We start from the raw sequence: 57671 nt of genomic DNA, 5'->3' as shown, positions 1-57671 counted from the left end.
GCGGGAACTGTTCGACCTGCTGAAGGCCGCCGAGCTCGGCATCGGCCTGACGGAGTCCTTCGCGATGACGCCGGCCGCCAGCGTCAGCGGGCTGATCTTCGCCAACCCGGCGGCGAAGTACTTCACCGTGGGCCGTATCGGCAAGGACCAGATCGAAGACTACGCCGCCCGCCGCGCCATGAGCGTCGCCGACGTCGAGCGGTGGCTGCGACCCAATCTGGCCTACGAACCGTCCTGACGGGTGTACCGGCCAGGCGGGAGCGCCACGCCGTGGCGCGGTCGGTGACGACGAGCGCCGGCGCTGCGGAGTTGCTGTACGGATAGACTAAACTGGATGCACTCCAACGTGTGGTCGTCGGGCGGGGAGGTTCCCCGGGTCACCGCAGGCAGCCGTGGGGTCCGTCTCTGCCAACGCGGGTCGACTCGCAGGTCGTTACACTGACCACCCGCGCCCTCGTAGCTCAGTGGATAGAGCACCGGTTTCCTACCCGGATGCTCCGCCCGCGGTCGTAGGCTGATGACCGGCGTTCTGTTTCTCTGCCCTTGTGTGCCGGTCGCCACCGGGTTTTGCTGTGGTCGCTTGCTAGAGATCAGCCAGGCGGTGTTCGCCCACTACTGCGGACGGCCAAGGCCCGCGGCCGTTTCCGAACGAGCAGGCCGCGTTGAAGTGTCTGTACCTGGTGACCCGGCCCCTGGACCCACCGGAGCAGGCTGAGCCCGATGGACGACGCGCTTGAATCCCGCGCTGAACGCCGTCGCCATCACCTTCAGCGACCGCTTCCCGGCGGCTGAGGCCTACTAGCCAAAATCAGCCCCTTACCGGAATGGTACGAGGAATTCTCACTGCGGTAAGCGCCACCGCAGCCAGCATGCAGCTGCCGCCGATCGACACCAGCGCGACCCGATAGCCGCCAGTCGACGAGTTGATGAAGCTCGCAGCCAGCGGCGCGCCCGCCTTCGCCAGCGTCATTGGTATGGCGACCACTGCGGCGAGAGTGCCGTAGTCCTGCGTGCCATAGCGCTCGGACAGGAGGATCGGTTTCGCGATGGTGCCGACGCCGGCACCGATGCCGAAGCCGATCACCGCACCGATGGCTCCGACCGGACTCGTGGCGATGACGGGTAGCAGGAACGCGGCCACGGCCTGCAGACCGAACACGGCTGCGGTCATCACGGCCGTCGCGCACCAACGTCGTAGCCCGGTCGTCACAAGACGCCCGGCGACCGAGAATACGCCTATCAGCCCCGCAATCCCCGCCGAGAACGCCGGGCCGTGTCCCCAGTGGCCCAGAGCCGAGACGATATGCACATTGAAGGCGTTGACGGCGCCCGCCTCTAGTGTGAGGCCCACCGCGATCAGCCAAAATGCCCTGTCGCGTAGCGCCACGGACCGGCCCGGCGCAGGGGCCGGTTGCGGTCCGGCGGTGCCGATTCGGCGATGCGGTCGGCGTACCAGGGTGTGCAGCGGAATGGTGCTGGCATAGAGGAGGCCGAGAATCATGACGCTCGTGCGCCATCCGTGGTGTTCGACGAGCCAACCGGACAGCGGCAGGAAGATGGTACTGGCGAAGCCCGCCGCCACGGTGACGGTCAGGAGCGCACGGGGTCGGGTGCGTGTGTCGTACCACGACACGACGACTGGGATGGCCGCGTCGTAGAGGGTCGCCGCGCCGACGATGCCGATTCCGCACTGCACGACGTACAACTGTGCGACGGTCTCGACCCGGGACCAGATGAGCAGGAGCATGGCGCCGCCCATCGAACCGGTAGTCATCAGGGCCCGCCCGCCATGCCGGTCGAGCCACCTCCCGAATGGTACGGCGACCACCGCGCCAGTGAGGATGCTGGCGGTATAGGCACCCGTCACCACGGCTGGCGAGCTGTTCAGATCGCGGGTCATCGGTTGGAGCAGCACAGCGAACGAGTAGAGAAGGATGCCGTAGCCGATGGTCTGGGTGATCGAGAGTGCGGCCAGGACGGTACGTCGTCGCCGACTGCCGGAGCCTTCTTCTCCGGTCATCACCGGTTCTCGGAGCCCACCGCGCGAGCGATGCCGTGCGATGGCGAGATGATCGATCGCATCGGGATCGGCTCCAGAATGATCGGATCCCGGTACCGTAGTATCCGTCCATGCCTGACGAGTTTCCCTCCAAGATGGCCAAGGCCGGTCTCGCCTTCGATGACGTGTTGCTCATTCCGGCACATTCGCGGGTCACGCCCGCGTCTGCCGACACCCGCACCCGCCTCACACCCTCGATCGAACTGGCTATTCCGCTGGTGTCGGCGGCAATGGACACCGTCACCGATGCCCGGATGGCCATCGCGCTCGCCCGGCTGGGCGGCATCGGCGTGCTGCACCGGAACCTGAGCGTCGAGGATCAGGTCGCCGAGGTCGACAAGGTCAAGCGGACCCAGTCCGGAATGATCACCGACCCGGTGACGCTCACCGCCGACCGTGATGTCGCGGAGGCGCTCGAGATCATGGCGCATTACAAGGTCTCGGGCGTACCGATCGTGGACGGTATCGGCCGGCTGATCGGCATTCTGACCAACCGGGATCTGCGTTTCGTGGAGCGCACCGACGTGCGGATCGCCGAAGTGATGCGGGGCCTTCCCCTGGTGACCGCGCCGGTGGGGACGAATCTCGAGGCCGCGAAGAAGCTCCTCGGCGAGCACCGTGTCGAAAAGTTGCCCATCGTGGACGACGCGGGGATTCTGCGCGGCCTCATCACGATCAAGGACATCCTGAAGAAGACGGACTTCCCTGCGGCTACCCAGGACGCCGAGGGTCGCCTCCGAGTGATCGCCGCGGTCGGGGTCGGCGACGACTCGGTCGACCGGGCCAAGGCTCTCGTCGCGGCCGGCGTCGACGCCCTGGTCGTCGACACGGCGCACGGGCATTCGCAGGGTGTGCTGGACACGGTCGCCGCGATCAAGAGATCCCTCGACATCGAGGTGATCGGTGGCAACATCGCCACCGCCGAGGCCGTCGAGGCGCTCGTGGACGCGGGCGCCGACGCGGTGAAGGTCGGCACCGGCCCGGGATCCATCTGCACGACCCGGGTCATCTCGGGCGTGGGTATGCCGCAGATCACAGCGATTTACGACTGCGCGCAGGCGGCCGCTCGTCACGGGGTCCCGGTCATCGCCGACGGTGGCATCAAGCTCTCCGGCGACATCCCCAAGGCCATCGCGGCCGGGGCCGACGCCGTGATGATCGGCGGCCTCTTCGCAGGCGTCGACGAGGCGCCCGGCGATCTGATTCTGGACCAGGGAGAGAGCTACAAGCAGTACCGGGCGATGGGCTCGCTCGCGGCCATGCGTGCCCGTTCCTTCTCCAAGGATCGCTACTTCCAGGGTGAGATCACCCAGGCCGACAAGCTCGTGCCGGAGGGCATCGAGGCCCGGGTCTCCTACAAGGGGCCGCTGTCCGGCGTCGTCTACCAACTGGTCGGCGGTCTGCGCTCCTCGATGGGCTACTGCGGCACCGCCACCGTGCGGGAACTCAAGGAGCGTGGCCAGTTCGTCCGGATCACCGGCGCCGGACTGCAAGAAAGCCACCCGCATGACGTGGTCATCACCTCCGACGAGCCCAATTACCGTCGACGTTGAGGGGGACGGGACGACCCCGGAGCGGAGTCTTCCACTCCGGGGTCATCCCGTCCTGTCCCGCAGCAGGGTCGCGCTGAGGTCGGCGAGGAACTCCGGCAGGCGGTCGCGAAAATAGAAGTGCCCGCCGGGGAAGCTACGGAATGTGCATGCCGCCACGGTGTGGTCGGTCCACGCTGCGAGCCGATCCTCGGTCTCCCCGTCGTCCTGACCGGACAACACAGTGATCGGGCAGGTGAGCGGCCCGTCCTCGGCGTAGCGGTGGGTGGCGGCGACGATCATGTCGGCTCGCAGAGGGCGCAGATGGAGCTCGAGGGCCTTCGGATCACGGCGCAACTCGTTTGGAATCGCGCCGAAGAGGCGTGCGACGGCGTTGACAAGGTCCGGACCATTCGCTGTCTCGAGAGAGATGGGCGACCGGTGCAGGTGTGGCGCGGCGTAGGAGGACGCGATCAGCCGCGTCGGCTCAGGAAGCGACCTGTCGCGGAGGAGCCGGGCGGCGTGGTAGGCGATCCCGGCCCCGAGGCTGTGGCCGAAGAACGCGTACGGAGCGGTCAGCCGGGCCTCAGACACGAACGCCTCGACGATGTTGTTCAGGTCGGTGATCGGCTGCTCCGCGCCCCGGCTTCCCCGCCCGGGCAGTTGGACCGCCCAGACCTCGATGCTGTCGGGGAGACCATCGGCCCACCGCACGTACTCGCCTGGCGACCCGCCGCTGTGCGGGAAGCAGTAGAGCCTCAGGGCCGCGGCAGGCCGCCGACGGCGGCACAGCAGCCAGCGTGGTTCACGGGCGGTCATCGGCTGCTTCTCTCGTCCGCGCGGTGTGAGCCTGCGCCGCCAGCATGTCGACGCCGCGTTGATCGACCTTGCCGTTGGGAAGCGTCGGCAGCTGGCCCCGGATCTCGATCCGCCCCGGCACGGCGACCCCGGGCAGGTGCCGCAGCGCGTGCGCCCGCACTGCCGCCGGAGTGAGTAACGGATCCGTCACGGTGACGACGCCCAACACGGCGGACCGGCCGTTGCGTTCGGCCACGCCGACCGCGGCCTCCGCCACACCTGGGCAGGTCGCCAGCACGGAGCTGATCTCGTTCCGTTCGATCCGCATCCCGCCCAGCTTCAACTGGTCGTCCACGCGACCGTGGAAGACCAGCCGGCCCTCGGCGTCGACTGAGACCAGATCTCCGGTGTGGAATACACCTGCGGCCCGATACTGCTCGGCCAGGCCCTGGCCCCCGATCACCAGTTCTCCCGGTGCGTCGCCGGTGCTCTCCACATACAGGGTCGTGCCGGGGATCGGACGACCGATGGGTACGCTGCCGGCGGAGGCATCCTCCGGTCGGCAGCGGTGCACGGTGCTCCAGACCGTGCACTCGGTTGGACCGTACTCGTTGAACAGTTCGCAGTCCGGTACCGCCGCGAAGTGCTGCCGCAGCAGGTCCGGTGGGCATGACTCGCCCGCCACTATGACGTTTCTGGGCGCGACGGCGTTAGTGAACAGTTCTCCGCGCAGCATCATCCGGTACAGCGACGGCAGCGTGAGCATGTGCGAGGCGCCGGCGGCGGCGCGGGCGATCGCGAGGACGTCGGTTTGGCGGTCGCTGGGAATGACCAGTTCGGCGCCGGAGGCCAGGGTCCAGTAGATGCCCGCCACTGAACTGTCGAACGAGATGGAGGAGCAGAGCACGAACCTGGTGACGGGTGCGTCGTAGTAGTGGAGTCGGGCGGCCGTCGAGGCGGCCAGGGCCCGGGCGCTGATGGTGACGCCTTTGGGGGCCCCGGTCGATCCACTGGTGTAGCAGGTGTAAGCGAGAGGGCCCCGTACCGTGGCGGCCCCGACATCACGGACGTCCGCCGGGATCATCACCGGAGTCGGTGGCACGTCGGTCAGGCCGTTCTCCACCACGGCGTACCGGGCCCCGCTGGCCCGGGTGATGTGCTGCCGGCGCCCGGCGGGGAAGGCCGCGTCGACCGGTACGTAGGTGGCGCCGCTGCGCAACACGCCGAGCATCGCCACCACCGCCCACCGACTGAGCCGAGCGTGTATCAGAACGTGGTCGCCCGGCCGCACACCCTCCGTGAGCAGAACCCGCGCGATCATCGCCGACCGCTCGTCGAGCTCCCGATAGGTGAACGTGCCCTCGCGGTCGGTCACAGCGGGGGCATTCGTGCCGAGGTGCGGCTCCACCAGGTCGAGAATGTGCTCCGGTGCGTCCAGGGTGGCTCCGCAAAGCTGATGGTGGCTCGCGGCCCCGGCGGGCGTCGGCGCTGCGGTCACGAGCGCCGCCGGGCCGGGCTACCGGTCACCATGAGTTTCTTGAAGCCGCTTAGGAACGTCGAATGCACCCGTACGGCCTCCCCGGTCACCGCGAGGTCGTCGAACGTCTCGAACAGCTCGCGAAAGAAGCGCCGTAGCGTGTACCGCGCCAGGTGCGAGCCGACGCAGTAATGACGGCCGACACCGAAGGCAAGGTGACGGTTCTGTTGTCGTCTGATGTCGAACGTCTCGGGCTCGGGGAAGGCCTCGGGATCCCGGTTCGCGGAGCCCAGGTAGGCCACGACGGCGACGCCCTCCGGAAGCTCCCGGTCAACCAGTGTCACGGGTCGCCGGGTGTAGCGCATGAAGTTGCTTGCCGGGCTCGCCCACCGCAGGGCCTCCTCCACCCCGCTGTCGAGGAGTTCGGGCCGCGTGGCCCAGTCGCGGTAGCCACCGGTACGCGAAAGCTCGGCGACGGCGGCGGTCGGCACGTGCGGCACCGTGCCCGCGGCACCGAGCAGCATGCTGTAGCAGTTCGAGACGATCGACCCGACCGGCGGCGCCTCACCGTTGACCTCGGCGGTGAGCAGGTAGCTGACCAGGTCGTCACCGGGCCTGCGCCGGCGGACCCGTACCAGGTCGGTCAGATAGGCGAACAGCTCGCGGTGGCCGTGCCGCAGCGTTGCCTCCGTGGCCCCGCCGATCTGGTACTCCGGGTCCTCCTCAGCGTTGCACATCGAGACCAGGCGGATAAGGTCGGCGGTGTCGGCAGGCGGCAGCGCGAGCATCGGTGTCATGGCGACCATTGGTAGACGAGCCGTCGCCGCGGCCAGGTCGAAGGGCTCGCCGTCGATACCGGAGGCCAGTAGCCGCCGGATGCCGGCCGCTATCTCGTCGCCGTACGCCTCGATCGGGCGGGCGCCCAGGGCCTTCTGCAGAGGCGCCCGTAGCTGGTCGTGCAAGGGTGGATCGGTGGCGGCGAGCTGGGCGCCGGCCGCGGGATCGCCCTTGCCCAAGAGGTTGACGAGGGTTCCGCGTTCGGACGTGAACGACTCGTGGTCGCGAATCACCCGCTGGACATCCGCGTACCGGGTGACGGCCCAGAAGCCGGCATCCTCGCCGCGGTTCGGCAAGGGTTGCCACCACACCGGGTCGTGCTCGCGTAACCACGCCCAGGTCGCATACTGCCGGCCGTCGGCGTAGAGCGCCGGGTCGGACAGATTCACCGATGCCGGCGGCGTCTTCCTGGCCTCTTCGATGGCCGCCGCAACCGCCGATATGGTCGGTTGCCGGTAGAGCACGGTAGACGGGATCTCCACTCCGAACGCGTCGTCCACCTGTAGTTGCAGCTCGGCGGCGAGCAGCGAGTCGCCACCCAGTTCGAAGAAGTCCTCGTCGTGCCCGACGTCGTCCAAGTCGAGGAGCTTCGCCCAGAGTGTGACCAACTGCGCTTCTACCGCGCTCGACGAAGGAAGTTCACATGGTTTGTAGGCAGGGTCCACGGCGCAACTCCATGAGGGTCGAAGAATCCATCAGGAAGTGGCCAGTTGTTCACAGCCGGCCCGATCGTATTCGTCGCTGAATAAGACCGATAACCGGCTCGCCAGCGTGGCCGGTTATGCAGGAATCCGGGCCGGTGAATTCGGTGGCGAATTCACTGAACCGGTGCGCAAGAAGTAAAGGTGTCGAGCGACTGCCCCCCGCAGTTTATTGATTGTCAGGCCTTCCGGTATTGGAAAGGTGATCTGATCAAGGTGGACCTTACCCACGTCTATCCACTTTGACAAGAGAACGCGGCACCGACCCTTTGCGAGCCATGATCAGGCTGGCTGGTGCCACGTTTTGCCTGCTCAGCGGGCATATGGCCTGGATTGTTGTCGATGATAGCACTCCGTTCGTGGGCTGGGGGGCACCGATTGAACGCTGGCGAGCGCCGCTGACGAACACGCTCCGTATAATCGAAGGTGGTCAACCTGGCGTGATCGAAGCGGTTGTCGATGAAAACGCCCAGGTAGGGGAGGGGTATTCGTTGCTATGGGGGTCCGCCGAGGAGTAATGATGTTTTTGACCTTGTGCTTCGGTCTTAGACTGATCTACGATCGACAATGACGGCCCGATGGGCGACTCATGCGGTCGCGCGGCTCCACATCTCCGATGTTGCATGCCGAGGGGAAGTCACGGGGGTCATCCTGTCGTCCTCTAGCCGTGGGGGAACCAATGGCACGCGAACTCGTGGATTTACGTAGTGAGACGGTGACGAAGCCGTCGGCCGCGATGCGTCAGGCGATGGCGAGCGCCGAGGTCGGCGACGACTGTTACGCCGAGGATCCCACCGTGGCGCGTCTCGAGGGCATGCTCGCCGACGCCTTCGGATTCTCCGCCGCTCTGTACCTGCCGACCGGCGTGATGGCGAACCATCTGGCGCTGCGTCTGCTCGCGGCGCCGGGGCAGGAGGTGTTGTGCGATGCCGACGCGCACTTCCTGCTCTACGAGGACGGCGCGCTGGCCTGGCACGCCGGTATACAGACGCGTACCACGCTCTCCTCTGACGGCGTGGTCAAACCGGACGACCTACGGAAGATGATCAGGCGGCCGAAGCCGTTCAGCATCGGCACCACGGCGGTGGCGGTGGAGAACACGCACAACCGCTCCGGGGGTCGGATCTTCCCGCTTCCCGAGTTGCAGGAGATTCGCAAGATCGCGGACGAGGGTGGGATCGCCGTGCACTGCGACGGTGCCCGGATCTGGAACGCGCACGTCCGGACCGGCGTCTCTCTCGAGGAGTACGGCCGGTGCTTCGACACCCTGTCCGTCTGCCTGTCAAAGGGCCTCGGGGCGCCGGTCGGTTCGGTCCTGCTCCTCGACCGGAGCCGGCTCGCGGAGGCGCGGGTCATGAAGCACCGCATGGGTGGAGGCATGCGGCAGGCAGGCATCATCGCGGCCGCCGGGATCTATGCGTTCGAGAACAACATCGATCGGCTGGCCGAAGACCACGAGAAAGCACGCCTCGTCGCGGAGATATTGCGTGACGCCGGCATCGACGTCCAGGAGCCGGAGACGAACATGGTTCTCGTGCCGGTCGACGACCCGGACTGGGCCGTGGCGGCCTGCATGGAGGCGGGGGTGCGGGTGTCGGCGATCAGCGCCACCGAGATCCGGATGGTGACGCATCTCGATGTGTCCGAGTCCGACGCCAAGCATGCCGCACGCGTCGTATCCGAAGTGCTCTGCCGGCTCTAGGTCGCCTTCGACGAGGAGCTGGGCAGGGAATGGATGGTGATGCTCCGGGCGGGCCTGCCGGTCCGATCCGAGCCGCGCCTCCACCAGCAAGGCCGTGAACTGACATCGAAATCGGGGGCAGAATGACGAGTCCGCAGTCACCAGACGATCTCATGCGCTTTCACCAGACCATCCCTGCTCTCGCCGGCTTCCGGGAGAACGTCAAGTTCCGAGACATCATGCCGATGCTCGCGAATCCGGAAGCACTGGCGTTCACCCAGCGGCAGCTGCTCGACTGGGCGCGACCCTTGGAGCCGGACTACGTGGCGGCGGTCGACGCCCGCGGGTTCATCTTCGGAGGCGCCCTGGCACTCGGCCTGAACTGCGGATTCCTCGCCATCCGCAAGAAGGGGAAGCTGCCCGGGGAGACCGTGGGCAAGGAGTTCACCGGTGAGTACGCGACCGACTACATCGAGATGCGTACCGACCTCTTCCCGCCGGGTGCCAAGATCCTTCTGCACGATGACATCGTGGCGACCGGCAACTGCACGAGGGCTGCGGCGCAACTGATCGAGAGCCTCGGCGGTGAGGTGGTGGGCATCTGCTCGATTCTCGAAAAGGCTTTTCTCGGTGGTCGGAAGAAGATCTCGGGCTACAAGTTCAAGCCGGTCTTCGTCTATGAAGCGTGATCCGCGACCCGGCGCCGGATTCCGGTTCGGGACGCAGCCGTCCGACAGTTGGCGCTTCAGGTAACCACTTCGCAGTCAGCCCGTGGCTGCGAACGGCACGTTCGATCGTTCCGCCCTTCCCGCATCGGCGCGGGACTGCCGTGTGGCCGCGGGGCGGTGTCAGAGGTACGGGCGGTTGCCCTTGCCGAGCCGGCGACCGATGCGAAGGTCTGCTCCGGCGCGCCTCTTCGAGGAGGATCAATGAAGAAGAGTCTTCGCGCACTGCTGGGCGAGCTCCAACCGGTGAGAGTGATGGGTGCCCATGACGGCATGACCGCGGTCCTGGCGCAGAACTACGGCTTCGAGGCCATCTGGGCCGGTGGCCTGGGTATCTGCACGGCGGCTGGGGTGCCCGACGCCGGTTTGCTCACAATGACCGAACTGCTGGACGCGGCGGTGACGATGCGTCGCCGGGTCGACATCCCGATCATCGCGGACGTCGACTCGGGCTTCGGCGACGTCAACGTGGTCCGGCGGATGGTGCAGCTCTACGAGGGTGAAGGCATCGCGGCTATCTGCATGGAGGACAAGCAGTACCCGAAACGCAACAGCTTCCGCGACGGGAACGTCCTGGAGGACGCCGGGGTGTTCGCCCGCAAGATCGCGGTGGCGAAGGCCGCGCAGCGGGGCGACGACTTCATGGTCATAGCGCGGCTGGAGTCCCTGATCGTCTCGGCGGGCCTGGATGACGCGATCAAGCGGGCCGAGGTGTACTGCGAGGCGGGGGCCGACGCCCTGCTCATCCACAGCCGGGCGCGGACCGCGGACGAGGTGGCGGAATTCGCCACGGCGGCCCGGGCGGCCGACATCACCGTTCCGCTCTTCATGATTCCCACCACCTACCCGGGTGCCAGCGCCCGGGAGCTACGCGCGTGCGGAGCGGACGCGGTCGTCTACGCCAACCAGGTTATCCGGGCGGCGCTCCAGGCCATGACCGCCGTGCTGGACCATGTCGCCCAACAGGATTCCACCCGGCTGATCGAGGGCGACATCGCCACCGTCGCGGACCTGTTCGACCTGGTGAAGACCGACGAACTTCTCGACGATTCGCCCTGGATCGGTTTGGCCGAGAAGGCCGGGAGCCCGGCATGAAGGCGGTAGCACAGCCGACGACACGGACCGACAGCTCAGAAAGGGACGCCATGCGCAACGACATCATCATCGAGGACACCACCCTCCGCGACGGGGAGCAGACGCCGGGCGCGGCGTTCTCGTTCCATGTCAAGACCGACATCCTCAACGGTCTGTTGGACGCCGGCGTTCGGTGGCTTGAGGTCGGCATCCCCGCGATGGGCGGTGAGGAACTCAAGTTCGTACAGTCCACGGTCGAGCGCCAGGACGAGAACACCCACCTGGTCGCGTGGCACCGGGGTGTCCGGGAGGACGTCGAGAAGTCACTCGACATGGGCTTCAAGACGATTCACATCGGTTTGCCGACGTCGGACAACCACCTCAAGGCCAGCGTCCGCAAGGACCGCTCCTGGCTGCTGGGAACCGCGAAGTCGCTCATTAGTATGGCCAAAGACCGCGGCGCCTTCGTCTCGGTCAGCGCGGAGGACCTGGCCCGTACGGAGGGCGGCTTCCTTCAGGAGTATGCGGGGGCGGTGCACGAGGCGGGCGCCGACCGGCTGCGGCTCTCCGACACGATCGGCATCATGACGCCGGAACAGTACGGCGAGCGCGTCCGCTTGGTGCGTGAGGCGGCCCCCATCGACCTGCAGTGCCACACCCACAACGACTTCGGACTGGGGCTGGCCAACACCATCGCCGGTCTGAAGGCCGGTGCCCGCTACTTCCACGTGACGATCAACGGCATCGGCGAACGGGCCGGCATGACGGACATCGCCCAGGCAGCGGCCACCCTGCAACTGCGGTACGACGTCGACCTGGGCATCGATCTCACCAAGCTCACCCGGCTGAGCCGGCTCGTCAGCGCGGCCACCGGCCGTCAACTTCCCCCCTGGCAGCCGGTCGTCGGTGACAACGTGTTCGCGCACGAATCCGGGATCCACGCCAACGGCATGTTCCGCGACACGTCGAGCTTCGAGCCCTTCCCGCCGGACCTGGTCGGCGGCAAGCGTCGGTACGTGCTCGGGAAGCACTCCGGCCGGGCTCTCGTCGCCTGGGCGCTGGAGGAGGCCGGTGTGACGCCGCGCCCCGAACTGCTCGTGCCGTGCCTGGAGGAGATCCGGTCCCGGTCCATCGAGATCGGTGGTGAGGTCTCGCCAGCCGAGGCGGTCGAGATCTACAACCGGCTCGCCGCCTGAGTCTGCGCAGCCGATGCTCTCCCAGCTCCCCGGCTCGCCGGGCGACCGCGTCGTTGACCTCGGCGAGCTGCAGAAGCGGGTACCCGCTCTCAGCACGGCACCGCGGGTGACCCGGATCTTCGCCGAGAACATCGTGCGCGCGGCTCTCCGTGCGCCGGATTCGTCGCGGCCGTCCTCCGTCGCGGAAGCGACGGAGGCGGTGGCGGCCCTGGTGGCCGCGGGACCGTCCGGCGAGCCCGTCGAGTTCGACCTGTGGCCGACCCGCCTGGTGCTGCAGGACCATTCGGGCATACCCGTCCTCGCCGACCTGGCTGCCCTGCGCTCACAGGTTGCCGCCGCAGGCGGTGACGCGGCGGCGGTGCGGCCGGCGCTGCCGGTGGACCTGGTGGTCGACCATTCCATCGAGGCGCATCGGTCCGGGAACGATGCCGCCCTGGACCGGAACATGGACCGGGAGTTCGCGCTCAACGACGAGCGGTACCGGTTCCTGCGCTGGGCCGAGGGCGCGGTTCCGGGCCTGCGGATCGTGCCGCCCGGCGGCGGCATCGTCCATCAGATGCATCTGGAGCACCTCGCCGCCGTCGTGCTGCACGATCAGAGCGGCATCCTGGCACCGGACACGGTCCTCGGTACCGACTCGCACACCCCGATGATCAACGCGCTGGGCGTCCTCGGCTGGGGCGTCGGGGGGGTTGAGGCTTCGTCGGCGATGTTCGGTCACCCCGTCTCGGTCCGGAGCCAACCGGTCATCGCCCTCCGGCTCACCGGTGCACCACGCCCAGGCATCATGTCGACCGACATCGCCCTGACCCTGGCGCAGTTCCTGCGCGAGCGCGGGGTGGTCGGCACCATCATCGAATTCGTGGGGACCGGCATCCGGGCACTGTCGGTCGAGGACCGATCCACCATCGCCAACATGGCGCCCGAGTACGGCTGCCTGGCGGCATACTTCCCGGTTGACGATGCCGTCCTCCGCTACCTGACGGCGACGGGCCGATCCGCGTCACACGTCCGTACGGTCGCCGACTACACCCGCTACCAACGCCTTTTCGACGACGGCGAGACGATGCCGTCCCTCTCCGGCTACACAGATGTCTGGTCCTTCGACCTCGCCGCCGTGCGGGGGAGCACGGCCGGCCCGCGCCGACCGCAGGACCGGCTCCACTTCGCCGAGGTACCCCGGAGCTTTCAGCAGTCCCGCCAGGCCCGCGCCGAGCGCTCCGCCGGGGCCGACCGGACGCACCCGCACGAGGGCGCTATCGCCATCGCCGCGATCACCAGTTGCACCAACACCGCAAACCCGAGGCTCATGATCGCCGCCGGGCTGGTGGCGCGGAACGCGGTCCGTCGCGGGCTGTCGGTGCCGGACTGGGTGAAGACCAGCCTGGCACCCGGTTCGCGCCGGGTCACCGACTACCTGGCCGCCGCCGACCTGCTCGAACCGCTCGCTCGCCTGGGATTCGATGTGGTGGGTTACGGCTGCACCACCTGCATCGGAAACTCCGGCCCGCTGCACGACACCGTCGAGGAGTGGGTTGCCGCCGGCGCCGGGACGGCCGCCGTGCTCTCCGGCAACCGGAATTTCGAGGGCCGGATACATCCGGCGATCAGCGGCGCCTATCTCATGTCGCCGCCCATGGTGGTGGCGTACGCCCTGGCCGGAACCGTGCTGATCGACGTCGAGCGTGACCCGCTCGGGCACGACCCCTCCGGTGAGCCGGTCCACCTGGCCGACCTGTGGCCGCCAGAGGAGGAACTGACCGCGTCCGTGTCGTCGGCCGTGGCGCACCTGTCGGGGCAGTCGCGCGACGTCTTCCGTGGTGACGCGCGCTGGAACGCGATCAAGGCCCCACCCGGCGATTGTTACGACTGGCCGGCGAACTCCTCCTATCTGATGCCGTCGCCCCTGGTGTCGCCGGACGGTTACGGCGGCTACGGCGATGTCACAGACGCCCGGGTGCTGGTCTTCGCCGCGGACTCGACCACCACCGATCACATCTCACCGGCGGGGCGGATCGCCCCCGACTCCGAGGCCGGCCGTTACCTACTCGACCTGGGCGTGCCGGCGGCGGAATTCAACTCGTACGGGTGCCGTCGGGGCAACCACCACGTCCTGGTCCGGGGCACGTTCGCGAATGTGAAATTCCGCAACCGACTCACGCCCGACCGGGCGGGCGGGTGGACCCGGCTGGCTTCGTCCGGCGAGACGGTGACGGTGTACCGGGCGGCGCAGGCGTATGCCGCCGCGGGTGTTCCGGTGATCGTTCTCGCCGGTCGGGACTACGGCATGGGCAGTTCCCGGGACTGGGCGGCCAAGGGGCCTCGGTTGCTCGGTGTGCGGGCCGTGCTGGCGACGAGCTTCGAGCGGATCCACCGGAGCAACCTGATCGGTGTTGGCATCGTGCCGCTGCAGTTCCTCGACGGCGACGACCCCGACCGGCTCGGGCTCATTGGGACCGAGTCGTTCACGGTCCGGGGGATCGATGCCGCGGAGCCGCTCTCGAAGGTGTCGGTGAGCGCGACCGACGCGGTCGGAGGCGTCAAGAGATGGCAGATGCTGGTCCGGATCGACACGTCCGCGGAGCTGCGATGCGTGCGGCAGGGCGGCTTCCTCAGTGTCCTCGCACGCGAGCTGACGCCTGACTCAACCGAAGCGGAGGACTGACATGACCTCACCGAAACCCGCGCCGCCCGGCTTCACCAAGTCCGAGTGGGAGGAGTTCGAGGAGAACGGGCTCATCCACCTGGATGACCGCATCGACCCGGAGTCGGTCGATCGCTACCTCGACATCGGCCGGCAGTTGGTGGCCGGCATGGTGCCCTCCTCCAAGAACACCAACAAGATCGAAGACCTGGTGCTGAGGCATCGGGATCTACAGGAGCTGATCGACCACGAACGGCACATCGGCTTCGCGTACGACATTTTCGGCGACACCGTGCGCCTGTCACAGAACGACATGATCGTGCGCCAGCCGGGGGCCGTCGTGAACCACTGGCACATCGACGGTCCGCGGGCCGTCCCCTTCCGGGTGTTCTCGCCGGTGCTGCCGCTCAAGCTTCGCATCGGGTACTGGCTGACCGATGTTCCGCATGACGAGATGGGAAATCTGGTCTACCTGCCCGGCAGCCACCGGGCCGGATACGACGGTGAGCACACCTCTACCGGCACGTTGCCCGGTGAGCGGGTGCTGCGAGCGCGCGCGGGCTCGATCACCGTCTTTCATGCCAGCCTCTGGCACCGGGTGCAGCCGAACAACAGCACCTCGACCCGGGTGAACTTCTTCCTGTCGTACACGCCGAGTTGGATCAGTGGCTATCGCTTCTACGACCCGCAGTGGGCCGCGTCGCTCACTCGGGAACGTCGCATCATCGTGCGGCCCTACGGTGAGGACCAGGAGCGCTTCATCCGGCCGCCGGCCGCCGACCTGCCGCTCTTCGACGACCCGGACAGCGCCCGCACGGTCGACGGGGTCGAGAAGCACAAGGTGCGCCGGCTGACCCGCTACGAGAGGGAGTTCGCATCGTCTCATCGCAGGCAGCCGTGAGCCGTACGGTCCGGGCGGCGCTCGGCCCGCTGATGGCGGCACTGATCCGGGACGATACCGAGGAGGCGCTCGCCGATCTGCTCCGGCGGGCGCTCCCGGCCGGATGGTCGGACCGTGCGGCGGCGGAGCACGTGGTCCTGGAGGACACGGGGGTTGACGCGGGCGCGGCCATGGCCGCCGCTCTTCCCGTCTGGGCCGGGCGAGGGTTCGTCCCGCTGCGCGTCAAACCGCTACGTCACGGCTCCGTGGCCCGGGAGATCCTGCGGGTGGCGCTGGCGACGCTACGCCGGTGCGGCTTCGACGCCGCGGTGCCACAGTGGATTGTCGGCGACACGCTGGTGACCCTGCAGCAGCCCACCGCGGTGGACCTGCGGTTCCTCTCGGGTTGCGTTCCGGACGTCGCCGGCCGGGCTCGCCGTTGCGGGCTGGATCTGCTGGACGAGTTCGTCGCCGTGGAGGGCGCGATGCGCGATGCGACAATCCGGCAAGACCTGGGCCCGCCCCTACCGTTCCCCGTCGCGAACCGGTACGCCGCAGCGCTGGCGCGGATAGAGCACCTGATCGGCGGCGATGTGGCGGCCCGGCTCCCGGCCGTCATCGAGGACGCACCCGGTCCGCGGGTCTTCTTCTGTGATCCGAAGCCGGCCAATCTCGTCCTGCCGGCGTCGCAGGTGCAGGGATGGCGGGAGACCGGTTCGCCGGCACCGATCGGGGTGGATCTGGATTTGATCCACCACGACAGTTCGTATGTTCTGCAAGCGGTGCTCGCGACCTTCTCCGCACCGCTGCCCACCGACGACGCCGAGTTCGCCGCGTGCCGCGGACAGGCGCACGACGCCTGCGCGCGGCACGGGGTCGACCCGGACGCCGTGGATCTGATCGTGGTCTACCATCTCGTGCGCAATCTGACGACCGCGCTCGAGCGAGCGGACCTGCCCAAGGCGACGGCCTTCGCCGAGGCGCTGGTGCTGGCGGACGGCGCGCTCGGCCTCGGCTTGGGCTCTTCGGGCAGGGATCGGCTGCGTGACGCCGCCCGGTCGCTGGTCCGATTGGGAAGCTAATGCAGGCCGAGCGCCGAGCGGAACCCGGCATCTCCGATAACGATCTCCCCCGGGGCCCACTCCCACGGGGAGCCGTCGAGCGAGGAAACGGGGTAACCGGTTTCCTCGGTGATGAGCTGACCGGCGGCGAGACCCCAGGTCGACAGGATGCCGTTGCGCTCGGTCACCGGTTTGACGAGCCCGGCGATCCGGCCGTCGACGATCCAGCAGAGCTTCAGCGAGGTGCACGCCATCCCCTCGATGACGTAGCCGTGGCGGATCAGCTTCTCGGCGGCGAGCGCCATCGACCCCGTCATGTCGCGTTGCCGGATCGCCACCCGCCGAGAGCCGGTGGGGCGCGACTCCAGCCGCCGGATGCCGCGGTACGCGCCGAGGCCCCGGGCCGCGGCGTAGGTGACCTGTTCGGCGGGGTGGTGTACGAGACCGAAGAGAGGTCGCCCGTCGAGCAGCGCGGCCAGCGTGATCGCGTACGTGGTGCTGCCGTCGGCGTACGAGCGCGACCCGTCGACAGGGTCGAGCACCAGTTGGAGCCGTCCCGGCGTCCCCACCGGTCGGCCGGTGCGGTGGAAGGTTTCCTCGGCGAGCACGCTGACGTCACCGAACTGCGCCTGCAGCAGCTCGATCAGATCACACTCCAGCTCGTACTCGAAGGCACCGAACGCCGCGGCGTCGCTCATGAACGTGTGCTGACGGAGCACCAGCAGCCCGCCCCAGCGGGTCAGACGGGTCAGCAGCGCCGGCCAGTCGATCGAGGTGGGCGTCGGAAGATCCACGAGACAGGGCGGCACATCATCGGCGGGCATGAATGGAGACTATCGTGACCAATGCCATTCCACTGGTACTTATCGGTGCGGGGCGGGTCGCACACGCCGCCTACCTGCCGTCGCTGGCCCGGATGCCCGACGAGTTCCGGCTGATCTCGGTCGTCGAGCCGGATCCGGCCCGAGCAGCCGAGGTGGCCGCGCTGTACCCGGCGGTACGGGTCGACCTCGGTGTCGCCGCCGCGGTGCGGGCAGGCGCCCGGGCGGCGATCTGCACGACACCCTGGTACACCCACCTTGCCGTGGTCGGCGAATGCCTCGATGCAGGCATACCGGTCCTCTGTGAGAAGCCGGTCAGTGTGGATCCGGACGAGATCGACCAGTTGCGCCGGCACAGCGCGCGCACCGCCGTCCCCGTCGCCGTCGGGTACATGAAGCGTCACTCACGGGCGGTCGCGCGCTTCCTCCAGCAGGCGGAGCCGCTGATGGAGGAAGCCCGGGAGCTGACCGTACGGGTGCTCGACCCCAACTCGCCCGCGCAGATCGAACACCTCGTCCCCGAGATCGTGCAACGCCGGGGGTTACCGCCCCCCTCGGCGATCGAGGTCGCGGCGCGAGTGTCCGGAGCAGAACGAGCCGAGGTCCTGATGCACGGGTTGGGTGGTTCGCTGGTTCATCACGTGAACCTCGTCCATGTCCTGCTTCGGAAAACGGGTCTGGACCTGATCGGAGGGGCGACGTACGGGGCCTCCTGGGCGGACGGCTCGGCAGTGACGTGCGGCTGGCGTCCTCGCCCGGACCTCATGGTCCGGATGAGCCACACCAGGGTGCCGGAACATGGACGCTACCGGGAAGTCGTGCAGCTCGTCGCCGGCCGCACCGTGGTGAAGCTGACCATGCCGTCACCGTACGCGGACGACGGTGGCGAATGCTCCGTCACGCACTGGGACGCCGCGGGACGGGAGGAGACCGGCGTTTTCCGATCCACTCGGCCGGAGTCCGCCTTCGCCCGCCAGCTCCGTGCCTGGGCCGCGATGATGCGAGGGAACGGCCCCGCCCTACCGGACCTGACCGAGGCGTGTACCGACGCGCTGGCGATCCGGGAAGTCGCGAGGAGCATGGCGTGAGCAGGTCGTCCATCCGCGTCATCGTGTTCGGGCCGGATGACCACTTCCGCGTGCGTGACCTTCCCGAACAGTTCGAAGCCGTGTTGGCTGACCGGCACGTTTTCCCCGACGGCGAGCAGCTCGTGACCGTCCCGGACGGCACAGACCTGTCCGGCCGCGATGTCCTGGTCGTGCACTCGATGTCCGGCAGCCAGGACCGCGGACTGATCAGCTTGCTCCAGTTGCTCGACGCGGTGGCCGGTGTCGGGGGCGCCGAGCCGACATGCTTCGTACCCTACCTGGCGTACCAGCGGCAGGATCGGAGGATGCGCCCGGGCGAGCCGCACAGCGCCCGGATGGTGCTGGCCCTGCTCAAGGCGGCCGGCGTGACCAGGCTGATCACGGTCGATCGGCACAGCGTGGGGCCGGCCGTGCCGGGCCTGGTCGTGCGGGACATCTCCGCCGGCGAGGAGTTCGCCCGCCGGCCACCCGATTGGGTGCGGGAGGTCGATCTGGTCGTCGCCCCGGACGCGGGAGCAGCGCTGCGGGCTTCGGGGGTCGCGCGGCTGCTCCGGCTCCCGTTGGTGGTACTGGCGAAGCACAAGGACGCGTCGGGCACGTTCTACGCCCGGATCGGGAACGAGGTGCGGGGGCGGCACTGCCTCGTCGTGGAGGACCTCTGTTCCAGTGGGTCCACCCTGGTTCCGCTGCGCGACGCGCTGTTCGCGGCCGGCGCCGGGATGAGCGTGTTCGTCGCGCACCTGCTGGCGGGGCGCGAGGTGATTCGCGTCCGGCTCGCCCGGCCGTGCGGGTGGCGACCTCGGACAGCGTCGGCGACAGCAAGGCCGAGGTGGCGCTGCTGCTCGCGGCAATCGACGAATGGTGTGGGAGCCCGCCCGGCGCGTGCCGGGTGGGTGGTGGCAGGGACGAGGAACAGGGGGCGCCGTAGTGCGTACGATCGTGAGAATTGCGGGTGACGGTGTCGGCCCCGAACTCGTCGCCGCCGGGAGCCGGTTGGTCGAAGCGACCGGGCTGCCCGTCGAGTGGCTCGACATGCCGGCCGGTCTGGGCGCGTACCACCAGTTCGGCGTTACCGCCCCGCCCGAAACGATCGAGGCGGTGCGACGCCACCGGGTGGCCCTCAAGGGACCTTTCGCCACGCCAAGTGGCGGCTCCGTGCGCAGCGCCAACCATTATCTGCGACAGCAACTCGACCTCTACGCGTGCATCCGGCCGATTCCCGTCGACGCGTCGCGACCGATCCTGCTCGTGCGCGAGAACGTCGAGGACATGTACGCCGCTATCGAATGGTGGGCGGCTCCCGGCGTCGCTCAGGCGGTGAAGATCGCGACCCGGCACGGCTGCGAACGGATCGCCGAGACCGCCTTCGCGCTGGCACGGCGGCAGAACCGCAAGAAGGTCACACTTGTGCACAAGGCCAACAACCTCAAGCTCACCGAGGGGCTGTTCCTCGAGGTGGCCCGTGAGGTGTCCGGCCGCTATCCGGAGGTGGCGTTCGACGACATGCTGGCCGACACCGCGTGCTCCACGCTGGTACTGGACCCCGGCGCCTTCGACGTCATCCTCACCTCGAACACGTTCGGCGACCTGCTGAGCAATCTCGGCGCGGCGGTAGCCGGCAGCCTGGGCCTGGTCGGAAGCCTGAACAGCGGTGCGGGGGTGCACATTGCCGAGGCGGCACACGGGGACGCCGGCCACCTCGCGAACCGTCGGCAGGTGAACCCGCTCGCCTTGTTCGAGAGCGTCGCCATGCTTCTATCCGCGCTCGGGGAGGACCGCCGCGGGGAGGCGGTCTCAGCGGCCATCCTCGCGGCGAAGAAGGACGGTCCGACCACGCTCGACCTCGGCGGCGACGCGACCACCGACGCGGTGACCGACTTCGTCTGTGACACCGTCACGGAAAGGTTGGCAGAAGATGGTTGAACGGCGGCAGGTCAATGTCGATCCCTCCTGGCCGCTGGCCGGTGCACTGGCATCCGTGGCACGTGAGCGGGGCTGGGACGTCACACCGGCCGAAGGCTCGGCGAGCGTCCTGTCGATCGACGAGCGCCCGGTCGAGCTGCCGGACGGTGTCGACCTTGCGAGGTTGCGCATCGAGGTCATCCTCGGCGCGCTCATCGATCGTCTGGGTATCGAGCCCGTATTCGGCTCGGCCACAGTGATCGCACCAGCGGCGGGGATGTGCGGGCCCGCAGCGGCGGGACCTGTCGATTCCGTACGGATCGGAAGTTTCTGGTCGGGCGACACGGTCGGTGTCAGACCAGTCGCCTGGTCCGCGCGGGTGGTCACGGCCCAGCAGTCGCGGTGCTGGCTGGTCGTAGCCGACTTCGTCGGCGGATGGCCGGACGGGACAGTGGTCACCGGCGATCTGGCTGTGTTGCCGGCGGTGGTGTCCACGGACACCGCCCGGGCGAGCCAGTTCCAGCTCGACCGGGGCCGAGGCACCGCGTGGCCTGAGGTCCTGCTGCTCGACACGCCCCGGGCGCGCCGGGGACGGCTACCTGTCCTAGCCATGTGCAGCGACGGGCTGGTGGCGGATCAGCTCCTCGACGAGGCCCTGACGAGTGCAAAGACGGTGGATCAATGAAGATCGCAGTACTGGGAATGGGCGTCATCGGCAAGCGCCTGGTGGACGCCGTGACCGAGCATCCGGATCTCGAACTGGTCGGTGTCGGGATCCGTCGGGTCAACGGCGGGGTGGCCGCCCGACCGGACCTGCCGTACTTCCTCACCGACGACGTGCCTCAGGAGCGGACCGAGGACACGGGGATCACTGTCGCCGGCTCGTGGAACGACGCGCTCGAACAGGCCGACCTGGTCGTCGACGCCGGGCCGAGCCGCAGCGGTGCCGGACGTGCGGCCAGCTATCGGGCGGCGGGCGTCGCGGTGCGGTACTGCGGCGGCGAGCGCGATCGCTCGCTCGGGCCGGTCCTGCACCCGGCCCTGAATCGGGAGATCGGGTTCGGATTGCGAAGTGCGCGGCTGGCGAGCTGCAACACCACGGCGATCGGGCGCGCTCTGGCCGCGATCGGGGTCGACCGCATCGCGCGAGCACACGCCACGATCATCCGATGCTGCACGGACAGCGACAAGGCGGCCAAGGGCGTGACCAACAGTGCGGTCTTCGATGCCCGCCCCTCACACCACGCCACGGACCTGCGGGAGATCGTCCCGGAGATATCGCTGTCGACCAACGCGGTGACCGTGCCGATGGTGTCTGGTCACGTCATCCTGTTGCGACTGCACCTGGCCGACCGCGACCCCGACGCGGCGGCCTCGCGGCTCGGCGCGGCTCATGGCGTGACGCTGCTGTCGGAGGGTCCGCAGGACAGCGCACTCATCCGGGACCGGGCGATGCGCAGTGGCGCTCCGCGCGGCGACCGGTACGACATAGCCGTACAGGCGTGCCGGGACGGTGACACGCTGAGCCTCGCGGTATCCCTGGACAACGAGGCCATCACCATCCCGGAGACGATCGACGCGATCCTCGGCTACGCCACGGAGCCAGCGGTTTCGCAGCCGGTGAGCTGACGTCGGGGCGGGCTTCGGAGCGCGGCGTGCCGCGCGGGCCGACCGCGGGTATCCACCGTTGGCCCGACCCGTTCATGACCAGCGGCGGGCCGCCGCTATCAGCTCGTCGATGCCGGCTTGGCGGTCCCGCAGGTGCAGCCGGACGACAGGCCGCCCGCGGCGGGCGAGCGCGAGTCGATCGCCCTCGGCCTGAGCGGCCTGAAGCTCAGCGAGCCCGAACGGCCGGCCGGGCACCCGCACGTCGCCGGCCACCGCGGCAGTAATCTGCAGGAAGGTGCCCGTGGGCGGGCCGCCTTTGTGAAGTTGACCGCTGGAGTGCAGGAACCGCGGCCCCCAGCCGAAGGTGACCGGCCGGCTCGTGCGTTCGCGTAGCCGGTGCACCAGCTGGGCGACGCGCTGGTCGCCGGACCGGTCCAGGAAGGCCATGACGGCCAGGTAGCCGACCGGTTCCGACATCGTGAGAAGCCACTGGAATACCTCCTCCAGGCGCTCGAACCGCGCGGGGCCACCGGTGCGACCCGGGTTCAGGTGGACCTCCACGGCGTCGGTCACCAGCACGGGCGCCTCACCGCTGTCAGCATGTTCGCCGGCCAGCACCGCTCGCGTGTTGATCTTCGACTCTTCGACGTTCGGCTGGTCGAACGGGTTCACGCCGAGCCGGTGCGAGGCCACCGTGGTCGCGTACTCCCAGAGGAGGAACTGCGCACCCAGCGGGGCGTCGACGACGATGTCGGCAGTGCCGCGCGGGCTGACGCCGAGGACCACCCGGACAGCGTCCGCGGGCGCGGCCGTCTGGGCCGAGCCGATCACCGGCAGGATGCCCCGGCCGTCCTTGCCGGTCGACTCCGACACCAACTGCTCGACCCAGTCCGGTAACCCGCGTGCGGTGGCGCCCTCGGCGTACAGGAGCAACTTGTCTCGCCCACGTTCGGCCGCCGCGACCAGCGCCGCGCCGAGCAGTAGCCCCGGGTTGTCCGCGTCGCTCGCCAGCGACGGTCGTACGGCTGCGGCCTCACGGACGACGGCGGCGATGTCCGCACCGAGCAAACCGGGTGCCACCAGGCCGAACGGTCCCAATGCGCTGAACCGACCGCCCACCATCGGATCGCTCAACACGCAGGCGTAGCCCGCCTGCATCGCGGTGGCGTGCAGGTGGGATCCCGGGTCCGTGATCGCAACGATGTGACGTGTCGCCGCGGCCTCACCCAGGTGCAGGCGCAGATGGTCGACGAACACCCGGCTGAGGCTCTCCGACTCGATGGTCTCACCGCTCTTGCTGGCGAGCACCACGAGGAGGCGTGCCGGCTCCTCGGCCATCACCGCCAGAACCTGGTGCGGGTCGGTGGTGTCCAGAACCCGCAGGGGTTGCTCCGCGGCTACCGCGATGACCTCTGCGGCCAGCGACGAACCACCCATGCCGAGCAGCACGACGCGGTCGAGTTCGGCGCGCTCGGCGGCGAGCCCGTGCACGACCGAGGGCAGGTCGGAGGACGACGTGGGGAGGTCGAGCCATGTCATGCGAGGCACGACGTCAGCAGCCACGGAGGGGGGCCACATCGACAGTTTCCGTTCGGTGATGCCGGTCGGCACTCGGTCGTCGATGAGTTGGTCACGCAGCGTTTCGGCGTCCTCCGCGAGGGGTCCGTGCACACTGACTCGGGCACCGCCTACGGCCGCCTCGATCACTCGGCAACCATCCTTCCACTGGGTCCGTCGATTGCGGCCGGCGGGTGACGCGCGTGCGTGCGCGGACGGCGGTGACCGGCTCGCGGACGACCGTCATCACAGCATAGCTTCGTCGATCCGTCCTTTCCGGACCGTAGGCGGGAATCTAGGCTCGTACGGGTTCGGCGCGGACAAGGACCCGGTGATGGGTCCCGCCCGCACAGGGCCGTCGGCGCCGCTCGACAACACTTCGGGGGTGTCCGTGGGAGCAGCTCAGCCATTGCCGTACGACGTATGGACGGAGGCGACGGCCGATAACCAGGTACGGGTCGAGATGGACGACGCCGCGCTGGGACGGACACGAATCGCCATCAGCCCCCTGTGGGAGCTGGCCGCGAGTCTGGTCAGCCTCCGCCGTGGCCCCCACTACATGCGCTGGCCGTTCAGTGACTGGGCGCGCGCCGCCTGGCAGCACTTCCCCACCGATCTCGCCGAGCTGTACGCCGTGACGGCGCCACAGCTACCCGGATTCGTCGCCCCCATCCCCGACGGCTCGGGCAACGCGCTCCTCGACGAGTTGGCCAGGTCCGCGGCGACCGCGCCCGACGAGGTACGCGCCGAGATCGTCCGGCTCTTTCCCGGCGAGGTTCCGGCCCCACTGGTGCGTTTCGCCGCTGACCCAGCTGGCTCGCTGCGGTGGTACACCGAGGAAGTGTCGCGCTTCTGGGACCATGCGCTGGCCCCGCGGTGGGCGGCAATACGTTCCGTCCTCGACGAGGAGTTGCTGCTGCGGTCCCGGATGCTGGCCACCCGGGGTGGGGCCAGCCTGCTCGCCGACCTGCACGGCACCTTCAGGTGGAACCCGCCCCTGCTCGAGGTGCCCGGGGTCCGGGGCGCAGCCCTGGTCCGAGACGCCTGTCCGGTGCTCGTGCCGATGGTGTTCGCTCGCGGACTGATGATGTCGGCGACGGATTCCCATGGTCGGATCGCGATGCCCTTCCAGGCCCGGGGCGCTTCGGTGCTGAGCGACAGCCCGGACCTGACCCGGCGGCTGCGGGAGGACTCACTGACCATGCTCATCGGCGGTGGGCGGGCCTCCATCATGCGCGCCGTGGTCGTTCCCAGCACGACGTCGGTGTTGTCCCGTCGGCTCGCGCTCGCGAAGAGCACCGTCTCGGAACACCTGAAGACGCTCCACGCCTGCGGCCTGGTGCTCCGGAGAAGGGTGGGCGGGCAGGTCCTCTATGAACTTGACCAGGCAGGACGCTCGCTTCTCGACCTGCTGGGCCCCTACTGATGACGGCCCTGCCGCGTCCGGGCCGTGTTCGGCGTGGGCCGAATCGCTAGTCCGGGTTCAAACGGCCGGCATAGGGTTTCGTCGTCCCCGAGACATCGAAGGGAGGAATACCATGAAGAAGTACCAGAAGCCGGCCGCCACCAAGGTGACCTACGGCACCGTCCTGCGCGACAACAAGTGATGTATCCGGCGCTGCGGCTACCAAGCCGCAGCGCCGGTACATTGTGGATTACGGCACGATGTACTGCCCACGGAAAAGGGGTGCGACCATGTGCGGTCTCGGAGGGCTTGCGCGTGTTGACGGGTGCCCGCTGGCGGACGATGCGGATGCCATTCTGAGCGCGATGGCGACCACCATCGGTCACCGCGGCCCGGACGACCGCGAGGTCACGCGCGAGGGCGCCGTGGGGCTCGCGTTCACGAGGTTGTCCCTGGTCGACCCGGAGGGCGGCGCGCAGCCCTTGGTCAGCCCCGACGGGTCGTTGGTCCTGATCGCCAACGGCGAGGTCTACAATCATCGCCAGCTCGCAGCGGGTCAGAAATTGCTGACCGGGTCCGACTGTGAAGTTCTCCTGAGCCAGTACGCCCGCCACGGCATCCGGTTCCTGGAGAATGTGCACGGCATGTTCGCCATCGTGCTCTGGGACCGGCGGGCCAACAAGCTCGTCCTCGCCCGGGACCGGTTCGGGATCAAACCGCTCTATTACCACCGCACCGCCGAAAGAATCGTCTTCTCCTCCGAGATAAAGGCGCTATTCGCCGATCCGGAGACGCCGCGAAAAATCGACTGGGGTCGCGCCCTCATCCATCCTATGATGTCGTCCGCCCCGGTGCTGGTGCCGATGAAACAGACGACCTGGTTCCAGGAGATCCAGAGCGTCCCCGCCGCCACCGTCATTGAGATCGATCTCGGCACGGGCGCCACCAGAGAGCGGCGGTACTGGGACTTCCCCACGGCAGGCGCGGGCGAGAGTATGTCGGACAGTGAGCTCACCGAGCGCTACGGTGCGCTGTTGGCGGAGTCCGTGGCGGACTGCGCGACGGCTGACGCCGAGCTCGGCCTGTTCCTGTCCGGTGGCATCGACTCGAGCGCCGTCGCGGCCCTGGCCGTGGGGCAGGGCACCCAGCTGCACACGTTCACCGCCCTGACCGGTAGCACCCACGTCAACGGCGACGCGGAGAATGCCCGTCGAGTGGCGAACCATCTGGGACTGCCGAACCACCAAGTCGTGTTCGACGCTGCCCGAGTGCCCTCCGTCGAGGAGTGGAAGCGGCTTCTGTGGCTGTTGGAGACCCCGCTCTGTGGTGTCGAGCAGTTCTACAAGCACGAGCTGCACCGGTACGCGCGCGCCGAACGCCCCGAGCTGCGCGGGATGCTGCTGGGCGCGGCGTCGGACGAGTTCAACGGCGGCTACTCGGTGGACTATGGCCTCGGGGAGGGCTGGGACTCGTTCGAGGGCTCGCTGGCGGCGATGTTGCGCAACGGCGCCCTCTACCGGCGGCCCGAACTCGCCCCGTGGTGGAGCCAGCTGTCGGAGCCGATCTTCCAGGACGACGTCGTCTTCCGGATGGGGGCCACCACCCCGGCCGATCCTTACCAGGTCTTCCTCGAGCGCGAGTACGCCAAGATCCAGCAGTACAACTGCTGGCACGAGGACCGGACCGCTGCGGGCAGCGGCATCGAAGCGAGAGTCCCGTTCCTCGACCATCGTCTCGTGGAGCTCGTGGTCGGTGTCCCTGCGGCTCAGCGCAGTCGCCTCTTGTGGGACAAGCGCATCCTCCGCGACGCGACCCGTCACCTCCTGCCAGCCTCGATCGTGGATCGGCCGAAGGTACCGTTCTACTACGGCGCGGGCGAGCAACACACCTACCGGATGCTGGCCCGCATGTTGTCGCAGGACGGCTACGCGCTCGTCGAGGAGGCGCTCGCGGGATCGGATGCCGCCGATTACTTCAACGCCGCCGGGGTTCGCAAGCTCCTTCACCGGCTCACGGATCGGCCCGAGAGCCAGGACGTCGAACTCGCCCTTCAAGCGATCAACGTCGGGCTGCTCGCCTCGATGGCTGCGGAGCTGCCGGCGCCGATCGTCAAGCGGCCGGTGGACATCAGGCTGAGTGCCGTCGACGTCGATGACCTCTCTGCCGAGAACGGGCACGTCGTGGAGCACCTGGGATACCGACCGGTGGTGCACGACAAGGCGGTGCTCGAATTCGGTGCAGAGGCCCTCCTGCTGCGCTCGATGGACGACGACGACTGGTTCCTCGTCCTCAATGGCGAAATTGAGTACGTCATCGACAACGAAAACCCCGTCTGGCGTCGGTTCCTGGCCGGCGTGGACGGCGTCCGGTCGGTGGAGGACCTGCTGAACCTCGCGGGCGGTTCCTGGACAGATGTCGAGTTGTTCGTCTACGAGGCCGTGGAGCAAAGGATTCTGCAAGTGACTGGAGCGACGGTCGATGGCTGAGGACTACTCCGACCATCTCCTGGCGCTGGTGGAGCATGACCTGCTGCCGTCTTCCTACGAGGCGGTCTTCGTCGCCGGCTCCGTGGTGCAGGGCTGGGGCAACACCGGTAGTGACATCGACATCTACGTGATCTGCGATGAGGCGCCGAGCGGGGTGGTGAGCGCGCATCGGGTGGGTCTTCAGCCCGATGCGGTGGCCGTATCCCAGCTGACGACGAATGATCACAAGCTCGACATCGAATATTGGCAGGATGGTCAGGTCGACCAACTACTGGACAAGGTTTCCTGGAAGGAGTTCTACTCCAGTGACGTGTCGGGCGACCGACTCAGTTGGCCCGAGCTGCGTCTCCTCGAGCGGGTCGACCACGCCGTGCCGCTCGCGGGCGCGGGCTGGCTAGAGCGCCGCCGCGAGCAGACTCGGTCGACGGCCATCCGGTCGCTCATGGTGTCGCGGGCGTTGAACTACACCACTCTGTTCATCGAGGACGCGATCGGCCAGCTCGAGTCCGGTGACGTGGAGAGCGCCGTATTGTCGGCCCGCCTGGCGTTCGGCAATGTCATCGACGCGCTCCTGGCTGGTGAGGGCAAGTACGGGCAGAGCGGAAAGTGGCGCGCCCGCCGCTTCCGTGCGGTGGAGCAGGACGTCATCTCGTTCGAGGACTACTGGGCCATCGAGACGATGCAGGACTTTCAGCCGGACGAGCCCGCGATCTGGGTTCGGCGGGTCGTGACGACCTGCCGTCAGATCGCCCGGCAGGTCGTGGTTTGAGTGATGAAGGACTCCACGGCGGCCGACAGTTGGGCGCGTCGGACGTTCGCTCCCCTGCGGGACAGGCGATTCCGGCTCTACTGGACCGGCCTCTCGGTGTCCCAACTGGGCAATGCGGTGAGCGCGATCGCTCTCACCCTGGGGATCATCGGCGCCACCGGGTCTGCGGCGGATCTCGGTATCGTGCTCGGCGCCGCGGCGCTGGCCGAGCTTTCGATGACGCTGATCGGCGGGGTGTGGGCCGACCGGCTGCCCCGACAGAAGATCATGATGGCGGCCGACGCGCTGCGGGCCGCGGCGCAGGTGATCGTGGCGATCGAGCTGTTCTCCGGCCACCCGGATATCGCGCACATCGCCGTGGCGTCGGCGCTGGCCGGTGGCGCATTGGGCGTGTATCTGCCGGCTGCCAGCGGCATCGTGCCCGCGACGGTGGATCGCGAGCATCTGCAGCAGGCGAATGCGTTGGCGAGTCTGGCGAGACGTTCGGCCTTCCTCCTGGGCCCCGTCATCGGGACGACGCTGGTCGTGACCGTCGGGGCTGGGTGGGCCCTTCTGTTCGACGCGCTGACGTTCGCGGTCAATCTCACCCTGCTGTCATTGCTACGCATTCCGCACATTTCCCGGGAACGGTCGACGTTCGTCAGCGACCTGATCCAGGGCTGGCGGGCGGTGAGTAGCCGCACCTGGCTGTGGGCCAACCTGATTGTCTACTGCATCTGGAACCTGATGCGATGTTTCTACTTCGTCGTGGGGCCGATGGTCATCATCAGCGGTCACCACGGGGAGATGGGCTGGGCGACCATCGTCCAGGGCGGAGCCATTGGTGCCCTGGCGGGCGCGCTCATCGGCTTGAACGTCCGTCCGCGGCGGCCGCTGGTGGTCAGCAATCTCGCGAACTCGCTCGGGGCGCTACCTCTGATCATGATAGCCGTCGGCGCGCCCGTGCTGGTCATCGCGGTGTCGGCAGGTCTCATGTCGCTCGTGCTGGGCCTGGGATCCATCTGGAGCACGACGTTGCAGCAACACATTCCGTCGAGCGAGATATCACGTGTCTTCTCCTACGACTGGATGGTCTCCGTAGCACTCATCCCACTCGGTATGGCCGCGGCGGGTCCCGTGGCGGAGGTGATCGGCGAGCGGCTGAGCCTCCTGGGCGCTGGTGCGGCCATCCTCGTGGCCAGTCTCGGCGTCCTGGCCGTTCGGCAGGTGCGGGAGTTGGCCCCACATCCGGAGACCAGCGTCCGCGAGGACGCCGTGGTTGGTGGGCACTGACATGGCCGAGGCGGTGCCGCATGGCGCGGTTGTCAGCATGGAGGCGAGGATCGCCGAGATCGCGGCCACGGTGCGGGAAGAGCCGGTGTATCGCAGCCCGTTCAACAGTTGGGATGCCAAGGCCAGCGTTCGCAACGGTCCCCGCCGGCTGCTGGGCGAGGACGTGGAGGGCTTCCTGTTCTTCCCGCCAGAACTCGTGCCGTGTGTGACCCATCCCCTCGTCGCCGCTCGGGGACCGGACGCGACCTCCGCGTTGCTCGTGCAGCGTCTCTACCAATACCTGCATTTCACCACCGAGTTGGAATCGGTCGCCGTCATTCCGGTGACGTCCATGATCGCGCGCAACCGAAGCGGCCTCGTACTGCCGGACCGCATGAAGGCCGATGCCTTCGCGATCACCACTGACGAGGCGTGGCACGCCCAGTTCTCGGACGATCTGACACATCAGATCGAGAGGACGCTCGGACTGCCGAGCAACGTCTCGCCGGATCCCTACTTCGTGACCAGGCTCAACCAAATCCGCCATGAGCTCGGCGCGGAGGCCGCTGGTTACGTCGACCTGGCATTTTCGATCGTCAGTGAGACCCTGATCTCCGCGGTCCTGGCGGACCTGCCCAGGGATACCAGGTTGCCGACGGCGGTACGTGATCTCGTCCAAGACCACGCTCTCGACGAGGGACGGCACCATGCCTATTTCCGGAAGTTGTTGACCTATTTCTGGGCCGCTTTGGGTCACAGGGATCGGCGGCTGATCGGCTGCTGGTTTCCCGAGCTGATCAGGACATTTCTGGCCCCGGACCACGGCGCGGGGCTGCGCATGCTGGTCGGCATCGGCCTGACAACGGCGGAAGCGACAACAGTGATCATGGAAACTCACGACGCCGCAGAGACCGACCGACGCATCGCGGCGGCAGCCGCGTCGACAGTGCGATACCTGGCCGAGGTCGGTGCCCTGGACGATCAGCGAACACGGGAGTCCTTTATGGAAGCTGGTATGCTGCCGTGACGTCACAGACATCCATTAGGGAGCGATGACCGTGCAGGTGGATCTGACGAAGGGTCTCGCTGTCCTACACGAGCGCGGCTTGTTGCCGGATTCGCATCTCTGCGCTTTCGCGGCCGGTTCTTTGGCGCGCGGATGGGGTAACGCCACGAGTGACGTCGACCTTTACGTAATAATGCCCGATCAACCCTCGGCACCGGGTGCCAGTAGCGAGGCCGTCGACCTGGATGTCGCCGAGATGGGGGTGGACGGTCTTGTCGTGGAGGGCGTGCAATGGGACTTGAAGTACTGGCGGACGAGCCAGATTCGCCAGATCATCGAGCGGTTCTCCTGGAGTCGTTACGAGGTCGGGGACACCGGCGGCGCCAACGTCGACATGCGGCAGCGTGACTTGATCGAAAGGCTGTTGCACGCACGGCCCATCTCCGGTCAGGAGTGGTACGACCGGAACGTGTTGGAGCCGCTGCGCGAGTCGGCGATGATCCCTATTCTCGTCACTCACGCGTTGCAGACGTCCGATACGTTCATCGAGGACGCGGTCGGGCAAATGGCCGCGAATGACGTACACAACGCCATTCTTGCGGTGCGGACGGCGTTCGAGATGTCGATCGAGGCCCTGCTGACGGCACACGGCGAACCGGGGCGTAGGCCGAAGTGGCGTCCGAACCGCTTCCGCAGCGCTGACCAGAGCGTGCTGACTTTCGACGAATACTGGGCGATCGAGACGATGCGTGACCTCGACGAGCGTTCACCAAAGCCCTGGATCACCAGCGTGATACGTCTGTGTCAGCGGATCGCCATGGAGGTAAATATCAATGACAAGCCGCGTTGACGTGACGTCGGCAGTTCCCTCCGTGCGGCTTGACGCGCGTCTCCGCCGGGTCGGCGGTGGGCTGATCGTTGCCGGACCTGACCATGACAAGGCCCGCGGCCGTGAGCCGCTGACCCTCTCCTACACTGCCGAGGTCATCTTCCGTTGCATCGACGGATCGCGCAGTCTGGAGCGGATAAGTGAGCTTGTGGCCGAGGATTTCGAGATGCCTGCCGAGGGGATCGTGGGCGATGTCGTCGAGCTGATCGACGAGCTCGTGCACGCGGGGGTCGTGGAGTACTTGAGTTGATGAGGATTCCTGGGACCCCTAACGGGGGTCGAAGGCATCGACCAGTTTATTGATCCCCGCCCGAACCTCTTCCTGTGGAGCCGTACCGTCCAACACGTGGTAATTGACATCGCCCCACGGGTGGTTGAGAAAGTTGGCGCGAACGGCACGCATCCGCTCCAGATCGAGTTCCTCCCGTTTCTTGGAAGAACCGTCGCGCATGATGATTCGCTCGATCGCCAGTTCCGGAGGCACGTCGAGGAAGATGGTGAGATCCGGCGCGGGGAGATACTGATAGATCGTAGTCAACCATTCGATGGTCATTCCGCGAGCCAACATGTAGGCGAACCCGGTGTAGACGTATCGATCCGTGACCACCGCCTTCCCGGCGCGCAACGCGGGCTTTACCACCTCGCGCACGTGTCGATAACGGTCGAAAGCCGCCAGCAGGCCGATCTCGGGAAGCACGGACTCATCATCCTGCTCCATGTCGAGGACGGTGCGGACCATGGGGTCCTGGCGATATAGATCCGTCGGTTGCCGGGTCCGTACGACTTCTCCCCGTTCCGCGAGCTTGCTCTCCAGGAACCCCACCTGGGTGGTCTTGCCACTGCCGTCGATGCCGCAAACGGCCACGAAGAATCCGGGATTCGACCAGGTCATGTTGGGCTCCTCGCCTATTCCGTACCGATGCTCGCGCCGCCCTGGAAGGACCACTTCGATATCGGAAGAACATTCACTGAAGTGTAAGGATGCTAACAAGCGCTGTCAATATGGGTCGAAATATCGGTCTGTGGTGAGAATCACGCCATATCGATGACGGTTGTTCCGCAAGAAGCCGGGAAGGCGGCGGTGCGGTCGACTCGCTCGTCGACGCGTCCGTAGGATTGGCGGCGCGGCCATCGTGTCCGGCCCGTGGACGAGGAACGTGTACACGGTGGACCTGAAGGTGCCGCTGCGTGGTCTCCAGGCGCACCGGCGCATCGACGAGCGGCGGCGACAGCCGATCCGGAGGTTGAGCATGGAGCAGGACGTGACCGAGAGCGTCGCGGTGGTCGGTACCGTGCTGCCCGGCCTTTCCTTGCCGGCAACCAGCGGCGGCCGGCTGGCCGTCGACCGGGCACCGAAAGGCAGCCGCTACCTCGTGCTGTATGGCTATCCCAGGATCAGTTCACCGGACATCCAAATGCCCGAGTCTTGGGCCACGATCCCCGGTGCGGTTGGCTGCACCGCTGAGTCCTGTCGATTCCGCGACCTCGACCGCGACTTCGCCGCGTCGGACGCGGAGATCATAGGCGTCTCGACCCAGTCCCGGAAGGAGCAGCAGGCGGCTGTGGCGCGGCTGCGTCTGCCGTTTCCGTTGGTGAGTGACGAGGATCTGGAATTTACCCGGGCGCTGCGTCTACCCACCTTCACCGTGGCCGGAAGCACGATGCTCCGCCGGCAGACCCTGGTAGTCGAGCAGGGCAGGATCGCGCAGGTGTTCCACCCGATCGAGGACCCGGGCAGTCACCCGCATGACGTACTGCAGTGGATCCGGGGTCGATGACGCCAACGGCAACTCACCTTGAAACGGCAGACTTCGTAGAGCGGAAAGTCTTCGACCTCAGCCTGCGGCGTGCTCGCGGGGATGACCGCAGCCCGCTGCCCGGTCGCATGGCCGACCCGCTCACATCGGGTATTGCCGACGCTGGTGGGGACTTCGCAGCCGGCCTCACGGTGGGTCCACGTTGCCCCCGGGCTGGCGCTCCGAGGTTCGCCGATGGCGGCGGCCCGCGGTCGTCGGGCGGACGTCGGTGATCTTCGGTGATGTGCGCGGTGTGTGCTCTCCAGCGGATGCCAACCGGGGTGAACCGGTGCCAACGCGGGTCACCGCGGCCGACCGCCGGTCGCAAACCGGGTTTCGTGTGCTCGAGCTGTGGTCCTGGGCTGGGACAACGACGGGCAGATCAGTTCAGCCGAACACGACCGTTTGCGACCGGGATTTCCTACACCTCGGTGCTCCGTGCCGGTAGAGCCAGAACCTCCAACACGGTGTCGCGCACAGAGCGGCGGTCGATCTTTCCCTGGTTTCCGGTGACCGGAAATGACGGCTGCGACACCAGGTAACGGGGCACCATGTGACCCGGCAACCGCCGCCGGAGGAAGTGCCGGAACTCCGCCTCGTCCACCGTCTCCCCGGGGGTTCCGGGTGCCGCGTCGACGACGTAGGCCAGGGCGATGTCGGCACCGATCTCGATGTTGGCCACGCCGAACGCGACGCTCGACTGCACCCCGGCGAATTGGTTGGCCACCTCCTCGACCTCGGCCGGGCTGACCCGGAAGCCGGACGTCTTGATCATCGCGTCGCGACGGCCGACGAACCACAGGAAACCCTCGTCGTCACGCGTGACGATGTCGCCGCTGAAAACGACTGTCTCACCAGGAAATTCCGGGAGAGTGCGGAACCGGTCCCGAGTGGCCTCCGGCGCGTTCCAGTACCCCTTCGCGATGCACCCGCCACGATGGACGAGCTCGCCCGGCTCGCCCGGTCCGACCTCGCGGCCGGCCGGATCGAGGACGAGGATCTGTACGTCGGGGATGGCCCGACCGATCGACCCGAACCGCTTGTCGAGTTGCGCCGGCTCGAGGTACGTCGACCGGAACGCCTCGGTTAGGCCGTACATGAGGAACAGTTCCGCCTCGGTGAAGGCCCGGCGCAGCTGATCCGCCATGGTCCGCGACACGGGCCCGCCGGACGTGGTAACGGTACGGACCGAGCTCAGGTTCTGCTCGGGCCAGCGCCGCAACACCCTCGGGTCGAACATGCGCGTAACGATGGCGGGCATGACCGGTAGCACGGTGATCCGCTCGGACTCGACGAACCGGAACAGGTCGCCCGGCAGGATGAGCGTGTGCAGGCACAACCGGGCACCGGTGAGCAGGCTCTGCCACAGCTGGTTCAGGCCGTAGTCGAAGTTCAGCGACAGCACCGAGCCGATCCGGTCGTCGCGGCGGGTCCCTAGATAGCGGGCGGTGATGTGAGCGCCGTCCACCACGTTGCGGTGACTGATCATGATGCCCTTGGGACGGCCGGTGGAGCCCGACGAGTAGATGATTCCGGCGACGTCGCTGCCGATGCGCGGGATCGCCGGCGGCGCCGGCTCGCGGGCCACCGTGCCGTCCCACAATTGACCTGCCGTCCACAATGTCAGCTGCGGGGCGCCGCTCGTCAGCTCGCCGCGACGGTTGTCGTCGCACACGGCCGCTACCATGCCGGAATCCGCAACCAGGTGGGCGATGTTGTCGGCCTTCAGGGCCGGCAGGATCGGAACCAGGATCGCACCCGCGCACGGGACGGCGAGCGTGATCACGACCTGTGCCACCGTCTTGTCCATACAGATGCCGACACGGTCACCCGGGCGCACGCCGGCCTCGACCAGCAGCGCGGCCGTCGCCAAGGCGGCCCGGTGAAGATCCGCGAAGGTCAACGAGCACCTGCCGTCGCTGACGGCCACGGCGTCGCCGAATTGCGCGGCCGCAGCCGCGCTGAGCTCGGAGATGGTGAATTCGGCCCTCATATGTAGGCCTCCCATTCGGCCGGTTCCAGCGCGGCCGCCACTGCTGCCGGGCCCTCGAGCAGGCCCTCGTAGCGCCGGCGGTTGTGCTCGCGGAGGAGCTTTTCGTGGGCGATGAGCGCACTGTTCTCAGACAGGTCGAGCAGCCACAACGCCGTCAGTCGCGCACCCCGTAGTGCCTTGGCCTCCGGCGAACCCCCGCCCAAGTGGAGTTTGCGGACGCCCGGCAACCCGCTGGGAAGCCAGAAGACCAGCGCCGTGTATTCGCCGGACCGCCCGACTTTCTGGTAGTCGAACCCTGCCGCGCGCAGGTAGACCGTGTCGCCGTCGCGATAGAAGACGCTGCAGGCCACGGCGAGGCCGTCGAGTCGGCACAGCAGGACCTGGGCTCGCTCTCGTGCGAACGACCCGTGCTGACGGAACCCCTCCACCAGCGCGTCGACGTCGATGTCGAAGCCGTAGCGGTGCTGGACCTGCGCAGCGAGACGGCCGACGTCGGCGTACACCTCGTCGAGCCGGTGACGGCTGACCTGGTACCCCGCGGCCTCGAACCTACGGACCTCACTGCGGATGCGTCGAGACCGGTGGCCGGTCATCGCCGCCAGCCAGGCCGCACGGCTACCCGGGATCGGGACGGTGGCATCCAAAGACAACGCGACCGGGACTGCTTCTACCCCGGCGGCGCGGAACACCTCGACATCGGGAGAGGTTAGGTAGAGGCCGACGCGGACGCCATCGTCGAGATCCGTCCGGGCTGCTCGGACGGCGGCCAGAACGGCAGCCGCCGCCGCTACGCGGTCGGTCCCCGGCGTCGTCAGCAGGTGGGTGAGGTACCCGCGGATCTGAGCGACGGCGATGCCGTGCGGCGCAATCCGGGGCAGTCCCGCCTGGTCGAGCCGGTAGTTCCAATTGACATTGGGGTGCGGATCGAAGCCCACCCTGGCCACCGGCACGGCGGCTCGCCCACCGCCGTCAACCTCCACCCGGACACCGCCGCCGGTGGCCGATTCCAAGGCACACAACCGGAGCCAGTACGCCGAGCAGTAGAAGTGGCTGCCGGCCAACTCGTCCCACTCCGCGTCGCTCGAGCCGCCGAGCGGATCGGTGAACCACGAGTCAGCGGCGGTCATCGGCAACTCCTCAGGCCGTGGGCCCACAGTTGATAGCCGGTGTCGACCGCGACCGTCGCCGACCGGGTGCGCCGGCAGGCCGCCGAGATTACTCGGCCGAGTAGGTCATCGTCGATGATCGACCCGCCGTGGTCGGCTGAACTGCCCCCCACGTTGTCGCCGCGGTCAGCCGGGTCCCCGAGGATCGCGCCCCCGGTCACCAGGAAGCCGAGCGCGCGGTCGAGGTGCACCGCGTCCGGACCCGTGGTGTCGGTCACCGCTCGCAAGGCGAGGAACACACAGGCGAGTACCGCGTCGGCCCTCGGCAGGGCGCAGGCGTCGCCGCCCGACAGCGCGGAGTAGAGCGGGCGGGCGTCGCGGGGCCGCAGCGCGGCGATCAGATCGAAGACGACTTGCTGGTGACGGGCCCGGCGCAGCAACCCGGCTCGTGACGCAGCCACACCAAGATCGGTGAACACACGGCGCACGACCGGGCTTTGGCATCCGGCGCGGCTGACCGTGTCGGCCCGTAGTTCGGGGCTGACGAACACGTCGGTCGTCGCGCGCCGACGTCGACGACGACCATCGGTTCGGCGAGCCCGGGCGCGAGGGCACGGACGAGCGGGTCGGTGACCAGGGCAGTGACGCCGGCTCCGACGACGACGGGAGTCGGCTCGATCGGGCCGCTGACGGCGGCGGCGAGGTCGGCGAGGCCCTTGCGGTCGACGAGATCGCTGAGATAGAGATCGCGTACGGCGCCTGCGAGCCCTGACGTCGCCGGGCGCAGCGCACGGTCGAGGACATTCGGAACCTGGATCGCCGGCGACAGGCACCGGGTGCTGGCGGGGTCGTCCGCCCCTGCCCAGATGAGCACATCGTGCGGGTAGGCGTCGAGATTGAATCGCTGCACGGCCGCGCGCAGAGGGGCTAGATCCGAGCCGTCGACGCCGCCGGCCACGACCAAGGCGTCCACCGGCTGGATCGCCGGAGCCGGCTCACCGAGCGTCTGCCGGTAAACGAGGTTGCCGCCGCCGTCAGCGACCGCCGCGACCGCGGCGCGGACGCTGTGCCGGTAGGTCAGGCCCACAACTCCGACCCGCAGTCCGCCGTTGGCCGAGCTGCAGGCCCGCATGGGCAGGTCCGCGTCGCCGCTCGCGGCGACCAGGTCGAGCACCTGCCGGCCGGGAGCGCGCTGCGGGTCGCGCGGAATCCGCGTCACCGGGCCGACGCCGTGCGTGGTTGTGCTTGTGCAGATTTTGATGACGGTGCTGCCGACGTCCACGAGTCGCACAGAGCTCATGCCAGCATCCGGACGTCGTGCAGGAGACGTTCCCAGAGCGGTCGGTCGTCGGGTGCGGTGCCTTCGAACAGCTCCCGCTCGCGGCGTAGTTGCGCCGCACCGATCGGCACCGCACCTGGCGTGACGATCCGGATGCGACGGTCGGCGCTACGCCCGCACACCAGCCGTCCCGCGTTGGCCTCGTGCGGGGCGAACGGTACGTCGAGGGTGCCGTCGAGCACTGCTCGGTGCACCGCCGCGACCAGCGAGGCCGAAGGATGGTCGAACACGCGCCCCAGCACGCTGTCGACCTCCTGCCCGATCAGATCCGCCTCAGCGGAGACGGCGTCGCTACGCAGTACGCTCGGCGCGGCCAGCATGTCCAGAACGTACTGGACTGCGCGCACCGACCGGGCGTTGCTCTCGGGCGACGGAATGCCCAGCGCCTCGCTCGGGGTTTTGATCACTACCTTGTCGGCGGCGACCAGAGCGCTGATCGTCGAGGCCACGGCGATCAGTTGCCAGGCGAGCTCCGGTTCGACCGGGAAGGCCCCCATCCACTGGTGATAGACCAGCCGCAGCTCCACCGGGCCGAGACCGAGGTGGGCCAGCCAGCGATGCGACTGGTCGCGCAGCACGTCGGCGGTCGCAAGGTCCTGTTCGAGGTTGCCGGACTGGCCGAAACTGACGGCGAAGGACCGGACGCCCTGCTCAGCGGCCAGCACGAGCTCACAGACCTGCACTGCGATCGTGATCACCGGTGGGACGAGAGTCGCAGTGAGCGGGCCGAAGGACTCGCGGTGCACCGGCCGGTCGGTCGGACCCACCTGTGCGCACAGCCGGTCGACGTACTGCCAGTGCGACAGGGCTCGATCCAGCGGGAAGTTTTTGGAATACGGCAGCGTGTACGACAGTCCGCCGCCTTCGATCTCGGCGATTCCTGACGCCAGCGCGACCTCGACGAGCAGGCGTGCGTCGGGCGTGCCGTGCCGCAGACTGACAGGACGGGCGATCCCCTCGTACAGCCCACGAGTGGCTTCGACACCGTGACACACCAGCGGGTACCCGTTGAGCAGGTCACGACCCTCCCGCCGGCCGACCTCGAGCAATCGTGCGGCCTCCGCGTAATCGTTGTGCCGCGTCACGCTGTCGACCGTGAGCGGCAGGAAGTCAGCGCCCGCAGCGTCGAGCGCCTGGGTGAGCAACCGCTGCTGGGCTAGGTCGGGGACTCCGCCTCGAGGTTGAACGAAGGGTCGACCGGGACGGGCCCGGTAGGCGACCGAGGCGAACCGGTCGGGAGCCAGCCCGGCGAGGAACGCGGCCGACTCGGCGAGCTCGACGGCCACGACGTCGCGCGCCTCGTACAACAACCGGGAACGCTCCGCGGCGAGGTCCCAGCGATCGTCGACGTGTCCAGCTCCGGCGGCGAGCTGCGGGTCAGCCATCGGCGGCCTGCAGCAGGTCCGCGCGGAGTGCGGCAAAGACGGGCGCGAAGCTGACCGATTGGTGAAACACCCGGTGGAAACCGTAGCCGAGGAAGACCCGCTCGACCTCCGCGGTGGGCCGACTGCCCACCACGAGATTGCCGCCGGCGTAGCGGAGCACGTGGCCCAGGCCCGCCGCGTCGAAACGGTCACCAGCACCTGCGCAAGCGACCTCCCCCTCGCCGTTGAGCGAGGAGACCAGGACCGCCCGCGCGCCGGTCTCCGCCGCGGCGTCGACAAAGTCGTCAATGGTGTTGGACGTGCCGAGATTGTAGGGCCGCATGCCGGTCTCACTCAGGCCGATCTCCAGGATGCGGTTGGCGACGACGTGGATGTCATGGCCAATGACCCCGAGAACGACGCCCGGGCGAACCGGCCCGGCGAGGGGCTCGAACCCGGGTAGACAGTCGGGCACGGTCAATCGGCGGGCCGCGTCGAGATGGCCACCGGAACCGCAAGCCGGAGACCTCCAGGATTTTCGACCTTCTGCCCCGGCTTGTCGAAGTGGCGGAAGCAGGAAAACGCCTCCTCCTCGTGCTTTTTCTCGACGAAGGCCTTGAGTTGCGGGCTCTCCTCGTACATCGTCAGGATGTCGGTCTCGAAGACGTTACCGATGACGTCCGGGTTGCCCAGCTCGCAGATCATCACATCGCCGTTTGAGTGCAGATGCAGCTGGGCCTTGCCCTCAATACAGCTCGCGTAGATCACTCCGGGGTCGCGCAACAACGGTTGCAGCCGGTTCCAGGCGTCGCTCTTCGGCTTGAAATATGCTGAGAGGCAACTGAAGTACAGTGTCGTGCGGGGATCGCGGGCCTCGCACAGGCCGGCGATCGCGTCCATCAGCGTGTCGTCGGTGAGAGTGTTCTCGTACCCCTGGTGGATGCTCGGGATCTCCATCTGGATCTCGTGCTTGCGTACACCGAGCTCTGCGGCGAACCGGTGAATCTCGGCCATCCGCTGGTGGGTCTCGTTGAACAAGATGGTCTCGACGACCGTGTCGATCGACTCCGACGCCACTGACCGGCGGATCGCCGCTTCGATCTTCGGAAACATCTTCTCGGTGACCCGGTAGAAGTTGCTGTGGCTCTGCGCGTCGGTATGATTCAGTGAGAAGTGCAGCACGCCAAGGCCTGCGTCCTCCAGGCGGCGAAACTTCTCCTCGTTGAGAACGGTGCCATTGGAGTTGATCTGCGTCTCGATTCCCTTGCTCGTGCAGTAGCGCACGATGCCTTCGCAGATTTCGAACTCCAGCAGGACCTCGCCGCCGGACAGCTTGACGCGCCCGAGGTCGGGTAGGTTGTCGATGACCCTGGCGACCTGATCGACGTCCAGCACCCTGCGTTCGGTCAAGTCGTAGGCGCCGCAGTAGTCACACCTGAAGTTGCATCGGGACGTGACCCCGATTTCCAGCGCGCGAAGGTGCTCTGACCCGAGTTTGGCCATCTCCAATGTTTTGAACGCCACAGCGGGTTATCCTCCTAAGTGGTCAGTCCTCCGGGTGACGGTACATGACCTGACGGTAACCAGCAACCATGATCAATGTCTAGGTCGGTGTCACTCATGGCGGCACTGCCAACGGGCCACTATGATCTTTCACGCCGAAGCGCCGAAGACGTCTATTCGCGACGCGCGGGCTGTCCTACGCTTGCGCGGTGAGGCAAATCGATAAGCAATCACTGTCCGTGACCGTGCCGGGGTGCGGGTTCAATCTCATCGAGTTCGGCGCCCGAACCTTCGAAATGGGTTTTCCGGAGCGCGCCTTCCGGGCTGCGCCGGTGCACGAGGTAACACTGGACGCATTCCTGCTCGGCGACCGCTGCGTCAGCGCCGGCGACTTCGCCCGGTTCCTTGCCGACACGCCCGGTGCGGTCGACCATATGATGATCGACTGCGTCGACCCGGGTTTCTTCGTCCATCGCGCGGCGGGATTCGTCCTGCGGCCGGGCTGCGCCGACTTTCCGATGATCCAGATCAGTTTCTGGGCGGCCGCCGCCTACTGCAACTGGCTGTCCGACGCGGAGGGCGCGCGCCGGGTGTACGACGTCGCCGCCCGTACGGTCGACTACACCGCCGACGGATTCCGGCTGCCGACCGAGGCCGAGTGGGAGGCGGCCTGCCGGGTCGGCTGGGGCGCCGCGCCGGCCGTGGACCCCGACCTGCACAACAGTCTGGACGCGGGGTCACGGATGGCGGCGATGCGAGCCGGGGTGTCGCTCGCCGGCAACTTCTCCTCGGCCGAGCCGACTCCGGTGCCGGTCACCGCCCCCGTGCCCGATGCCGCAGGTCTGCACCACATGCTCGGTAACGTGCGGGAGTGGTGCCAGGACCGGTTCGGGCCCTACCGGAGTGACCCCGTCAGCAACCCCCACGGCCCGGCCGAGGGCTCGTTCCGGGTGGTGCGCGGCGGTTCCTACGGGGAAGCCCTGGCCACCATGTCGGCGGTCTCTCGTCTCGCAGCCTTCGAGGGCACGCGGTGTGAGGTGTACGGCTTCCGGGTCGCGAGGTCGGCGGGCAACCTGGTGACGGTGGCGGGATGACGTCCCGGATGCGGCGCACGCAGGCCCTCCCGGTCCTCTCGGCCGTTCCGGCCACGACCGCCGATGGCGGCGGGCCCGGAACCGGATTCTGGCTCGGAGTCGTGCCGGTCACGGTGGGGGAGTACTGGGACTACCTCTGCTCGGCGGCCGCCGACCCCGCGCCTCGGGCCGATCCACGTGCGCATGGCTTCCCGCCGACCCCGGGGGTGGGAATCCGTTGTGTCGGCGGCCGGTTGGCGCTCGACGCCGCTGATCTCGATCTGCCCGTCACCCATGTGACCTGGTGGGGCGCCCGCGCGTACTGTTCCTGGCTGGGCGAGCAGCTCGGCCGTGTGACCCGACTTCCCACCGCGGCGGAGTGGGAGCATGCGGCCGGCGGCGGGCGTGGCCTGCGCTGGGCGCTGGGCGACGCGTTCGATCGCCCGCTGTACGCGCCGGAGGCCGATGGACCCCGGCCCGTCGGCAGCACCCCGTCCAATGCCTTCGGGCTGCGCGACCTCACCGGCAACGTTTTCGAATGGTGCGCCGACGAGTTGGTCGTCGACGGCCCCGACGGGCCGGTCGGCGGGCTGGGGTCCCGGCTGCTCAAGGGTGGCGCGTTCACCGTGCGCAATCCGAGCAGTTTCGAGAACACGACCTCGTTCTCCGCCGACGAGCTGACTGCTGTGCCCTACATCGGCTTCCGGGTCCTGGTCGAGGATGCCGCCACGGCCTCAGACTAATCCGCCCGGCGGGTCGAGCGCTTCATGGCCCGATCGCAATCGCCAACAGCCGATCGCGTCCAGACCGTCGACGACCAGCTCGGTGGCCGGCGGGCGGGACAGGAACCCGCTCAGCGCGGCGCTCGCCGCGTAGGCGCCGACGTTGTCGACGCACAACAGATCACCGACGTGCGGCTGCGGGACCTCGACCTGGACGGCCAGGCGGTCCAGCGGCGTGCACAGCGGACCGACGATGTCGACCCGCATAGGGTCGGCGTCCGGGGTGCTCAGATTGCGCGGCACCGTCGCGGGTCGCAATACGCGCCCCAGACCCGACATGCCACCCAGTACGTTGACCCCGGCGTCGACAACGACGGTGGTGCGCTCGGACCTTACCTTGACATCGAGCACCCGTAGGAGCAACCGACCCGACGGGGCGACCAGTCCCCGGCCGGACTCGAACCAGATCTCGGTGCCGCGCGCACGCAACGGCGCGACGATCGGGGCCAGTCGATCCGGGAGGTCGGCGAGGTCGGGTCCGGCTCCGGGCGCGGCGTACGGCCACGCGAAGCCTCCGCCGAGATCAGCGACCCGTAACGTCAGACCGGCGGCATCAGCGATGCCGGTCACTGTGCGGACGACGAGTTCGAAAGCTGTGACCAGGGCGGCCGTGTCAGGCAGCTGGGAGCCGACGTAACAGTGCAGACCACCCACCCGGAGGGCACCGGGCAGGTCCCGGCAGATCGCGACCGCCTCCTCCTCGGTGAACCCGAACTGGCGCCCGTCCGACATCGACAATCCTGCGCTGGTCGAGTGGCCGGGCTGAACCCGGAGCACCACCTCGGCAGCCGGCGCGATTGCAGCTACCCGGGCCACCTCGGTCGCCGACTCGCAACTGAGCAGCGCACCGGCGCCGAGCGCCGCGCGGATCTCGGCGCTCGATTTTCCCGGGCCGGTGAAGAGCATCGTCGACGATGGACCAACCAGGCCGAGCTCACCGAGCGACGAGACCTCGACACCGCATCCGGCCTGCTGGAGCGCGTGCACCACCGGCGGCAGCGGGTTCGCCTTGAGCGAGTAGAGCAAGCGGGCGTCGCCCGGCAGCAGCCCCTTCAACCGGTCGGCGCGCTCCCGGACGCTTGCAAGGTCGTGCATGATTAGAGGCGTACCAAACCGGGACGCCATGTCCCGCAGGAACGGCGCGTCGGCGGTGAACAACCGGCCGTCAGGCATGCTCCACCTGTGCTTCGGTCGGCACCCGGGCGTGGACCCATCCGTCCTCGGCCGGGCTGAGCGAGCGGCGCAGGGCGGTTGCGCCCAGAGCGGCGAGCAGGGCACCCGCGGCTGTCGCAGAGACCCACAGCCAACCGAGGCCGTGGCCCACCAGGGGGGCGGCCGTCAGCGGACCGACGATGGTGGCCAGCACCGACGCGGCCTGCAGCGAAGTGTTGTACCGGCCGCGGCGGCCCTCGACGGCCAGGGCGTTGGTGATCGCCGGGATCACCGGCGCCATCAGCATCTCGGCCAGGGCGAACAGCGTGACGAACGCGAAAACGCCCGCGATCGCGACGATCCCGCCGGGCCTACCCAGCGTTCCGGTCAGCCCGAGGACCGCCCAGGCCGACGCCAGCGCGACGGCGGACCCGGCGAGGGTGATGCTGCGGCTACGACCCTCGAGCATGCGGATGACGGTGACCTGGGCGAGAACGATGACGACGCAGTCGATGGTGAATGCCCATGACACGATCGACGGCCCCACTCCGGAGTCGACGGTTGCGAACGCGACGAACCCCACCTCGAACTGGGCGTAACCCACGACCTTGAGAGCCATGGCGACGAACAGGAACCGGCGGAACGCGCGATGGCCGAGCACGGCCCGGTACCCACCGGAGTCCGCTGCGACAGTGGGCTCGGGTGCGGCGGCCTCGGCCGGCCCGACCGCGGGGACGGGACCGCCTTCGGGAGCAGGTTCGCGGGTACTGGCTGCGGACGGCCCAACCCGGCCCATCAGGATGATCGCGATGATCGGGATGACACAGGTGAGGCCGTCGAGGGCATAGAGCCGCTGAAAACTCCCGAGGTCACCGGCGACCACGATCAGCCCGCCGATCAGCCCGCCGATCCCCACGCCGAGATTGACCGCCGCGAAGCTCAGCCCGAAGATGCGCGTCCGCTCGTCGTCGTCCGTGGTGTAGGTGAAGATCGTGTTCACGGCCCCGGCGACCGGTGCCGTGCCGGCGGCGTAGAGCAGGACCGCCACGAACGCCAGTGCCGGTGTGGAGGCCCAGCCAATTGCGGCGGTGCCGATGCCGGCCACCACGAAGGCGGTCGCCAGTACGGGACGCGGGCCGTAACGGTCGATCGCGGAGCCGGCCGAGATGCCGACGAGCACGGCGACGGCCCCGATGAGAGCACTCAGCACGCCGATCAAGGACGGGGCGAAATCGCGCACGGTCGTGAAGTAGACGTAGAGGAACGGTACGGTCAGGCCGTGACCGATGCAGTTGAGCGTCAAACCCGCCAGGAGCCAGCGAGCGGCGGGACGGCGCGGCAGCACCATGCGATAGTTGCCGTTCACGAGATGTAGAGGCCGGCTCGTTCCCACAAGCGTAGTTGCTGGGCGTCGGCCTCAACCAGCGCCGGGTCCTCGTCGGCCAGGTAGACCCGGCCGGGCAGGTCGAGCAGGCTCGTGGTGGCCGGTAAGGGCTGCCCCGGCGTCGTTTCGTCGTCCAGCCCGCGCAGGGTGGGCAGTTCGCGGAGCCGCTTGGCCCAGCCGGCGGTGGCGATGCCCGCGACCGGGTTGATGAGGCTCAGCTTCTGGATCTCCAGGTCCGGCTCGAGGAAGTCGGCGTGTGCGGCGAGGCTGGCCGGGTCGACGACCGAGTCGACGAACACGCTCAGTTGCGAGCGGCCCAGGAGCTCGACCTCGACGTCGGGGATGCAGCCGCCCGCCGTCCGGGCGCAGGTCTCGATAAGAACAGGGACACCGTCGGCCTGGAGCATCACCTCGGTGTGGGCGGCACTCGCCCGGATGCCGAGAGCGTCGAGCACTTGGGTGGTGAAGCCCGCGACAAGAGCATATTCGGGCCGGTCACGATGGATCAGCAGATGGCGGTCGTAGAGCGGCGCGCCGCTTTCGCTGAGCTGCTTGACGTATTCCCATACCTGGACGACGACGTGCCGGCCACCGCCGGACACAGTGTTGACGGCGAATTCCCGCCCGCTCACTCGTTCCTGAACGACGACTCGATCGTTGCGATCGCCGTATATGTCGGTCGCGGCCAGCACCGCCTCGCAGGCGGCGGTGATGTGCGCGGGCGTGCGGCAGATGCGGACGTTGTCGGTCGCCGCGCTGGTCGCGGGTTTCACAACCACCTCCGGTACTCCCAGCTCACGAGCCCAAATCACAGCCGCCGAGGCATCGGTCACGACCGTCGTGCGCGGAACCGCCAACCCGGCCCGAGCGGTCAGCTCGGCGAGCAATCCCTTGTCGACGCTCGCCCGCGAGAACGCCGGGTCGTCGTGGTCGCCACCGACCAGTGCACCGAGCCGGGCCGCGAGATCGCAGCCGCCCTCTGCCCCGGCCACCACCCGGTCGACACCGAGTTTGCGCAGTCGGCGCACGACGGCGTCAGGTTCGTCGTAGCCGAGATCGGCCGTGTAGTCCTCGGGGCGCAGGGTTCCGGCGAACGGGCCGACCACCTCGGCCCGGCTCGCGACATGGACGCTGCCCACGCCCGCCTTGCGCAGCAGGCGCGCGATCCACCCGGCACCTGCGTAACCGTCCACCACCGCGATCAGCATCTGTCCTGAAACTCCTTGGTCGAGGAAACGCACGAGCAGCGGAACATGAATCTCAGTATCGCCAGCCGACGGCCGAGGCGCCGCGCGTGGCGGGAGAAGGCACGTCGAGCAGTTCCTCGTGGAAGCCACCGATCTCCCGTTCCCGAGAGATCAGGTGCACCTCGAGGATCCAATGGCACTGCTGTCCCGTGCGGTCGATGCGGCGCATCGGAAGGTCCGAGCCGGGCGCGATGTAGCAGTCGGTCTCGTCGCCGGAGATCCCATCGTGCGGGAACTGGCCGATCAGGTGACCTGCGATTGGTCCGCCGAACTCCCAGCCGGCTTCCTCGGCGAGGGACACCATGGCAGCGAACAGTTCGGCGCCGGTAATACCGGCCGTGCGGTCGAAGTGATCGCGGCCCGCCTGCCAGATCACCGAAAGATCCTCACGCAGGCGGTGTTTCACCGGATCGTGACCGAAGACGAACGTGCGCCCGAAGTCGGCCTCCCATTCCTCGAAGATCGGCCCGAAGTCGCAGAACACGATGTCGTCCTCGGCGATCACGCGGTCGGGCGGGTTTGCCATATACGGGTGCAGAGTGTTGGGACCGGCCCGGACGATCCGCTTGTGCCAGTGACGCTTCACCCCGAACAGGTCGGACGCCAAGTCGCGGATCATGTCGCTCGCCTGCCGCTCGGTGATCCCCGGGACGACCAGGGCCAGTTCCTCGACCCGGGTGAACAGCTCGGCCGCCTTATGCTGCGCGTCGAGTAGCCGGGCGACCCGCGCCGGCTCGTCCGCGACCGGTTCATCGTCGCCGGTGACGGTCACAGCTGCCCCGCACTACGGTAGCGCGACAGCAGGACGGCCCGCGGCGTCAGACCTCGGCGGGAGTAGAACCGCAGCGCGTCACGGTTGGCCGCGATCGCCATGATCTGCAGGTCCGCGATGCCGATCCGCTCGAGCTCGACATCGACGGCGTCGAGCAGGGCAGTGCCCAGCCCGCGCCCCCGGGCCTGCGGGGCCACCGACAGCGTCTTGACCTCCCCGCAGTCGCCGACCGTCCAGGTGTCGTCGGGGCCGTCGTGGACGACGGTCAGGGCGTAGCCGACCGCCCGGCCGACGTCGTCGCGGGCCAGCACCACGAAAGCCCGCGGATCGGTGAGCCAATTCTTGTACTCCGCGCGTCGCAACGACCACGACAGCTCAGGCGCCTGGTAGTCCAGTGCAGGCTCGATCTGCTGATGGTGGGTGAACAGGGCGAGCCAGAGCGGGGCCAGTTCTTCGAGCACAGTGGTGCCACGGTGCAGCTCGAGGAGGCTCATCGCATCTGCGGGCGCGGGGTGTCGAGAAGCAGGTCCAGTACCTGGGCGATGTGCACGAACTCCTCCGGATTGGGCGGTAGATCGATAATTAGTTCGGTGGCTCCGTCGTCAATGCAGTCGGCCAGCCACCGGGTAACGTCCTCGACGGATCCGACGAGCTTCGGTGCGTCGATCGCTCCTGCCGAGGCGCCGTACCAGAGCACCTCGTCATGCACTTCCGCCTTGTCCGCGAACCGGTAGCGCTCCACGTGCTCGCTGGACAGCAATTGCGCGCGGAACAACCGGCTGGCGACGGCCAGCCGGCGGTCGTCCGGGTAGAGCTCGCCGGCCGCGGCCCACGCCTGCGCACTGGTCTCACGGGCGATCGCGCCCACCAGCACCGCGACCGGACTGCCGGGCTCGGCTGCGTCGATCCGGGCCAGGGTTCGCGCCAACTCCGCCCGCGGCCGGGCTGTGGTGAGCACACAGTCGGCGCCCACCCGTCCGGGTGTGCGGGACGCCGGGGTGAAGACAAGCGTGCCCGTCCCGGAGGCCCCGGCCCGCCGCCTCAGCTCGGCCCGCAGGTCAGCTGCATAGTCGGCGAGTCGCCGCCGGGCGGCACCGGGGTCGGCCAGGTCGGCCGCCGATCGAGCCGAGCCGGTGGCCCCGCTGACCAGGTTGACGTGCACCGGTCTGCCGTACCGGTACCGCAGATCGACGAGACGGCGGGCGAGGGATTCGGCGACCTCGGTGTGCGGCCGGACGGCGACGATCGGCTGTAGCCGGGTCGAGTGCTCGAGCAGGTCGAACGCGGCCAGCCAGGGGTCCATCGCGCCCGGGAAGTCGTAGATGAAGGCGCCGACGAAGCCGACCCGCTCGGCCGCCTCGACATAGGCCTGCAGTCGGTCGAGGTAATCGGTCACCGGCAGCTGCCGGCCCAGACCGAAGCTCTCCGTGTGCGTCGGGATGATGAAGGACGGGCTCACCGACAACCCCATCGAACACCCCTTCTGTCGCCCCAGGCATCGTCCACAGTGCTTGGACGTGACTCTTTCACAAGGCGGTCCCGGGCGATAGTGTGACACGGCGCGCGAGGAAACGTCGATCAACGATCAACGATCAACGCCCACCATTGCCCACACTCCCGCGGAGGGGTTATTTCCGTGACCGAATTGCCTTCCGTCCATGCTCTTTTGAAAGACGAGATCGCACAGGGCTCGGAGACCGGCGTCCAGCTGTCCGTGTCGCTGGCAGGCGAAGTTATCGATCTTGCCGTGGGCACCAACGGCGCCGGCCACGATCTCACCAGCGACACCCAGGTTCCCTGGACGTGCTCGTCGAAACCGCTGGGTGCTGCCGCCTTCGCTGTCGCGTGGGACGAAGGCTCGATCGATCTGACCACGCCCGTGCACGAGGTGCTTCCCGAATTCGGCGGTGGCCTGCACGACCGGGTACGGGTACGTGACCTGCTCGCGCACACCTCCGGTATCAGCGAGCCGTTGATGTCCGCCGACGTCACCACGGTCGACATCTCCTCGTGGGACGACATCGACGCGTTCGTGTGGAAGGCCTTCTGCGCCGCGCCGTGCACGACAATCCCGGGCACCACGATGGAGTACGCCGCGGTGTCACACTGGTTCGTGCTCGACCGTCTGCTGAACGCGCTCTCCGGCGGCGGGCCCGGCGACACCTATCGAACGATGCTGGCTCGGCTGGGACTCGAGGCCACGCTCGGCCCCGACTGGGCGCGACCGAATTCCGACCGGGTGGCGGTCGGCTCCGGCGAAGCCTCCGGCGAAGGCCTGGAGTACATGCAGCTGGCCACTGGCTTGCCGCTGCCGGGCGTCGGCGTCTGGGGGCCGGTCCGCGACCTCCGGATCGTCGGTGAGTTGTTCCTCGCCGGCGGCCGGCATCAGAGTGAACAGGTGATCTCGGCGCGCGCCGTTGCCGCGCTCACGGCGACGCATTGGGGGGTCACGCCGACGCACTCGATGACGGACTGGGCGTTTCCCTACGGTCTCGGTTTCATGACCCTGCCGGCCCTGTTCGGCGAGCGCTGCTCGCCGCAGACCTACGGCCACGCCGGGGGTAACACCAGCACCCTGCTGGTCGATCCGCTGCAGGATCTAGTCGTCGCGGTCTATTGGAATGGCCGCCTCGACACCCGGCAGTCATCCCAGCGCCGGTTCGCGCTGGTCCGCGCCCTGCACGACGATCTCGGCCTGACCCGCATGAGCGCCGGCGCGCCCGTGGCGGCCGACTCGTGAGCCGGCTCCCCGGGCCGTCGCTGGCCGAGCACCTGAAATTTGTGCCGGCCATGTTCGGTAACCCCTATGCCGCCCTGATGGAGCTGCATAGAAGATATGGTCCGGTGAGTCAGTTCGGCTACGGCGGTCAGTCGTACGTCTTTATGTTCGGCGCCGAGGCTAACAAGCTCATCCTGACCGATAACCCGGCTCGCCCACGGTTCACCTGTCGCGAGGTCCTCACGCTGCTCGTACCGGTGGTCGGCGAGCGGGCGATCGTGGTCAGCGACGGCGAGGACCACCGCCGTCGCAAGGCGCTCGTGCAGCCCGCGTTCGCGAAACGCCGTATCGACAGTTACGTCCCGATCATGATCGACGAGATCCATGCCATGTTCGGGCGATGGACGCCGGCGCCCGGATCGATGCCTTCGCCGAGGTCCGCTCGTGCATCCGCCGGATCGCGATCCGGGGCCTGTTCGGGCAGCGGTTGCGGAGCCAGACCGACGAGATCGGACGCGATCTGGAGATCGCCCTGCATTACACGAATACCTCCCCGTTCCTGAGGTTCGACCACGACCTGCCGTTCACCCCGTATCGGAAGGCGATCCGCGCCCGTGCCCGCGTCGACGAGCGGGTACGCCAGGAGATCGAGAAGCGCCGGGCCGAGGGCGGCGAGCACGGCGATGTTCTCGATGCGCTACTCGAGCGACCGTGCGAGCACGCCGGTCAGGACTATCTCGACGATCTCGAGATCCGAGACCAGGTCATCAGTCTCATCGCGTCGGGCTACGACTCCAGCAGCACCGCAGCCGGCTGGGCGGTTCACGCCTTGCTCACTCACCCGCACGTGGCCGACCGCATCCGTGAAGAGGTGGAGCAGGTAGTGGGTGACGAGGACCTCAACGTCGAGCACCTGGCCAAGCTCGACTACACGGGCTGGTGTGTCAACGAGATTCTGCGGCTGTACACCCCGGGCGTGCTCACCGGCCGGACGACGACGACCGACATCGAGTTCGCCGGACACGTGATCCCGCGCGGCCGCAGGGTCCTGTACTCCCAGTACGTCACTCACCGGCTTCCTGAACTGTGGTCCGACGCGCTCGTTTTCGAGCCGGAGCGCTGGAACCGGGACGCTCCCGGCTATCGCGAGCCCATCCCGTTCAGCTTTGTGCCGTTCGGCGCCGGTTTCCGCCGCTGCATCGGGTACGCCTTCGCCGAACTCGAATTGCGCGCGATGCTCGCGGAACTGGTGCGCAGGGTAGAACTGACCAGTGTCCCGGGCGCACATGTGCGGCCGGTCGGCGTCGCGACCATGTGGCCGAAGGACGGAGTGCCCGTCGAGGTCGCGGCGGTCCGCCTGTGAGCACCGACCAAGCGGCCCGCGACCGGTTGATCAGGGTCGTCAGCGCCCACGTCCAAGGCGCCGGGCCGGACTACGACTGGTCGGGCGGGACCCTGCGCGAGCAGGGCCTGGACTCGATGTCGGTGATCGAACTGGTGCTCGACCTGGAGTCGGAGTACGACATCACCTTTCCCGACAACCTTCTGGTCGCGGAAACGTTCGAGACCCTGGAGTCTCTCCGGGCTGCGGTCGACGCACTGATTGAGCAGGCCGGCCGATGACTGGTTTCGCGCCCATCGTGGAGCTGGCCGCGTCGATCGCCGTCGACGTCCTGGCGCCGAACGCACGCGCGGTCGATCGCGCCGGCGCCTATCCGGCCCATAACCTGCGCGCATTGCACGACGCCGGCCTGATGGCGGTCTTCCTGCCCCGTGAGCTCGGCGGGCACGCGGTAACCGTGCAGACCTACGGCGCCATCGCCGCCGCACTGGCGGAGGAATGCGCCTCCACCGCAATGATCTGGGCGATGCACGGCCAGCAGGTGATTACGCTGCTGGAGCACGGCGGTGCTACGCACCGGCAGTGGCTCGAGCGGGCCGGGCGCCAGGGGTTCACGATCGGGTCGGTCACCACCGACACCCGGGGCGGGGCTGATCTCTTCGCGACCGGCGACGCGCTCGTGCCGGAGGGCGGCCGGCTCCGCGTCACCCGAACCGCGCCCGTGGTCACGGGCGGCGCGCGGTCTGGGTGCTATCTGGTCAGCATGCGCGCCCACCCCGATGCTGCACTGTCCGACAGTCGGCTGGTGCTCGTCGACCCCGCGGACGGCCTCATCGAGGAGAAGGGTAGCTGGGACGCGCTGGGCATGCGCGGCACACACAGCGTGCCGATGCGGATCGACGCCGTGGTCGATCACGACCGGGTGCTGTCGGCGGCCTTCTCCCGGATCGCCGCCGAGACCCTCGTTCCGGTCGGCCATGTCGGCTGGGCCAGCGTCTGGCTGGGAGCGATGCGCGGCGCGGCCGAACGGGTCCGGGCAGCGATCCGGGGGCGCCGTCTCAAGGCCGGTGGCGCGACCTCTGATCTGCTGCTCTCCCGCCTCGCCGAGGTCCGCCTCTCGATCGACCTGGTCAGCGCAATGATCCGTTCGGTGGCGCAGGACGCGGACGAGGCGCTAGACCGCCGCCGGGCGGGTGTGCCGGCCGAGCCTCTCGACCCGGTGCGCGTCAACAACCTCAAACTGGCCGGATCCCGACTCGCCCTGAAGACGGCAAACCTGCTCGTGGAGATCGGGGGAATGCGCGACGGGTACCTCTGCACAAGTGACCTCGCCCTGGAGCGCACTCTGCGTGACGTCCGGTCGGCCTCCTTGATGTTCCACAATGACCGGCTCTTGCAGGCCAACGGTCGGCTGGTGCTGATCGGGAGCGCGGGGCTGGTCGGTCTGTCCGATACCGCGCCGCGGAACGCTCAGGTCGGGTCGTCGTGACCTCGGCTGTTCCCGGCAGCGGTCTGGTCAGTGCGATCCTGCGCCGGGCCGAGACCGACGGCGCCCGGCGGGCCCTGGTCGGGCCGGACCGAACCCTGACCTACCGTGAGCTGGCCCAGGCGGTGTATGCCTACGCAGAGGTGGTCTCGGCCCGGGTGGCTCCGACGAAGGGACCGGTCGCTCTCTGGGCCGGCCGCGAATTGGAGACCATCGTCGCCCAGCTTGGTGTGATGCTTGCCGGTCACGCCTACGTGCCATTGAACCCGGCCGACCCGCCGACCCGGCAGCGGGTTGTGCTGGCCGCGGCAGGGGTGCGGCACCTCGTCGGTGACGATCTGCCCCGGCCGCGGCTCGACGCCGTGCCGACCGTGGCCGCCGCGATCGCCGAACCGGCTGCCGATCGGCTGGCGTACGTGCTGTCCACCTCGGGGTCGACCGGGGTGCCGAAGGCGGTGCCGATCACGCATGGCAACGCCCTCGCGTTCGTCACGTGGGCCGCGACCCAGTTCGGCCTGGGGGTCGACGACGTGGTCGGGGTGTACGCGCCGCTGTACTTCGACCTCGCTGTGCTCGACGTGTACGTCGGATTGCGCAGCGGGGCGACGCTGGTTCTCGTGCCGGACGAGACTGCACGATTCGGTGCGGCTGTCCACGACGTGCTCGCGAGCGCCGGCGTTACCTCGCTCTACGCGGTTCCGTCGGCGTTCCTCGCCGTGGCCAGGGCGCGCCGGGGTGTCGCCCTGACCGCACTGCGGCAGGTCTTGCTGGCGGGTGAGACATTCCCCGTCAACGACTTCGAACTGCTGCGGTCAACCGCCCCGAACGCGCAATGGCACAATCTCTACGGCCCCATCGAGACGAATGTGATCTCTCACTTTCCGGTGCCGGCAGCCTGGCCCGCGGGAGCGGCGCTGCCCATCGGCGATGCGGCCAGTGGAGCGACGCTCGCGCTCATCGACAGCGACGGCCGCCTCGTCACGACCCCCGGGGCCCGGGGCGAGCTGGTCGTCTCGGGGCCGTCCGTGTTCGACGGGTACCTCGACACCGGTTCTCCACCACCGTCCCCGTTCATCGAGGCCGAGGGCCGCCGGTGGTTCCGCACCGGCGACGACGTCAGCGTTTTGCCCGACGCCGGCCTTGCGTTCCATGGCCGGCGCGACCACCGGTTCAAGCGCAACGGCTTCCTCGTCGAGCCCGCCGAGATAGAGGCAGCCTTGCGCTGCGAAGACGCGATCGCGGCCGCCGCCGTCGTCACCGTTTCCGGCCGAGCCGGGCCGGTCGTGCATGCGTTTGTCGTTCCCGCACACCCCGAAAGCACCCTGACCACGCGTTCGGTGCTACGGCACTGCGCGAGCCTGTTGCCGCGGTTCATGTGGCCGGAGCGGGTACACATCGTCTCCAACTTGCCGACCGGGCGAACTGGCAAGATCGATCGCACCGGCCTCGTCGCGCTGGCGAGTAGCGATGAGTGAGTCGGTCGAGCAGGTGGTTCTCCGCTGCGCCCGGGAGGTCACCCTCGCCTCCGACGCCGAGTGCGGCGTCGAGACCGTGTTGAGCACGTTGCCGACATTCGACTCGCTGGCCATCGTCGAACTGCTGGCGCGCGTTGAATCGGAGACCGGCCTGACCCTCGCCCCGGAATTGATCCGGCCGCAGACTCTGCGAACAGTCCGCACGCTTGCGGCCGCCCTGCTCGACGAAGGTGGCACCGGGTGGGCGCCGTGACCATCCTCGGCGTGCGGCCGGGGGCGAACGCCGACACTTTGTCGTGCGCGGCAGCGAACCTGGAGTCGCTGCTGACCTTTGCCGGTGTCACCGACACCCTCACCCCGCTCGCGGCGCCGTGCACAGCCGACGTAACGTCACCCGACCGACTGCGGCTCAGCCCGGTCCCGCTTGCGCAGTGGCTGACCCGGACTACTGGGCTCACGCTTGAGCGCTGGACCGCTTCAACCGCCGATGAGGTGCTGCAGTTCGCAGCTGACGTCGTAATGAGTGGCCGACCCGTGCTGGTGCATGCCGACGCGTACACAGTGCCGTGGAACCCCTACTGCGGGCACGAGCACCACGCTCACGCATTTGTTGTCGACGGTGTCGACGACAACCGGCTGCACATGATCGACGGCTACACCAACGCGACCCGCTACGGCACCGCTGCCCCCATCGAACTCTGGATGAAGCGGGCAGAGCTCGCAGCTGTGCTCGCGCCACCGCCAGATGAACGCTGGGCGGTCGAACAGCTCACCGGGGCGGCCCGAGCCACCCAATCCGGCCTCCTGACCAGCTTCGAGATCATCACAGCCAACGTGCGGGTCCGGGCCGAGGCCGAGGCCGCTGGTCGCGGTCTCGCTTCGCTCGCGGCGTGGGCCGACAAGGACCACATCGCCGGCCTGAACCTGGCGATCTGGCTGCTCACCCGCAGCCGGACCGCGCACGAGCGCTGGTGGCACACGCTCAACCCAGCCACGACGTCCGTCGACGGCGGCGAGTGCGTGGCTGCCTGGAAAATGGCCCAGACGCTCGCATACATCGCCTGGCGTCGCGTCACGGCAGGCAAGCCGTGCCCGACCAGCATCGCCGATGCGGTGCTCGCCGCCGCAGATGCAGAGGAACGATGGTTCACGCAGATGGCCGAGTGGGCTCAGCCTCGATCCACCGATGAAGGTAGGTTCAGCGAGACCCCGAATATAGAAAGTGCCCTCTGAACTGGAAGGATGGGAGTTCTTCAGGCTTCTATCACTCGGTTCGAGAGGGCACCTCGCAGGTGAGATTACGATATGACGCGCCGGTGACGGCCGTGATCTTCGATGATGCGAATCTGGTGTCGTGTGCCGGCCTGGTTCCGGTGATGCGCCTGGCCGAGCAGGCCGGTCTGCATGACGCGGTCGCTGAGCGGGTGAGCCTGCCGACGGACAAGGGCGCGAACCTGGCCGGCAAGGTGGCCACGGTCGTGGCCGGGATGATCGCCGGCGCGGACAGCATCGACGACCTCGACGTGGCCCGGCACGGCGGGATGCGGTCACTGTTCAGCAGCGTGTACGCGCCGTCAACGCTCGGCTCGTTCCTGCGTGGCTATGACGGTTTCATTTGGCTCCACCGGGGCGGCTTGAAGTGGCCCCACTTGCGGACCGGGTTCAGTCTTCATCGCATCGAGTCCGTGCTGCACCTGCTCACCCGAGTGCTGGGAGTTGACCACCCGCTCCACCTCGACGAACGCGCCGAGCCCGTCGACGACGTCCGCGCATACCGTCGCGCCGTCCCAATCGCCAGTTCGGCGCTGCTTGACGATTCGTTCGGTTGGCACCCAACCCACCGTCACTAGAGCAGCGTGCATCGCGTGGCGGTCGAAAATCACGCATTCGTGCTCCAGGCAAGCCATTTCGTTGTCGATCGGCTTCTCTACGGTGAAAAGATGGCGCCCCTCCTGCGTGCGGCCTCCTAAACTCGTAAGCCGGCAGAGGTGCCCAGATGGGCTCTCGATCGCTGGACTAATATTCCGACACGCCCCGCCGGCAAGCGTTGATCTGATTACCCAAGGATGTGCACCTTGCGCCTGACGAAGCAGATGATTCAACAACTGTTGGATCAGAATGAAGGATTCAAGGCATCGACTCACTACAGCGACAAAAACAACACCCACGACAGGCGCTATCAGGTTGTGAGTGGAGAGTTACGTATCCGCGAAACAGGTAAGACTTCATGGGCGGACAGTCGTTATGACAACGAGTTCGTAGCTGATGAGGACCAAACGAGAAGGTTTCTGAGGAACGACCTGGGCGCCTTGAACACTGACGGCTTGAAGATGGACTGAGACAACCGCGCAACGGGATGTTGAAATCCGTCGCGCTCTCATCGGCTATGCGTGGTCACCTGGTCGGTGGCGGTCAGTAGCGCGGCGAGAGGCTGGTGCACCCACGGGCCGGGACCTGCCTACGCCGGTGCGGCCGGGCCTGCCCGGCTGATTTTCGGCGGCGAAGCGCAGCGCCGAGGCAAGCCGGGCAAGGCGGTCATCGACGTCAGGCCAGTGTTCGTCGGCGCGGCCGGTGTGGTCGGGCAGAGCCGTAGCGTGACGACGGCCGCCACGGCTCGGACCGCAGCGCACTGCACCGGTTCCAGCAACTACCCCTGCCCGACGTTGAAACGGCCATCGACGCCATCCTCGACGCACACCTGGCCGTCAGCGCCGCCGGCTACGTCGCGGTCGACCTCTACGACGGCTGCTTCCTCTACGACTTCCACGCCCGCCGACTACGCCTGATCGACCTCGACGAGTACCAGCCCGGGCCGTTCACCCTAGACACCGACCGCCTCCCCGGATCCCGCCGCTAAGTGGCCCCCGAAGAACTCGTCTGCGGCGCCGTCATCGACCAGCGCACCACCGTCTACACCCTCGGCCGCACCATCCACCACCTCCTCGACTCCCCACCGGGCTGGCGCGGCTCCCACCACCAAATGCAGGTAGCCGTAAACGCCACCGCACGACACCTGCCGACCGATACCCCGACGTGGCAGCACTTACCGCCGCCTGGCGCACCACCCTGCCGAGCCCGTAGCCCGGAGGGCGCATCGCGATCTTCGGTGATGTGCGCGGTGTGTGCTCTCCAGCGGATGCCAACCCGGGTCAACCGGTGCCAACGCGGGTCACCGCGGCCGACCGCCGGTCGCAACCGGGGTACGTGTGCTCGGCGTGTGCTCCTGGGCTGGGAGAACGCGCTCCGGGGAACGTGGGTGAACGCAGGCCACTCCCTGCCACCCCAGGTGAACCCCAGGTCGCTAGACTAGGCCCTCGCGCCCCCGTAGCTCAGGGGATAGAGCATCGGTTTCCTAAACCGTGTGTCGCAGGTTCGAATCCTGCCGGGGGCACCAGGCGAAACGTAGATCACCTCCCTGATCTGGAACTTCGCGTGGCCTCACCGCTTCCGCAGGGAGCGACATCCTCAGCACTTCTCTGCGGGTCTCCGTGTGGCTGCTAGATGCTCGGGTGTGCCGAGCCCGACGGCAAAGTCAGCGGGCGACGGCTGAGCCAGCCTGATCCACCGAGCCTTCGCAAGCCGTCAGCCGCCTTGCCTTGGGCTCAAGTGGTTGTTGCAACGGGGTGGATTCTCGTCAGGATGAGGAGTCATGCCGGGGCAGAGGTTGTCGTCCGCGGAGCGGGCGCAGATTGAG

Annotated in this window: 52 protein-coding genes, 1 tRNA gene and 3 pseudogenes (1 of these 56 running past the window's edge); 35 read left to right on the top strand and 21 right to left on the bottom strand. The window is 68.0% G+C overall.

Annotation, left to right across the window (positions count from 1 at the left end; genetic code table 11):
- Positions 1-238 carry the end of a methionine synthase gene (metH, locus tag JNW91_RS01790; protein ID WP_255544916.1) on the top strand. Its footprint begins 3431 nt before the window's first position, so the window shows 238 of its 3669 coding nt (coding positions 3432-3669); its start codon lies beyond the left edge, outside the window; the stop codon is at positions 236-238.
- A 380-nt stretch (positions 239-618) separates the two neighbouring features.
- Positions 619-802: pseudogene (locus tag JNW91_RS01785) on the top strand (IS256 family transposase); the annotation flags it as partial.
- A 6-nt stretch (positions 803-808) separates the two neighbouring features.
- Here JNW91_RS01785 and JNW91_RS01780 read toward each other — a convergent pair.
- Positions 809-2020: an MFS transporter gene (locus JNW91_RS01780; protein ID WP_203173207.1), complete on the bottom strand. Its 1212-nt coding sequence runs from the start codon at positions 2018-2020 to the stop codon at positions 809-811.
- Positions 2021-2130: 110 nt separating this feature from the next.
- Here JNW91_RS01780 and guaB point away from each other — a divergent pair, with 110 nt between their 5' ends.
- On the top strand, positions 2131-3612 hold the full coding sequence (guaB, locus tag JNW91_RS01775) for an IMP dehydrogenase (protein ID WP_203173206.1): 1482 nt from the start codon (positions 2131-2133) through the stop codon (positions 3610-3612).
- A gap of 42 nt (positions 3613-3654) precedes the next feature.
- On the opposite strand, the gene JNW91_RS01770 is transcribed toward guaB, so the two are convergent.
- From JNW91_RS01770 to JNW91_RS01760, 3 genes are read right to left on the bottom strand one after another with little or no spacing between them, the layout of a single operon-like run.
- Complete coding sequence (locus JNW91_RS01770; RefSeq protein ID WP_203173205.1) at positions 3655-4407, bottom strand: thioesterase II family protein; 753 nt, start codon at positions 4405-4407, stop codon at positions 3655-3657.
- On the bottom strand, positions 4394-5884 hold the full coding sequence (locus JNW91_RS01765; protein ID WP_203173204.1) for an AMP-binding protein: 1491 nt from the start codon (positions 5882-5884) through the stop codon (positions 4394-4396). Before JNW91_RS01765 ends, JNW91_RS01770 begins: the two co-directional genes overlap by 14 nt.
- Positions 5881-7308, bottom strand: a complete 1428-nt coding sequence (locus JNW91_RS01760; protein WP_203173203.1) for a cytochrome P450 — start codon at positions 7306-7308, stop codon at positions 5881-5883. Before JNW91_RS01760 ends, JNW91_RS01765 begins: the two co-directional genes overlap by 4 nt.
- A gap of 772 nt (positions 7309-8080) precedes the next feature.
- Between JNW91_RS01760 and JNW91_RS01755 the strand changes: the two genes are divergently transcribed.
- From JNW91_RS01755 to JNW91_RS01725, 7 genes are all read left to right on the top strand, one after another.
- On the top strand, positions 8081-9103 hold the full coding sequence (locus tag JNW91_RS01755) for a threonine aldolase family protein (protein WP_203173250.1): 1023 nt from the start codon (positions 8081-8083) through the stop codon (positions 9101-9103).
- A 152-nt stretch (positions 9104-9255) separates the two neighbouring features.
- Positions 9256-9771 (top strand): adenine phosphoribosyltransferase, encoded by a 516-nt coding sequence (locus JNW91_RS01750; RefSeq protein WP_203173202.1) that lies wholly within the window; start codon positions 9256-9258, stop codon positions 9769-9771.
- 240 nt (positions 9772-10011) lie between these two features.
- Complete coding sequence (locus tag JNW91_RS01745) at positions 10012-10902, top strand: isocitrate lyase/phosphoenolpyruvate mutase family protein (protein ID WP_203173201.1); 891 nt, start codon at positions 10012-10014, stop codon at positions 10900-10902.
- Positions 10903-10952: 50 nt separating this feature from the next.
- Positions 10953-12077, top strand: a complete 1125-nt coding sequence (locus JNW91_RS01740; protein ID WP_203173200.1) for a homocitrate synthase/isopropylmalate synthase family protein — start codon at positions 10953-10955, stop codon at positions 12075-12077.
- Between the two features lie 13 nt (positions 12078-12090).
- Positions 12091-14742 (top strand): aconitate hydratase AcnA, encoded by a 2652-nt coding sequence (gene acnA / locus JNW91_RS01735; protein WP_203173199.1) that lies wholly within the window; start codon positions 12091-12093, stop codon positions 14740-14742.
- 1 nt (position 14743) lies between these two features.
- The gene (locus JNW91_RS01730) at positions 14744-15622 is read left to right on the top strand and encodes a phytanoyl-CoA dioxygenase family protein (RefSeq protein ID WP_203173198.1); all 879 of its coding nucleotides are present in this window, start codon (positions 14744-14746) and stop codon (positions 15620-15622) included.
- 32 nt (positions 15623-15654) lie between these two features.
- Positions 15655-16683: a hypothetical protein gene (locus tag JNW91_RS01725; RefSeq protein ID WP_203173197.1), complete on the top strand. Its 1029-nt coding sequence runs from the start codon at positions 15655-15657 to the stop codon at positions 16681-16683.
- Here JNW91_RS01725 and JNW91_RS01720 read toward each other — a convergent pair.
- Positions 16680-17486 (bottom strand): inositol monophosphatase family protein, encoded by an 807-nt coding sequence (locus JNW91_RS01720; RefSeq protein ID WP_203173196.1) that lies wholly within the window; start codon positions 17484-17486, stop codon positions 16680-16682. The genes JNW91_RS01725 and JNW91_RS01720 overlap by 4 nt on opposite strands.
- A 14-nt stretch (positions 17487-17500) precedes the next feature.
- On the opposite strand from JNW91_RS01720, the gene JNW91_RS01715 reads away from it, so the two are divergent.
- Genes JNW91_RS01715 through JNW91_RS01695 form a run of 5 tightly spaced genes read left to right on the top strand, consistent with a single transcriptional unit; the run spans position 17501 to position 22102 of the window.
- The gene (locus JNW91_RS01715) at positions 17501-18571 is read left to right on the top strand and encodes a Gfo/Idh/MocA family protein (RefSeq protein WP_203173195.1); all 1071 of its coding nucleotides are present in this window, start codon (positions 17501-17503) and stop codon (positions 18569-18571) included.
- Positions 18568-19527 (top strand): ribose-phosphate diphosphokinase, encoded by a 960-nt coding sequence (gene prs / locus JNW91_RS01710; protein ID WP_203173194.1) that lies wholly within the window; start codon positions 18568-18570, stop codon positions 19525-19527. Before JNW91_RS01715 ends, prs begins: the two co-directional genes overlap by 4 nt.
- A 37-nt stretch (positions 19528-19564) precedes the next feature.
- On the top strand, positions 19565-20494 hold the full coding sequence (locus tag JNW91_RS01705) for an isocitrate/isopropylmalate family dehydrogenase (protein WP_238424109.1): 930 nt from the start codon (positions 19565-19567) through the stop codon (positions 20492-20494).
- A complete protein-coding gene (locus JNW91_RS01700) occupies positions 20457-21158 on the top strand; it encodes a hypothetical protein (protein ID WP_203173192.1) in 702 nt (233 codons plus the stop codon). Before JNW91_RS01705 ends, JNW91_RS01700 begins: the two co-directional genes overlap by 38 nt.
- Positions 21155-22102: a type II glyceraldehyde-3-phosphate dehydrogenase gene (locus JNW91_RS01695; RefSeq protein ID WP_203173191.1), complete on the top strand. Its 948-nt coding sequence runs from the start codon at positions 21155-21157 to the stop codon at positions 22100-22102. The genes JNW91_RS01700 and JNW91_RS01695 overlap by 4 nt, the downstream gene beginning before the upstream one ends.
- 72 nt (positions 22103-22174) lie before the next feature.
- Here JNW91_RS01695 and JNW91_RS01690 read toward each other — a convergent pair whose 3' ends face one another.
- A complete protein-coding gene (locus tag JNW91_RS01690) occupies positions 22175-23620 on the bottom strand; it encodes a glucose-6-phosphate isomerase (RefSeq protein WP_238424108.1) in 1446 nt (481 codons plus the stop codon).
- Positions 23621-24047: 427 nt separating this feature from the next.
- On the opposite strand from JNW91_RS01690, the gene JNW91_RS01685 reads away from it, so the two are divergent.
- The 7 genes from JNW91_RS01685 (at position 24048) to JNW91_RS01655 (ending at position 31694) form a co-directional block, all read left to right on the top strand.
- Complete coding sequence (locus JNW91_RS01685; RefSeq protein ID WP_203173189.1) at positions 24048-25064, top strand: ArsR/SmtB family transcription factor; 1017 nt, start codon at positions 24048-24050, stop codon at positions 25062-25064.
- A 239-nt stretch (positions 25065-25303) separates the two neighbouring features.
- Positions 25304-27529, top strand: coding sequence for an asparagine synthase (glutamine-hydrolyzing) (gene asnB / locus JNW91_RS01680; protein ID WP_309244190.1), 2226 nt, complete (start codon positions 25304-25306; stop codon positions 27527-27529).
- Positions 27522-28298: a hypothetical protein gene (locus JNW91_RS01675; protein ID WP_203173187.1), complete on the top strand. Its 777-nt coding sequence runs from the start codon at positions 27522-27524 to the stop codon at positions 28296-28298. Before asnB ends, JNW91_RS01675 begins: the two co-directional genes overlap by 8 nt.
- A 3-nt stretch (positions 28299-28301) precedes the next feature.
- Complete coding sequence (locus JNW91_RS01670; protein ID WP_203173186.1) at positions 28302-29570, top strand: MFS transporter; 1269 nt, start codon at positions 28302-28304, stop codon at positions 29568-29570.
- Complete coding sequence (locus tag JNW91_RS01665; protein WP_203173185.1) at positions 29560-30576, top strand: diiron oxygenase; 1017 nt, start codon at positions 29560-29562, stop codon at positions 30574-30576. Before JNW91_RS01670 ends, JNW91_RS01665 begins: the two co-directional genes overlap by 11 nt.
- A 25-nt stretch (positions 30577-30601) precedes the next feature.
- Positions 30602-31405 (top strand): hypothetical protein, encoded by an 804-nt coding sequence (locus JNW91_RS01660; RefSeq protein ID WP_203173184.1) that lies wholly within the window; start codon positions 30602-30604, stop codon positions 31403-31405.
- A gap of 22 nt (positions 31406-31427) precedes the next feature.
- Positions 31428-31694, top strand: a complete 267-nt coding sequence (locus JNW91_RS01655) for a PqqD family protein (protein ID WP_203173183.1) — start codon at positions 31428-31430, stop codon at positions 31692-31694.
- An 18-nt stretch (positions 31695-31712) separates the two neighbouring features.
- On the opposite strand, the gene tmk is transcribed toward JNW91_RS01655, so the two are convergent.
- The gene (tmk, locus tag JNW91_RS01650) at positions 31713-32336 is read right to left on the bottom strand and encodes a dTMP kinase (protein WP_203173182.1); all 624 of its coding nucleotides are present in this window, start codon (positions 32334-32336) and stop codon (positions 31713-31715) included.
- Between the two features lie 274 nt (positions 32337-32610).
- Between tmk and JNW91_RS01645 the strand changes: the two genes are divergently transcribed.
- Positions 32611-33222, top strand: a complete 612-nt coding sequence (locus tag JNW91_RS01645) for a peroxiredoxin (protein WP_203173181.1) — start codon at positions 32611-32613, stop codon at positions 33220-33222.
- Between the two features lie 439 nt (positions 33223-33661).
- Here the strand turns inward: JNW91_RS01645 and JNW91_RS01640 are convergent, their stop codons facing one another.
- The 7 genes from JNW91_RS01640 to JNW91_RS01610 are packed head-to-tail and all read right to left on the bottom strand — an operon-like array spanning position 33662 to position 40566.
- Positions 33662-35233: an AMP-binding protein gene (locus JNW91_RS01640; RefSeq protein ID WP_203173180.1), complete on the bottom strand. Its 1572-nt coding sequence runs from the start codon at positions 35231-35233 to the stop codon at positions 33662-33664.
- Complete coding sequence (locus JNW91_RS01635) at positions 35230-36360, bottom strand: GNAT family N-acetyltransferase (protein ID WP_203173179.1); 1131 nt, start codon at positions 36358-36360, stop codon at positions 35230-35232. The genes JNW91_RS01640 and JNW91_RS01635 overlap by 4 nt, the downstream gene beginning before the upstream one ends.
- Entirely contained in the window at positions 36357-36800 is a 444-nt protein-coding gene (locus tag JNW91_RS01630) for a hypothetical protein (RefSeq protein ID WP_203173178.1), read from the bottom strand. The genes JNW91_RS01635 and JNW91_RS01630 overlap by 4 nt, the downstream gene beginning before the upstream one ends.
- A complete protein-coding gene (locus JNW91_RS01625; RefSeq protein ID WP_203173177.1) occupies positions 36737-37639 on the bottom strand; it encodes a glutamate mutase L in 903 nt (300 codons plus the stop codon). The genes JNW91_RS01630 and JNW91_RS01625 overlap by 64 nt, the downstream gene beginning before the upstream one ends.
- Positions 37636-39063 carry a hypothetical protein gene (locus JNW91_RS01620; protein ID WP_203173176.1) on the bottom strand — a complete coding sequence of 476 codons (1428 nt, stop codon included), beginning with the start codon at positions 39061-39063 and terminating at the stop codon, positions 37636-37638. Before JNW91_RS01620 ends, JNW91_RS01625 begins: the two co-directional genes overlap by 4 nt.
- Positions 39056-39517, bottom strand: a complete 462-nt coding sequence (gene glmS, locus JNW91_RS01615; RefSeq protein ID WP_309244189.1) for a methylaspartate mutase subunit S — start codon at positions 39515-39517, stop codon at positions 39056-39058. Before glmS ends, JNW91_RS01620 begins: the two co-directional genes overlap by 8 nt.
- Before the next feature lie 2 nt (positions 39518-39519).
- A complete protein-coding gene (locus JNW91_RS01610) occupies positions 39520-40566 on the bottom strand; it encodes a radical SAM protein (RefSeq protein WP_203173174.1) in 1047 nt (348 codons plus the stop codon).
- A gap of 188 nt (positions 40567-40754) precedes the next feature.
- Between JNW91_RS01610 and JNW91_RS01605 the strand changes: the two genes are divergently transcribed.
- Entirely contained in the window at positions 40755-41639 is an 885-nt protein-coding gene (locus tag JNW91_RS01605; RefSeq protein WP_203173173.1) for a formylglycine-generating enzyme family protein, read from the top strand.
- Positions 41636-42361 carry a formylglycine-generating enzyme family protein gene (locus JNW91_RS01600; RefSeq protein WP_203173172.1) on the top strand — a complete coding sequence of 242 codons (726 nt, stop codon included), beginning with the start codon at positions 41636-41638 and terminating at the stop codon, positions 42359-42361. The genes JNW91_RS01605 and JNW91_RS01600 overlap by 4 nt, the downstream gene beginning before the upstream one ends.
- On the opposite strand, the gene JNW91_RS01595 is transcribed toward JNW91_RS01600, so the two are convergent.
- The 6 genes from JNW91_RS01595 to JNW91_RS01570 are packed head-to-tail and all read right to left on the bottom strand — an operon-like array spanning position 42353 to position 48426.
- Positions 42353-43573, bottom strand: a complete 1221-nt coding sequence (locus JNW91_RS01595) for a type III PLP-dependent enzyme domain-containing protein (protein ID WP_203173171.1) — start codon at positions 43571-43573, stop codon at positions 42353-42355. The genes JNW91_RS01600 and JNW91_RS01595 overlap by 9 nt on opposite strands.
- Complete coding sequence (locus JNW91_RS01590) at positions 43566-44918, bottom strand: MFS transporter (RefSeq protein WP_203173170.1); 1353 nt, start codon at positions 44916-44918, stop codon at positions 43566-43568. The genes JNW91_RS01595 and JNW91_RS01590 overlap by 8 nt, the downstream gene beginning before the upstream one ends.
- Entirely contained in the window at positions 44915-46144 is a 1230-nt protein-coding gene (locus JNW91_RS01585; RefSeq protein WP_203173169.1) for an ATP-grasp domain-containing protein, read from the bottom strand. The genes JNW91_RS01590 and JNW91_RS01585 overlap by 4 nt, the downstream gene beginning before the upstream one ends.
- Positions 46145-46196: 52 nt before the next feature.
- Complete coding sequence (locus JNW91_RS01580) at positions 46197-46955, bottom strand: M24 family metallopeptidase (protein WP_203173168.1); 759 nt, start codon at positions 46953-46955, stop codon at positions 46197-46199.
- Entirely contained in the window at positions 46952-47449 is a 498-nt protein-coding gene (locus JNW91_RS01575; RefSeq protein WP_203173167.1) for a GNAT family N-acetyltransferase, read from the bottom strand. Before JNW91_RS01575 ends, JNW91_RS01580 begins: the two co-directional genes overlap by 4 nt.
- Positions 47446-48426 (bottom strand): LLM class oxidoreductase, encoded by a 981-nt coding sequence (locus JNW91_RS01570; protein WP_203173166.1) that lies wholly within the window; start codon positions 48424-48426, stop codon positions 47446-47448. The genes JNW91_RS01575 and JNW91_RS01570 overlap by 4 nt, the downstream gene beginning before the upstream one ends.
- A 165-nt stretch (positions 48427-48591) precedes the next feature.
- On the opposite strand from JNW91_RS01570, the gene JNW91_RS01565 reads away from it, so the two are divergent.
- From JNW91_RS01565 to JNW91_RS31615, 8 genes and pseudogenes are all read left to right on the top strand, one after another.
- Positions 48592-49695 carry a serine hydrolase domain-containing protein gene (locus JNW91_RS01565; RefSeq protein ID WP_203173165.1) on the top strand — a complete coding sequence of 368 codons (1104 nt, stop codon included), beginning with the start codon at positions 48592-48594 and terminating at the stop codon, positions 49693-49695.
- 50 nt (positions 49696-49745) lie between these two features.
- Positions 49746-51037: pseudogene (locus JNW91_RS01560) on the top strand (cytochrome P450).
- The gene (locus JNW91_RS32980) at positions 51034-51297 is read left to right on the top strand and encodes a phosphopantetheine-binding protein (protein WP_203173163.1); all 264 of its coding nucleotides are present in this window, start codon (positions 51034-51036) and stop codon (positions 51295-51297) included. The pseudogene JNW91_RS01560 and the gene JNW91_RS32980 overlap by 4 nt, the downstream one beginning before the upstream one ends.
- On the top strand, positions 51294-52505 hold the full coding sequence (locus JNW91_RS01550) for an acyl-CoA dehydrogenase family protein (RefSeq protein WP_203173162.1): 1212 nt from the start codon (positions 51294-51296) through the stop codon (positions 52503-52505). The genes JNW91_RS32980 and JNW91_RS01550 overlap by 4 nt, the downstream gene beginning before the upstream one ends.
- Positions 52502-53977: an AMP-binding protein gene (locus JNW91_RS01545; protein ID WP_203173161.1), complete on the top strand. Its 1476-nt coding sequence runs from the start codon at positions 52502-52504 to the stop codon at positions 53975-53977. The genes JNW91_RS01550 and JNW91_RS01545 overlap by 4 nt, the downstream gene beginning before the upstream one ends.
- Entirely contained in the window at positions 53970-54230 is a 261-nt protein-coding gene (locus JNW91_RS01540; protein ID WP_203173160.1) for an acyl carrier protein, read from the top strand. Before JNW91_RS01545 ends, JNW91_RS01540 begins: the two co-directional genes overlap by 8 nt.
- Positions 54218-55210 carry a BtrH N-terminal domain-containing protein gene (locus JNW91_RS01535; RefSeq protein WP_203173159.1) on the top strand — a complete coding sequence of 331 codons (993 nt, stop codon included), beginning with the start codon at positions 54218-54220 and terminating at the stop codon, positions 55208-55210. The genes JNW91_RS01540 and JNW91_RS01535 overlap by 13 nt, the downstream gene beginning before the upstream one ends.
- A gap of 143 nt (positions 55211-55353) precedes the next feature.
- Positions 55354-55581: pseudogene (locus JNW91_RS31615) on the top strand (IS1380 family transposase); the annotation flags it as partial.
- Here JNW91_RS31615 and JNW91_RS33785 read toward each other — a convergent pair.
- Complete coding sequence (locus tag JNW91_RS33785) at positions 55552-55884, bottom strand: CYTH domain-containing protein (RefSeq protein WP_203173157.1); 333 nt, start codon at positions 55882-55884, stop codon at positions 55552-55554. The pseudogene JNW91_RS31615 and the gene JNW91_RS33785 sit on opposite strands and share 30 nt — an antisense overlap.
- Before the next feature lie 168 nt (positions 55885-56052).
- Here JNW91_RS33785 and JNW91_RS01520 point away from each other — a divergent pair, with 168 nt between their 5' ends.
- Together JNW91_RS01520 and JNW91_RS01515 are read left to right on the top strand one after the other, a co-directional pair.
- Entirely contained in the window at positions 56053-56316 is a 264-nt protein-coding gene (locus JNW91_RS01520) for a hypothetical protein (RefSeq protein WP_203173156.1), read from the top strand.
- A gap of 979 nt (positions 56317-57295) precedes the next feature.
- Positions 57296-57371, top strand: a tRNA-Arg gene (locus JNW91_RS01515).
- Positions 57372-57671 lie beyond the last annotated feature (300 nt).

The organism is Micromonospora parastrephiae, from assembly GCF_016802865.1.
GTDB lineage: Bacteria > Actinomycetota > Actinomycetes > Mycobacteriales > Micromonosporaceae > Micromonospora > Micromonospora parastrephiae.
This window is presented reverse-complemented; position numbering and strand designations above follow the sequence as displayed.

Bases quoted from the DNA above. Each gene is read 5' to 3' on its own strand.
- JNW91_RS01570 (WP_203173166.1), bottom strand. From the start codon at position 48,426: ATGGGGTTGTCGGTGAGCCCGTCCTTCATCATCCCGACGCACACGGAG.
- JNW91_RS01670 (WP_203173186.1), top strand. From the start codon at position 28,302: ATGAAGGACTCCACGGCGGCCGACAGTTGGGCGCGTCGGACGTTCGCT.
- acnA (WP_203173199.1), top strand. From the start codon at position 12,091: ATGCTCTCCCAGCTCCCCGGCTCGCCGGGCGACCGCGTCGTTGACCTC.
- JNW91_RS01745 (WP_203173201.1), top strand. From the start codon at position 10,012: ATGAAGAAGAGTCTTCGCGCACTGCTGGGCGAGCTCCAACCGGTGAGA.
- guaB (WP_203173206.1), top strand. From the start codon at position 2,131: ATGCCTGACGAGTTTCCCTCCAAGATGGCCAAGGCCGGTCTCGCCTTC.
- JNW91_RS01635 (WP_203173179.1), bottom strand. From the start codon at position 36,360: ATGACCGCCGCTGACTCGTGGTTCACCGATCCGCTCGGCGGCTCGAGC.
- JNW91_RS01730 (WP_203173198.1), top strand. From the start codon at position 14,744: ATGACCTCACCGAAACCCGCGCCGCCCGGCTTCACCAAGTCCGAGTGG.
- JNW91_RS01585 (WP_203173169.1), bottom strand. From the start codon at position 46,144: ATGCTGATCGCGGTGGTGGACGGTTACGCAGGTGCCGGGTGGATCGCG.
- JNW91_RS01575 (WP_203173167.1), bottom strand. From the start codon at position 47,449: ATGAGCCTCCTCGAGCTGCACCGTGGCACCACTGTGCTCGAAGAACTG.
- JNW91_RS01750 (WP_203173202.1), top strand. From the start codon at position 9,256: ATGCGCTTTCACCAGACCATCCCTGCTCTCGCCGGCTTCCGGGAGAAC.
- JNW91_RS01600 (WP_203173172.1), top strand. From the start codon at position 41,636: ATGACGTCCCGGATGCGGCGCACGCAGGCCCTCCCGGTCCTCTCGGCC.
- JNW91_RS01620 (WP_203173176.1), bottom strand. From the start codon at position 39,063: ATGGCTGACCCGCAGCTCGCCGCCGGAGCTGGACACGTCGACGATCGC.
- JNW91_RS33785 (WP_203173157.1), bottom strand. From the start codon at position 55,884: ATGGCTTGCCTGGAGCACGAATGCGTGATTTTCGACCGCCACGCGATG.
- JNW91_RS01755 (WP_203173250.1), top strand. From the start codon at position 8,081: ATGGCACGCGAACTCGTGGATTTACGTAGTGAGACGGTGACGAAGCCG.
- JNW91_RS01660 (WP_203173184.1), top strand. From the start codon at position 30,602: ATGACCGTGCAGGTGGATCTGACGAAGGGTCTCGCTGTCCTACACGAG.
- JNW91_RS01770 (WP_203173205.1), bottom strand. From the start codon at position 4,407: ATGACCGCCCGTGAACCACGCTGGCTGCTGTGCCGCCGTCGGCGGCCT.
- JNW91_RS01640 (WP_203173180.1), bottom strand. From the start codon at position 35,233: ATGAGGGCCGAATTCACCATCTCCGAGCTCAGCGCGGCTGCGGCCGCG.
- tmk (WP_203173182.1), bottom strand. From the start codon at position 32,336: ATGACCTGGTCGAATCCCGGATTCTTCGTGGCCGTTTGCGGCATCGAC.
- JNW91_RS01695 (WP_203173191.1), top strand. From the start codon at position 21,155: ATGAAGATCGCAGTACTGGGAATGGGCGTCATCGGCAAGCGCCTGGTG.
- JNW91_RS01740 (WP_203173200.1), top strand. From the start codon at position 10,953: ATGCGCAACGACATCATCATCGAGGACACCACCCTCCGCGACGGGGAG.
- JNW91_RS01625 (WP_203173177.1), bottom strand. From the start codon at position 37,639: ATGAGCTCTGTGCGACTCGTGGACGTCGGCAGCACCGTCATCAAAATC.
- JNW91_RS01725 (WP_203173197.1), top strand. From the start codon at position 15,655: ATGGCGGCACTGATCCGGGACGATACCGAGGAGGCGCTCGCCGATCTG.
- JNW91_RS01595 (WP_203173171.1), bottom strand. From the start codon at position 43,573: ATGCCTGACGGCCGGTTGTTCACCGCCGACGCGCCGTTCCTGCGGGAC.
- JNW91_RS01550 (WP_203173162.1), top strand. From the start codon at position 51,294: ATGACTGGTTTCGCGCCCATCGTGGAGCTGGCCGCGTCGATCGCCGTC.
- asnB (WP_309244190.1), top strand. From the start codon at position 25,304: ATGTACTGCCCACGGAAAAGGGGTGCGACCATGTGCGGTCTCGGAGGG.
- JNW91_RS01690 (WP_238424108.1), bottom strand. From the start codon at position 23,620: ATGACATGGCTCGACCTCCCCACGTCGTCCTCCGACCTGCCCTCGGTC.
- JNW91_RS01780 (WP_203173207.1), bottom strand. From the start codon at position 2,020: ATGACCGGAGAAGAAGGCTCCGGCAGTCGGCGACGACGTACCGTCCTG.
- JNW91_RS01540 (WP_203173160.1), top strand. From the start codon at position 53,970: ATGAGTGAGTCGGTCGAGCAGGTGGTTCTCCGCTGCGCCCGGGAGGTC.
- JNW91_RS01720 (WP_203173196.1), bottom strand. From the start codon at position 17,486: ATGCCCGCCGATGATGTGCCGCCCTGTCTCGTGGATCTTCCGACGCCC.
- JNW91_RS01675 (WP_203173187.1), top strand. From the start codon at position 27,522: ATGGCTGAGGACTACTCCGACCATCTCCTGGCGCTGGTGGAGCATGAC.